The sequence below is a fragment of the Epibacterium ulvae genome (assembly GCF_900102795.1).
GTDB lineage: Bacteria > Pseudomonadota > Alphaproteobacteria > Rhodobacterales > Rhodobacteraceae > Epibacterium > Epibacterium ulvae.
On sequence record NZ_FMWG01000006.1, the window covers coordinates 168615 to 224842 of the forward strand.

Below are 56228 nucleotides of genomic sequence, written 5' to 3' on the forward strand. Positions count from 1 at the left end.
CGTTCTTCGACCTCAGATGGATAATGATAAAGCGTGCGGCCGTTATCATCTTTGCGTTCGGCGTTTTCATAGATCGCGTGGGTGACCATGCCTTGGGTGAAGAGCGCGTCAAAGGGTTCTTTTGCCGATTCGGGCAGGTGCCCGGTGATCTGCATCGCGCGTGCAAAGAAGCGCGAATACAGCAGGTGCAGAATCGCGTGTTCAATACCGCCGATGTATTGATCGACGTTCATCCAATATTCGGCTTCTGCCAGATCGGTGGGTGTTTCGGCCTTTGGTGCGGTGAAACGTGCGAAATACCAGCTGGAATCGACAAAGGTGTCCATCGTGTCGGTTTCGCGTTTCGCAGGCTTGCCGCAGTTGGGGCAAGCACAATCGCGCCATGTGGGGTGACGGTCCAGCGGATTGCCGGGCTGATCAAAGCTGACATCATCGGGCAGTTCGATCGGCAGGTTCTCTTTCTTTTCGGGGACAACGCCGCAGTCGTCACAATGAACAACAGGGATAGGGCAACCCCAGTAGCGCTGGCGCGACAGGCCCCAGTCACGCAGGCGGAATTTGGTAACACCTTCGCCCCAGCCTGCAGATTCGGCCGCGTCCACGGCTGCGTTGACTGCCTGTTCGCCGGTTTGTTGTTCGGCGCCGCAGAAGCCTTTTACATAGCGGACTTTTTCCGCCTTGGTGGGCACATAGGCCTCGGTCAGGGCCGCATCTGATTCCGGGTCTTGGAACACCGGGATAATGGGCAGGTCGTATTTGCTGGCGAATTCAAAGTCGCGTTGATCATGTGCCGGGCAAGCAAAGATCGCGCCGGTGCCATAATCCATCAGGATGAAGTTCGCGATCCAGACTGGCAGCTCCCAATTTGGATCCAGCGGATGTTTCACGCGGATGCCGGTGTCCAGCCCCAGCTTTTCGGCGGTTTCAATCGCCTCTTCTGTGGTGCCGCCTTTGCGGCATTCCGCGACAAATTCCGCAACCTTTGGATCTGCGGCTTCCAGTTCTTTGGCGATTGGGTGATCGGGCGAGATGCCAACAAAAGACGCGCCCATCAATGTGTCGGGGCGAGTCGTATAGACGGTGATCGGTTCGGCGCCATCGGTGCGTTCAAAGCCAAACTGCAACCCGCGTGATTTGCCGATCCAGTTTTCCTGCATCAGGCGAACTTTGGCGGGCCAGTTTTCCAGATTATCCAGCGCTGAAAGCAATTCGTCGGAATAGTCCGAGATCTTAAAGAACCACTGCGTCAGCTCGCGCCGTTCGACCAGAGCGCCAGAGCGCCAACCGCGGCCACCTTCGACCTGTTCGTTGGCCAGAACGGTCATATCAACCGGGTCCCAGTTCACCACGGCATTTTTGCGGTAAACCAGACCTTTTTTAAGAAAATCAAGGAACAAGGCCTGCTGCTGGCCGTAGTAATCGACATCACAGGTGGCAAACATACGGGACCAATCAAGCGACAGGCCCAGCGGTTTCATCTGTTCGACCATCGTGTCGATATTGTCGTAGGTCCATTGTTTAGGATGTCCGCCGATGGCCATCGCCGCATTTTCGGCAGGCATGCCAAAGGCATCAAATCCCATGGGGTGCAAAACGTTATGACCGGTGGACAGTTTGTAGCGCGCGATCACATCCCCCATGGTGTAATTGCGCACGTGCCCCATGTGCAGTTTTCCTGACGGGTAGGGGAACATTTCAAGCACGTAATACTTGGGCTTGTCGTCTTCACGTTTTGCGTGAAAGATTTCGGCCTGATCCCAAGCCTTTTGCCATTTTTGTTCAATTTCTGAGGCTTCGTAGCGCGACATCAGAGCGATCCTTTACATGAAAACGCCGGGTCATGACCCGGCGCTTGTAATACGTAGTTTTGTGGGTCTAGGCCAGTGGGTGCAGTTTACAGTTTGCCATCTGCAATCCGCAGCTGGCGTGCCCGGGAGAGAATAGCGTCTTCAACGGCGCGGGCTGTGGCTGCGCTGACAGGGCGGCCATTGCGATTTTGCAGTGCGATATTCAAAGAGCGGGCATCCAGCGCGGGGTCGCGTACATGAACTGTGGCGCGATAAGCCTGCGTACCACCGGGAGGCGTGCCAAACCCAGTGGTAATGACGCCAGTGAAGGGATCCACCGATTGCACTGGCAAGAATTCCAAAACGTCGAGTGCCGCGGCCCAGATATAGCGATTGACCTGCACAGAGCTTTCGGTGGCTTCACGATTGAAGAGGTCAAAGATGGTTTCGCGCCCTTCCAGCGCGCGATCATCATCGAATCGGCCACGTCTATCGATACGCTCGTTCCGGGCTTTTTCGACGGCATCACGTTTTGCCACGCGTTGTGCGGCACGTTCATCTGTTTGCGCGGCATTGTTCCGCCCACCAAAGGCACCACAGCCTGTGGTTACTGTTATTGCAGCAATCAAAGCGATATTCACCAACACACGCATTTTAGCCTGATCCGTTCCTATTATGGTCGAAAACCAGTCCTACCCAAGGCTCTGACAGGCAACAAGGGTATTCTTTATAAGACTCGTGATCTTGCGGGTTTGTGCGCAGCTGGGTGTTAAGGATGTGTGACATCGATGCATCAAATCGATTGCGAAAGAATTGCTCATTGGCAGCCAAGCTTGCGCGACTCCCCCAAAACGAGCGAAACGAGGACCGTACTCAGACAGCGCAGTCAGCGCAGTTTGAAAATGAAATCTGAAAACCCGAGGGACAATCATGAAAAAGATTCTCTTCGCTACTACCGCGCTGATCGCCACCACCGGCATGGCCGCAGCTGAAATCAAACTGGGCGGTTCCGCACGCTTTGGTCTGGCATACAACGAAGGCAACGCAGAAGAAACACGCGTTGAGCAGCGTTTCCGCGTAAACATCGACGGCATCACCGAGTCTGACGCTGGCGTTAAATTCGAAGTTCGCTTCCGTCTGGAATCAAACGAAGACGAAAACAGCGCGATCGCAGGCCGTGGCCCTGGCGCAGCTCGTTTCTCTGTTTCAACCGGCGGCTTCCGTTTGGACCTGGGTAACACCTCTGACGTTATCGACTCTGGTGACGTAGTTGACTACTTCGGTTACGGCGTTGGTCTGACATCTTTCATCGAACAGTCTAACAACGGCGACCTAGATCTGGTTGGCTTCGGCGCAGGCGACCAAGACCAAACCACCGTTAAAGCGCGTTACACCGCAGGTGACTTCACCGTTTCTGGTTCTTACAGCGACGAGCGCGTTGGCGACGTTCAGCAGTACCAGTTGGGTGCAAGCTACAACTTCGGCAACTACACTGTAGGTGCCGCATTCGGTAACACCGACTCTGGTGCAACTGACGAAGACTTCTGGGCAGCATCTTTCAACGGTGAAATCGGCGCAGTTGCATTCTCTGTTCTGGCAACCGACTCTGACGGTCAGGACGACGTAACCTTCGGTGCATCACTGAACTACGCTCTGTCTTCCGCAACCGATCTGCGTTTCGCGATCTCTGACGGTGGTGCAGACGCAAACGAAACTTCCTTCGGTGTTGGCTTCCGCCACAGCCTGGGCGGCGGCGTATCTCTGCGCGGCGGTGTTGGCCAAGACGCAGACGAAAACACTGTTGCAGACCTGGGTGTTGCTCTGAGCTTCTAAGCTTAAAGCGAACCACATTGGTTCTTCGGGCGGGCTCTTTCAGAGCTCGCCCTTTTCTTTTGCGATAAAACAGTGTTTTTGTCACTTGGAACAAAGAAGAGGGGCGCGCGTGTCTTTATCCGATATTACATCCCGTGTTGCTGCTGCTGAACGTGCGGCAGATCGTCCGGTTGGATCGGTGCAATTGGTGGCGGTATCCAAAGTGCAGCCAAATGAGCGTGTGGAATCTGTGTTGCAAGCGGGCCAACGCTGTTTTGGAGAAAACCGCGTTCAGGAAGCAGCGGGGAAATGGCCTGATTTTAAAGAGGCATTCTCTGATGTAGACCTGCATCTGATTGGTCCATTGCAAAGCAATAAGGCGCGTCAGGCGATGGAGCTGTTTGATACCATCCAATCGGTGGACCGTCCAAAACTGGCAAAGGCTATCGCGCGTCTGGCGCAAGAGCTGGGGCAGTGCCCGGATCTGTTTCTTCAGGTCAACACTGGTAAAGAGGTGCAAAAGGCGGGTATTCTGCCGGAAGACACTGATGCGTTTGTTGCGGAATGTCGCGGTCTGGATCTGCCTGTAAAAGGGTTGATGTGCATCCCGCCTGTGGAGGAGGAAGCGAGCCTGCATTTTGCGCTTTTGGCGAAATTGGCCAAGCGGAATGATCTGGCTGGACTGTCCATGGGAATGAGCAGCGATTTTGAAAAAGCAATTGCATTGGGGGCAACCCATGTGCGGGTTGGGTCGGCGATTTTTGGTGCGCGGGTTAAGCCTGAAGGCTGATCAGGCGCGCACAATCACCCGATTGTTAGGCTGCAAACGCTGGGTGATCCAGTGTAGATGATCACGGCGAAAGGCGATGCAGCCTTCGGTCGCATAACCGGGTCTGCGCCATTGATGCAGAAAAATGGCGGACCCTTTGCCGGGAATCGCATTTGGGCAGTTCCAGTCGGTGAGCAGAATCACATCGTAGAGCGGATCGGCGCGGCGCAGGCGTTCATGGCTATGGGCATAAGGGGCTGGCACCGGACTGTTATAGGCAGCATCGGCCGGGTCATCTGACCACAAATCCTTAGGGCCAATTGGCTGTGCCCAGGGGCAGGGCAGGGTAAGACGGTCTGGCCGGTAGAGCACGCCTGTAATATGGTGAATGCCAATGGGGGTTGCGCCATCCCCTTCTCTTTTATCAGAAGTTAGGCCGCCACTGCCGATGCTGCAGGGGAAACGACGTCCGAGAAATCGCAGGCCCAGCGGAGTCAGGATAAGATCCTGTGGAGTCATAACATATGGCCTGATTTTGCAGCCTTGGTGGCCAGATAATGTTGATTGAACGGGTTTTCACCGACTTTCAACGCCACGCGTTCGGCCACTTTGATGCCGGTGTTTTCCATCATTGCGATCTTGTTTGGATTGTTGGTCAGCAAGCGCACAGTGCTAAACCCCATATCCCGCAGAATCGATGCGCCAAGCCGGAAATCCCGTTCGTCATCTTCAAAGCCAAGCCGGTGATTGGCCTCAACCGTGTCAAATCCCTGATCCTGCAGGGAGTAGGCACGCATTTTATTGGCAAGGCCAATGCCGCGCCCTTCTTGGTTGAGGTACAGAAGGACGCCTGCGCCGATTTCTCCCATTTGTGCAAGAGCGCCGCGCAGTTGGGGGCCGCAATCACATTTCAACGAGCCCAGAACATCGCCGGTAAAACAGGCCGAATGCAGGCGGGCGAGCACGGGTTTGCTGCGGTCAGGACGGCCAATTTCGATGGCATAGTGTTCTTCGTTGCCATCTTCGGGGCGAAAAATATGAAGCCTGCCTGCCTCAGCCGCTTCAATCGGCAACCGGGCCGCGGCCACACGGTGCAAAGGGGAACTTTGTTGTAAAAGCGGTTCGGCAGCAACATGGGAGATGGTTGTCAGCCCATATGTTGCTGCAAATTCTGCCGCCGCATCCAGATCAACCATCAGGGCTGATGGCAGCAGGCGAGCAGATTTGACCAGTTCAATCGCGAGCGTGTTCAGTTCAATGTTACCACCACGCAGGCTGTTGAGGGGGCCTTTCATGGGACGCTCTAGATCATTGGCCGGATTTGCCAGGGCTTCTACCCATCTGAGGTCCGCATGATCTGGGACAGGAATACGGGCCAGACCTTCATCATAGATACGCGCTTTGAGCGTTTGGGCCCGGCGTGCCGTCAGCGTGATTGTCAGAGGGCCAAGCGCGCGCATGTCTTCTAGCCGCGTTGCCGTTGTGGTTTCGGTTGCAATTGCAAGGGCTGCGGAGGTCTTACCGCGCAGGACTACAGGCAACCCCATGCGCAGATCCACCCGTGCACGGGCAAGCAATTCGATCACTGTGGGCATTAAGGCCATGCGGTGCTCCTTACTTTATGAAACATTAGCTGGCAGGGATTAGGATGATTTGCAAGTAAAGTGAAACATTTCCCCTCTACGCGACACATCGGCGTGAAAGTCACAACAGAAACCTTGTTGAAAACGCGCGTGGGGCACATGTGTTGGAGCAGAAACAGGAGGGTAGGCCTATGGCACAATTGAAGAAGATTCTGCTGGTTGACGATGATGAAGATCTGCGTGAAGCGTTGAGCGAACAAATGATTATGACCGAAGACTTTGATGTCTTTGAAGCTGATTCCGGCGCCACCGCGATGGAGCGGGTGAAAGAGGCGTTGTATGATCTGATCATCCTAGACGTGGGCCTGCCTGATACGGATGGGCGCGAGCTGTGCCGCCTGATGCGCAAACAGGGTGTGAAATCCCCAGTTTTGATGCTGACGGGTCATGACAGTGATGCGGATACGATTTTGGGCCTTGATGCAGGCGCAAATGATTACGTCACCAAGCCTTTTAAATTTCCGGTGCTTCTGGCGCGTATTCGGGCGCAGTTGCGTCAGCATGAGCAATCAGAAGACGCAGTTTTTGCCTTGGGGCCATATACCTTCAAGCCTGCGATGAAGCTGCTGACCACAGAAGATGATCGCAAGATCCGCCTAACGGAAAAAGAGACCAATATCTTGAAATTCCTGTACCGGTCCACTGATGGTGTTGTGCCACGTGATGTGCTGCTGCATGAGGTCTGGGGCTACAATGCTGGTGTGACCACCCATACGCTTGAGACGCATATCTATCGCTTGCGTCAAAAAATCGAGCCGGATCCCTCAAATGCGCGCCTTTTGGTCACAGAATCGGGCGGATATCGGCTTGTGTCATAAATATGCGATCTTTTTTCGGTAGTAGCCGCCATTGTGTGCTATACTATTGGTAGCAAGACTGAGTTCCCGCACATATCCGGGTTATGATATGTACCTCCCTGTTGGACTTGGCCGGGCAAGCTGCCCGGCCCTTTTTATTTGATTTACGCGCGGCTGAGCTTTCTCAGGCGGCTTTCAAATTCACCACGATCAACATAGCAGCCGTGCAGGTGACGGAAACCTGTTTGTGGATCAAAGGCTTCGCGGCCATGCAAGACGCGGCGATTGTCAAACACGACCATTTCCCCGCCTTTCAGTTTGAGCGTGACCAGATAGTCTTGTGACCGGGTCATGATCATAAATTGGCGATAAGCGGGATAGTAGCGCGCCATAATGTCAGGTGAGAGGTCGAAAACATCTGCAATATGCGCGTTGAAACAGATTTCGATAATGTCACCGTTTTCATCCAGATTGATGACTTTTTTACGGCTCCGAATGTCATAGTCTTCGTCGTGAAAGCGAAATGGGATTGAGACGGTTGAGAGCAGTTCAAAAGCGTCTGGATCCTGTGCGCGCAGATCCTCGGCGATGGCGTAACCGTCACAGAACAAAGACCCCCCTCCGACAGCGTCATTGGCGAGACAATGCAGGAATTGAAAGCCGGGGGGCAGCTCCTGATTCGTCAGGTCCGTGTGCAGGGGGAGTGCAATCGGGGTATAGGCCAGATTGTTGGGGTTGGGTTTGGATTGAACTTCAAAGGTGACGCCAAAGTTGGTTTCCCGCAAAAAACCGATGCGCCGCGCGACGTCCATACCGGCCTCTGTGCTGTCTGCTAGGCCTTCGACGATGGAATAGCCATATCGCTGTGTCCGCACCAACCATTCTTTCAGGGCTGCGTCATTCGAGAGAATTTCATCTGCATTTGCCCGTGGGATTGCTGCAGCGCCCATATCTGCGCGCCAATGGACAAAGCCTGTGCGCGCCGGATCTGTGCTTGGCTGTCCGGGAATATGTGCTTTGAGCCAATTGATATCAAACACGGTGGGGGTGTCGGTATCACCCCAGAACACCGAAAGCGTATCAGAGTCTGTTTCCACGCGCTTTGCCATCACATCCAGAGAAATGCTGGTGAGATCGGTGACGCGTTCATGTGTGTCGGGGTGAAATCCAGCCGGGTCGTTGTCTCGCAGCCATATATAGGGGAACGTGGCGCTGGTGTTGCTGTCAAAGGTGATGTGCAGCGCAGCCTGATCGGCGCGCAGGTCAGCAGTGGTCATAATATGAAGCCTCTGGTCTTGCTGAGAATATCTATAGATGAGAGCACGGGGAAAGACCCCGCAGGGTTAACCCTGTGGAGGCGGCCACCAATCATAGGCCTTTTTATAGGGATGTCCGGGACGACGCCCGACAACTGTGCCCATCTTTGCCTGTCTTTCAGCAAGTATAACGTCGCAGAGTTTAGACCGTTTGGAGGGGTAAAATCCAATATTTTCACAAGGGTGCTGTTCAAAATCTCTTGTCCGGGCTGGTGTCGCAGGGCACCTGCGGGCAATATCGCGCAAAATGTCTATATTTGAGAGAGCGCTGATGACCTTTACTCTTGCCACCTGGAACATCAATTCGGTGCGCTTGCGCGAGCCGATTGTGCAGCAATTGATGCAAGCGGAGGCGCCGGATGTCTTGTGCTTGCAGGAAACCAAATCTCCTGTCGACAAGATCCCATTGGACGGGTTTGCAGAGCTTGGATATCGTCACATCGTAGCGCGGGGGCAGAAAGGGTATAACGGCGTTGCGATCCTGTCGCGTTTGCCAATTGAGGAGGTGGCCAGTGAGGATTTCGCAAGCCTTGGCCATGCACGCCATATCGCGGGGCGGTTAGAGAATGGTGTGACCATCCATAATTTTTACGTGCCAGCCGGGGGCGATAAGCCAGATCGTGAAGTCAATGAGAAGTTTGGTCAGAAGTTGGATTATCTGACTGAAATGCGGGATTATTTTGCCGCAACCCCACCTGAAAAGTCGATTCTTGTTGGGGATTTGAACATTGCACCGCGTGAAGATGATGTTTGGGATCACAAAAAGCTTTTGAAGATTGTTAGCCACACACCGATAGAAGTGGAGCATCTGGCGGCAGTGCAAGAGGCCGGAAATTGGGTGGATGTGACGCGCAAGGATATCACAGAGGGCAAGCTTTACAGTTGGTGGAGCTATCGCGCCAAGGATTGGGATGCGGCGGATAAGGGGCGTCGGTTGGACCATGTCTGGGCAACGCAGGATATTGCAGGTTCAGCCCATTCCAGTCGGGTTCTGCGCGCGGCGCGCGGGTGGGAAAAGCCCAGTGATCATGCGCCGGTCTTTGCAACCTTTGATCTTTGACAAAAAGAGGGGGGTACTCCCATCCGCTCAGCCCTGTGGGCTTGCCCGGTTGGGCCAAGCGCCGCGCTGACGCGCGGCGCGTTGCGTTCTGGCGTCGATGTCCTGTCCTTTTGTGCAAGACCCTCTTGGTTTCTGGAGCGTGTCCTTTCATATAGGGGGCAAGCTCTGAAGGGAGAGATGTGAGATGATGGATATTCTAGGTGGTGGTGAAAGCGCTGCGCCCGCTGGTGATTTGATTAAAGACGTTACAGAAGCAACATTCATGCAGGATGTTGTGGATGCGTCGATGAAGGCCCCGGTGATCGTGGATTTCTGGGCACCCTGGTGTGGTCCGTGCAAAACTCTGGTACCGATGTTGGAAGCGGCGGTGACCAAAGCCAAAGGCGCTGTAACGCTTGCCAAGATCAACGTAGATGAAAATCAGCAATTGGCGGCCGCGCTGGCGCAGCAGGGGCTGCCGTTGCAATCGATCCCAACTGTTGTCGGGTTTTATGAGGGGCGTCCGGTGGATCTGTTCCAGGGTGCACAACCTGCGTCGGAAGTGGATGCCTTTATTGCACGGCTGATCGAAACGGCGGGCGGTTCTGCGGATGGCGGCCTGTCTGATGCGCTGGAAGCGGCAGAGCAGATGCTGGCCGAGGGAGCGGCAGACGATGCGGCGCAAACCTTTGCCGCAATTATCGGTGAAGACGACACATGTGCTGCCGCCTATGCTGGGCTTGCGCGGGCACATATCGCACTTGGGGATGTAGAGCAGGCAGAGGCTGTGTTAAATGGTGCCCCTGCAGCCATTTCTGATGCTGCAGAACTTGAAGCGGTGCGCGCCCAGATTGAGCTGGCACGTCAGGCTGAAAATGCAGGCCCTGTGGCGGAGCTACGCGCGCAGGTTGAGGCGGATCCGGCCAATTTACAAACCCGTTTTGATCTGGCGCAGGCACTGCATGCAGCGGATGAGGCTGAAGCGGCTGTGGAGGAACTGCTGGAGCTGTTCCGCCGAGATCGCGAGTGGAATGATGGCGCGGCGAAAGCGCAGTTGTTCACGATTTTTGACGCGCTGAAGCCAAATGATCCGGTGGTATTGAATGGCCGCCGTAAATTGAGCTCGTTGATATTTGCCTAATCAGTCGCGTGCCCTACACTTGGTACTATCATGATTAAGGCCGCTGATCTCCCAGACGCTCTTGCCGTCTTTCCTTTGCCCGGAGCACTGTTGTTGCCCCGGGCTCGTTTGCCGTTGCATATTTTTGAGCCGCGCTATCTGCAGATGCTTGAAGATGCGCTCAAAACGCCAGGGCGTCTCATTGGGATGGTGCAACCCTGCGAACGTGCTTCGGAACATGGGCTGTATACGATTGGGTGTGCAGGCCGGGTGACGCAGTTTTCGGAGACCGAAGATGGGCGCTATATGGTGACGCTTTCGGGTATTTCGCGTTTTCGGATTGTGCAAGAGGTGAGCGGGTTTACTCCTTATCGTCGCTGCGAAGTCAGATGGTCTGGCTTTGAACGGGACCTTGGCCGTGTGGAGACTGACAGCCGTTTCAATCGCGATGTGTTTTTGCAATTGCTGCAGCGATTTTTAGCAGCACAAAGCCTGTCGACAGATTGGGAATCTTTGCAGGATGCGGAGGATGAGCTGTTGGTTAACTCGCTCTCCATGCTGCTGGATTTCCCGGTTGAAGACAAACAGGCCTTGCTTGAAGCGCCCTGTTTGACGACAAGGCGGGAAACGCTGACGACATTGATTGAATTCGCCCTGCGTGGCGGATCAGAAGAGGAAACGCTGCAATGAGCGAAAACACCGCTGCCCCATCCTTTGATCGCCGCATGCTAGAGGTGCTGGTGTGCCCGAAATCGCAAGGTTTGCTGGAATATGATGTAGCGGCGCAGGAGCTGGTATCCAAGGCGGCCAATCTGGCATTTCCCATCCGCAATGGAATTCCTGTGATGCTGGTGGATGAGGCCCGCGTGCTGGAGTAATCCTGCGCCTAAATTTCCTGCCCGCGCAGGAGTTTTGGTAAATCCCCTGTCAGCCCGGCCGCTTCCCGCATAAAGTTGCGGCGCACGCCGGGCATGGCATTGACCAGCCCCATGCCAAGATCACGCCCCAAGCGCAGCAATGGGTTGTTGTTTGAAAACAGCTTATTAAACACATCGGTTGCCGCCACCAATGTCGCGGTGTCAAAGCGGCGCCACTGTTGATAGCGATCCAACACGAGGGGAGATCCAAGGTCTTCGCCGCGCCGCGTGGCTTCGGTCACGACTTCAGCAAGGGCTGCGACATCGCGTAGCCCCGCATTTAATCCTTGCCCGGCGATGGGATGCATTCCATGGGCCGCGTCTCCCACCAGCGCAATGCGTTGCGCCACAAAGCTATTGGCGACGGTTAGTCCCAATGGGTAGGTAAAGCGGTCTCCTGCCAGCTTGATGTCGCCCAGAAAATCCCCAAATCGTGGCCGCAAGGCGTTGAGGTATCCGGCATCATCCAGCGCTTGGATGTCTTGTGCGGTTTGGCTGTGCTCGCTCCACACGATTGAGGCGCGATTGCCGGTGAGCGGCAAAATTGCCAAGGGCCCTGCTGGCATAAAAAACTGATGCGCGATGCCCTGATGAGGCAGCTCGTGTTCAATGGCGCAGACCAGAGCGGTTTGATTGTAGTCCCAGCCCGTGCGTTTGATGCCCGCACGCTGGGCGGTGCCGCTGCGACGGCCATCTGCACCAATCAAAAGGCGTGCCTGCAATGTGTCGCCGGTGTCGAGTGTGACCTCAACATGATCCAGACTGGTTGTCTGGGCCACAACGCGGCGTTCGTTCAAAACAGTGATGTTTTCATTCTTCTCAAGTGCGGACAAAAGGGCGCGCCGCAGATAACGATCTTCGACCATGTAGCCCATCGGGCCGGTTTCGATTTCACTGTGATCGAAATGCAGAAAGAACGGCGAGGGGCCTTGGCCGACCTGACCATCTGTCACTTTGATTTCATTCATCGGCTGCGCATGTTCAGCCAGCGCATTCCAAAGGCCAATTTGCGCAAGCATCCGTTGTGATGCCAAGGCCAGTGCATAGCCGCGTCCGTCAAAATTGGCAGCGGCACGGGTGTCTTGGGGCAAGGCATCCACCACCGTGACACTGTGTCCTGTTTGTGCCAGGGCCAGCGCCAGAACCGGACCATTCAGGCCACCACCTACGATCAGAATGTCAGAAGTTTGGGTCATGAGATGCAATATGCGGTTGTCGCCGGGTTTGTCCATGCGCCATGGTGACGCCACGGGCAAATTTGCGTCATCACAGGAGATCTTATGGAACACTGGCTGAATATGCGTGCGGCTAACTTGGGGCGTGGAATTGCCTCTGGTGAGATATCTCCTGTGGCTTTGACACAAACCTATCTGGAAGCCATCGATGCACATGTGCTGCGGGATCAGATTTACACAGTTGTCACCCATGAACGTGCGCTGGCGGAAGCTGAGGCTGCAGAACGTCGGGCTAAATCTGGTCAGCGATTGTCTTTGGTCGATGGGGTGCCGATCAGCTGGAAAGATCTGTTTGACAGCGCGGGAACTGTGACTGAGGCGGGAACAAACCTGTTAAAAGGACGTATCCCGGATCAGGATGCCCGCGTGTTGCGCATCGCAACCATGATGGGGACAGTCTGTCTGGGCAAAACCCAGATGAGCGAGCTGGCCTTTTCTGGCTTAGGACTAAACCCCGTCAAAGCAACGCCGCCTTGTGTGAATGATGCCGGCGCGGTTCCGGGGGGGTCATCTTCGGGGGCTGGAGCCTCGGTTGCGTTTGATTTGGCCGCCTGTGGGATTGGATCGGATACCGGAGGATCTGTGCGCATTCCGGCCGCCTGGAATGATCTGGTGGGGCTGAAAACCACTGCGGGTCGGATCAGCATCGATGGGGTCGTCCCCCTGTGCAAACAGTTCGACACGGTTGGCCCTTTGACCCGCAGTGTAGAAGATGCAGCCCTCTACCTTGCTGTTTTAGAAGGACGAAAGCCGATTGATTTGCGCGGGTGTGATCTGGTGGGCCTGCGGTTTGCAGATTTACAGACGGTCGCACAGGAGGATCTGGACCCCACTGTTGCGGCGGTTCATGCCGAGATGATGCAGCGCTTGCGCCAGAGCGGGGCAGAGATTGTCCCGCTTGAGGTGCCGGATCTGACCGAGGCGATGGGGTTGAGCGCGCTTTTGTTCACAACTGAGGCTTATGGCTTGTGGAAAGACCAGATCGAAGCCGCGCCAGATCGCATGTTCCCTGAGATCCTTGAACGGTTTCGCATTGGCAAGACGCATTCTGGCGCGGATTACGTCGCGGGATGGGATCGTTTGATGGACTTGCGCCGCATCTGGGCTGAAGCTGTGGCAGGTTTTGATGGGGTTCTGTCGCCCACGGCGCCCATTTTGCCACCAAATTTGGACCGCTTGCAGTCGGATCACGCTTACTACGTAAAAGCCAACCTTCTGGCGTTGCGCAATACCCGAATTGCCAATCTGATGGGGCTGTCTGCGCTGAGTCTGCCAACGGGGACTGCAAGTTGCGGTTTACAGATCTTTGGTTCGGGGGCTGGGGAAGAAGCTTTGTTGCGTGTGGGCGCTGCGGTTGAAACTGCTTTGGCGTGAAAAACACATTTCCTGCCTGCAATCCCACGGGGTGCTGGATTTCTGTGCGAGGCCTCTGTAGCCTAGTTCCAAACGGAGCGAAAACGACTCCGAAGCAGAGGCCTTTGCAATGAATACTCCTGAGCGGTTTGCGAACCTGCCGTCATACGCGTTCCCGCGCCTGCGTGAGCTGTTGGACCATCACACCCCCGGTGGTGAAGTGATTGATTTGACGATTGGCGCGCCCAAACATGACTTCCCAACATGGGTGGTGGATGAAATTGTGGCGAATGCACAGGGGTTTAAAGGTTATCCCGTCAACGAAGGCACAGATGCTTTGCGGGCGGCCATTTCCCAGTGGGTTCAGCAACGCTATGGTGTATCTATTGATCCCGCGACGCAGCTTTTGGCACTGAATGGCACGCGCGAAGGTCTGTATAATGCGGCGATGGCGCTTTGCCCTGAGCAGAAAAATGGTGCCAAACCCATCGTTTTGATCCCCAATCCATTTTATCAGGTCTATATGGTGGCGGCGCTCTCTGTTGCTGCAGAGCCCTATTTTGTGGCCGCGACGTCTGAAACGGGGCATTTGCCGGATTATGCTGGCCTGCCCGCAGAGGTGCTGGACCGTACTGCGATTGCTTATATCTGCTCTCCGGCCAATCCACAGGGAGCCGTTGCCAGCCGTGAATACTGGCAGACCCTGATTGCTTTGGCGGAAAAACATGATTTCCGCATTTTTGCTGATGAATGTTATTCTGAGATCTACCGCGAGACGCCTCCACTTGGCGCTTTGACCGTGGCACAGGAAATGGGTGTGAACCCTGAGCGCGTGACCTTGTTCAATTCACTGTCAAAACGATCAAACCTTGCGGGCCTGAGATCTGGATTTGTTGCAGGCGGCCCGGATACGATTCGGCGGATGAAACAGCTGCGCTCTTACTCCGGTTCTCCGCTGCCAGCGCCGTTGCAGGCTGCGGCGGTAAAGGTCTGGCAGGATGAGGTGCATGTGGTGGAAAACCGCGCGCTTTACCAAGAGAAATTTACCATCGCGGATGAAGTCTTTGCCGGGTTGGACGGCTATATGTCACCCGAAGCGGGATTCTTCCTTTGGTTGCCTGTGGAAAATGGTGAAGAGGCGACGCTTAAGCTTTGGCTTGAAACTGGGGTCCGGGTGTTGCCCGGCGCTTATCTGGCGCAGGGAGAGGGGGATGAGAACCCCGGCCACGGGTACATTCGCGTTGCACTGGTTGCCCCTGCAGCAGACACGCGCCGTGCTTTGATGGCGCTGCGCGAATGCCTGTACGCGGACTAAATTTAAGATTTGCCTGTGGCCTCATCTGGGCCAAGGCCAAAAACAAAAGAGCATAAAAGGTGACACTTGCCCGACAAAAGAGGCAGGGTTGCTTTGGAACAAACCGAGGTAGACATGGCATTTCAGTCGAGAAGCCGCAATCCGTTGTTGGACAGCAGCACACAGGCCGCCCTTGAAAAACGAGGGCGAGAGCTTTTGGGCCTTGTGCTGATTGGGTTGAGTATTTTGGCGACGGCAATGATTGCCTCTTACACGCCTGAAGACCCCAATTGGATGGTGTCAACGGATGCCCCTGTTCAAAATTGGCTGGGTCGTTCAGGCGCGTCTATTGCTGCACCCTTGTTTATGGTTGCAGGCTGGGGAGGCTGGGCTATTGCCGTGGTGTTGCTGGTGTGGGGCGTACGGTTTTTATTGCATTGGGAAGCGGACCGCGCGTTCCCGCGTCTTGCTATTGCGCCCATAGCGGTTGCCTTGTGTTCGGTTTATGCCTCTACTTTGGTTCCAGGCGCAGAATGGCGTGCGACCCATAGTTTTGGCCTAGGGGGGCTGTTTGGAGACACTGTTTTAGGTGTGTTGCTGAATATTCTTCCGATCAGCTCTCATCTTGCGCTTAAGATGCTTTCTGTTGCGATGGCAGTTGGAATGCTGGTGTTGGGTCTGTTTGTGTTGGGCTTTACCGCGGCTGACGTCAAAAGATATGCGCGGTTCCTGCTGGTTGGCGTGATCATGACCTATGGTGCGATTGCAACGCTGCTGGGGCGCGGAGCTTCTAGCAGTGTTCAGGCAGCGCGCAGTTATCATATGCAGCGTCAGGAACGGATTGCCGAAGAGCGCGCTTTTGCTGAGGCACAGACGCTGGCTGCTGAGGCTGAACTGATTGATGATGAACCTTACTATGATGAAGAGGCTGATGCGCCGGCACCTTCAAAAGGTGGGTTGCTGTCACGCATGCCGGGTTTGATGCGTCGTGCTGATCCAGTTGTTGAACCTTCAGTGGATGTGCCTGAGTCACAAGAAGAGTTTTATGATGATCTGGAAGGGGATGAACGCATCTCTGCCAAGATCGCTAATGCAGTGCGAGTGCGCCGTGCCGCTGATATTCCACCAGAAGAAGATCCGAACCTACCGCTGACAAAGGGCAGAGGTCGCCGCCCTGCGCCGTTGATTTTTAACCCTGCTGAGGGAGAGATGCGGGCAGAGCCACCATTAACAGCAGATTACGCAGAACCTGCGGCCTTTGAAGAGACAGCAGAGGTTGTGCCAGATGAGGTTTATGCAGAACCCGAAGTTTATACAGAAACACCTGATATGCCAGTGGAGGCACCAGCCCCGTCTCCACTGGTCGCGCAAGCTGCACCTGCAGCCAATGTGGTACCTTTGCCCACTGCTGAACCTCGTAAAAAAGTGGTCGTACAAAATACCGTGCGCAAACTGCCTGAACCTTCTGAGAGGGCAAAAGCCGAAGCGCAGCCAAATCTGGCTTTTGCGCCGGGTGACGACAGTTTTGAACTGCCACCTTTGAATTTGCTGACCAGTCCCGACAATGTGGAAAGGTTCCATCTGAGCGATGATGCATTGGAAGAGAACGCGCGCATGCTGGAAAGCGTGCTGGATGATTATGGCGTCAAAGGGGAGATCGTCTCGGTACGTCCGGGCCCTGTTGTGACGCTGTATGAGCTGGAGCCAGCACCAGGTTTGAAGGCGAGCCGTGTGATTGGTCTGGCGGATGATATCGCGCGGTCCATGTCGGCTTTATCGGCGCGGGTTTCCACCGTGCCGGGGCGTTCGGTGATTGGGATCGAATTGCCCAATGAAAAACGCGAGACGGTTGTTTTGCGCGAAATTCTGGGTGGGCGTGACTTTGGCGATGGCAACCACGCGCTGCCTTTGGCGCTGGGCAAAGACATTGGCGGTGATTCTGTGGTCGCGAACCTCGCTAAGATGCCTCACCTCTTGATCGCGGGGACCACTGGTTCTGGTAAGTCAGTTGCGATCAACACGATGATCCTGTCACTGTTGTACAAGCTGACGCCGGATGAATGTCGCCTGATTATGATTGATCCTAAGATGCTGGAACTTTCGGTTTATGACGGTATTCCACATCTGTTGTCCCCTGTTGTGACAGATCCGAAAAAGGCTGTGGTGGCTTTGAAATGGGTCGTCGGCGAAATGGAAGATCGCTATCGCAAAATGTCCAAAATGGGCGTGCGTAATATCGGCGGTTACAATGGTCGTGTAAAAGAAGCGCTGGCCAAGGGCGAAATGTTTAGCCGTACGGTGCAGACCGGATTTGACGATGACACTGGCGAACCGGTGTTTGAAACGGAAGAATTCGCACCAGAAGTGCTGCCCTATATCGTGGTTGTCGTTGACGAAATGGCGGATCTGATGATGGTCGCGGGGAAAGAGATTGAAGCCTGTATTCAGCGCCTTGCACAGATGGCGCGGGCGTCGGGTATCCACCTGATCATGGCGACACAGCGTCCTTCGGTTGATGTGATTACCGGCACGATCAAGGCCAACTTCCCAACTCGGATTTCCTTCCAGGTGACCTCAAAGATCGACAGCCGCACGATCCTTGGCGAGATGGGGGCTGAACAGCTTTTGGGCATGGGGGACATGCTTTATATGGCTGGTGGCGGCAAAGTCACCCGCTGCCATGGTCCATTTGTTTCGGATGAAGAAGTTGAAGAGGTGGTGAACCATCTTAAGCAATTTGGCCCGCCCGAATATGTGGGCGGTGTGGTGGATGGCCCCGGCGAAGACAAGGCTGATAATATTGATGCGGTTTTGGGGCTTAGCACCGGCGGCAACACAAATGGCGAAGATGCGCTTTATGATTCTGCGGTGGCCATTGTGATCAAAGATCGCAAATGTTCGACCTCTTACATTCAGCGCAAGTTGGCGATTGGCTATAACAAGGCAGCGCGCCTGGTGGAGCAGATGGAAGACAATGGGCTGGTTTCGCCAGCCAACCATGTTGGCAAACGTGAGATTTTGGTGCCTGAGCAGGAATAAGCCGATGGGCTTTCATTTCCTGATGGGGCGCATATGTAGAGTGCTATGAAACAGTTCTTTTTTGCGGCCGCGCTGGCGGTCTGTGCTCCGATTGCCCACGCGGCTGAACAATTGAGCCTGCCCGTGTTGTCGGACCATTTGAATGGGATCAAAACGGCTGCGGCGCGCTTTGTGCAAACAAACGATGATGGCAGTCAGGCGACTGGGATCTTGTATGTCTCGCGCCCTGGTAAGATGCGGTTTGAATATGATGCGCCCCATTCTGGCATTGTCATGGCCACAAATGGTGCGGTTTTGATCATCGATCCGAAATCGAACCAAGCGCCGGAAACCTATCCCCTGCGTCGCACGCCGCTGTCTGTCTTGTTGGCCCGCAAGGTGAATCTGAGCGCAGCCAATATGGTTGTCGGACATAGTTTTGACGGCACTGCGACCCGTGTACGGGCGCAGGATCCTAAAAACCCAGAGTACGGCAGTATTGAATTTATGTTCACATCTGACCCGGTCGCCCTACGCGAATGGGTGATTTATGATGATGTTGGCGGGCAAACGCGTATTCAGCTGGGGCCTTTGCAAACAGGCATGAAGCTGGACCGCGATCTCTTCACCGCGCCAAGTCGTTTTGAAGATCGATAAGAAAATTAAAAGCCCGCACTGTTGTTGCGGGCTTTTTTGATCATCGGGCGCGGCGGCAGGTTGCCAATTGGGTTTGATAGGTCTGGGCGCGGCTTTCGACGCGGCTTGCCACATTCAGCAACCAGGCTTTAGAGCGGTAACTGCCGCGGGCATAGCCACTGTGCCCTTCGTGATAGGCCAAATACTGATTGCGCGCGTCATACAAAGAGACGCCATTGCGCTCTTGTGTTTGGGTCATATACCAGCCCATAAAATCGGTGGCATCACGAATGCGATCACGTCGCGCGCCGCGCCGTCCGGTTGCAGCGCGGTAGTCATCCCAGGTGCCGTCCAGAGCCTGACTGTAGCCAAACGCGCTGGAAACACGGCCGTTGGGGATGACGCCCAAGAGGTATTTATGAGGGGTGCGCGCGTTGGATCTAAAGCTGCTTTCCTGATGAATCGTCGCCATCTGCACATGGATCGGAAGTCCCCACTTGCGCTCTGTTGCGCGAAAGGCTTTCAGGTATTCGGGGCGTTGCGTGACAATGCTGCATGCATTGTCAAGATTACGTGGTGGCGTGCTGCTTCCACCGCAGGATGCAACCAACAGCACCAAAATCATGGTACAAAAAACTCTGCTCATTTGCCTGCCCTTTTTGGGTTTTTGGCAGTTTACCTGATCAGGCAAAGATAGGAACCACTTTTGAGCGATTGCTTGCCGTATGTCTGGGCATCGGCACTGTCCCGCCCATGGGCACAAACTGTTTCCTTACTAAAATGTGACTAGAATTGGACTTTTCAGAGTGAGTTGACGTATTATTTACATACGAAAGTAAGAGATCACATGCTCAGAACACATGCAAAATATAAATTAGGACAGGTTGTCCGTCATCGCAAACACCCGTTTCGGGGCGTTGTGTTCGATGTCGATCCTGAATTTTCCAATACTGAAGAATGGTATCAGGCCATTCCAGAAAACAGTCGCCCCACCAAGGAACAGCCGTTTTATCATCTTCTGGCCGAAAACGAGCAAAGCTTTTATGTCGCTTATGTTTCGGAACAGAATTTGGTTGCTGACAACTCTGGCGAACCGATTGAACACCCTGATGTAAAAGACATATTCGGAAATTTTGATGGCGCAGCTTATGCCCTGCAATATCAAATGAACTGATGATAATAGCGCGGCTTTATGAAGGCCGCGCTTTGTTTGTTGGGCGCATCAGTAGCCCAAGGCGCAGCCATCTTTGCGTGGATCACTGGCTCCTTCAAGCACGCCGCTGTCATGGATGCGAATCGCTTGCGCACCGCCGATGGCAGTTTCAGGGATCGAAACCTGATGCCCCAGATCCTGCAGTTCTTGACGCACCTGATCGCTATATCCACGCTCAACCCGCATGTCACCCGCATCGTTAAAGGCGCGAGGGGCATCGATAGCGGTTTGCAGGTCCATGCCAAAATCATAGAGATTTGAAACCAATCGGGCATGGCCTGTTGATTGATACGCTCCGCCCATGACACCGAAGGGTAGGATGACCTTTTTATCCTGACGCAGCATTCCGGGAATGATCGTGTGCATTGGGCGTTTTCCCCCGCCCAATTCATTGGGATGACCGTCTTCTAGGGTGAAGCCGGCCCCACGATTTTGCAGCAAGATGCCAAACTTTTCTGATGCAATGCCCGATCCAAACCCATGGAAGATCGAATAGATCAAAGAGACCGCCATCCCGTCGCGGTCAACAACCGTAATATAAACGGTGTCTTTGTGAACGGATTCTGTAAGCGGCGCTGCGGCCTCCATTGCGCGTGTCGGGTCAATCAACGCCGCAAGGCGTGCCGCTGTTTCCGGGGCCAGCATATGGGCAAGGCGATGGGTGTGATCCGGGTCTGCCAGCAACCGATTGCGTGCATCATAGGCCAGTTTGGTTGCTTCGGCCTCGATATGAATACGCTGTGCTCCAAGCGGATCGAGGCTTGCGATGTCAAAATGTTTCAGGATGTTCATCAAGAGAATCGCAGTCGCGCCCTGACCATTTGGCGGATGTTCGACCAGATCAATATCGTTGTACGTGCCGGAAATCGGAGTGGTGGCCATGCCTTTGGTGGCTGCAAAGTCGGCTGCACTGTGGACGCCACCTGCGGCGTTTAGGGCGGCCAGCATGTCTTCGGCGACTTCACCGGTATAAAACGCATCCCGACCCTCGCGTGCGATGCGGCGCAGCACATCGGCCTGTTTGGGTGCGCGAAAGATCTCACCTGTTTTGGGGGCGCGCCCTTTGATCAGATAGGTATCGCGTGCTGAACCTTGCAGAATATTCGCGTCGTTGTGCCAATCAAAGGCAACACGCGGCGCGACTGGCACACCAGTTTCCGCGTAATGAATGGCTGGTGCCAGAATCGCATCTAGACCTAAGCGGCCTTCTTGTGTTGCAAGGTGGCAAAACGCGTCCACAGCGCCGGGAACAGTCACAGCGTGGGCACTGTTCACAGGCACGCTGGTTAGACCTTTTGCGCGCAATGTGTCGGCTGAGGCAGCAGCCGCTGCAAGGCCCGAGCCGTTGTAGGCATGAATTTCAGGATGGCCTGCTTTTGTATAGAGAACAAAGCAATCGCCGCCGATCCCGGTCATTTGAGGTTCGCAAATTCCCAATAAAACGGCACCGGCGATCGCTGCATCCATCGCATTGCCACCGCGTTTTAAAATGTCGATGGCAGTTTGGGCCGCGAGAGGGTGAGAGGTTGCGCATATACCGTTCTGAGCCCAAGTGGCAGATCGGCCGGGGAGGTGAAAATCGCGCATACCTGTGTTCCTTTGCTTTATCGGGCGTAGCAAGACAGACAGGGTACGGATTGTCGATATTGACGCAAGGTCAAACCCACATCTGAACGAGAGATGCGCTAACCTGTTGCCATCAGAAACAAAGCGGAGGGACTATTTCTGAGTGACCTGGATTTCAAAGCTGAGCTGCAGGTTGTTGTGACCTTCGCTGCGTTCGTATTGGATGTCACTGGTCAGTTCCCGGATGAGCAACCATCCAAAGCCTCCCTCGGGAAGGGTATCTATTGGTCCGGACAGATCCTGCGGTGTGCCTGAAGGTAGCTGATGATCTGGCAATGGGACACCGGCATCACGCACATATATCGTGAGATGGTCCGCAGCCAGATTGCAATGGATATTGACGTCGCCGGGGGCATGGCCTGCGTAAGCATGTTCGACCACATTGTTTACAGCTTCCGCAAGAACGATCTGAACCTCGTCGACCCGTGCTTGCGGCATGCCAAGGCCCCGCAGTTGGTCCACAACAGCAGAGATCCCGGATCGGGCCTCTAATTCTGTAGCCGTGAACGAGCAGGCGAATGTTTCAACCATGGAGTATCTCGTAGAATAAGCGCGGTTAAATCAAGTCTGGGCAGGCGCAACAGAGGTCGCATCATCTAGGGTAGCATAAAGTTTGAAGACTGTATCCATGCGTGTGAGTCGAAATACTTTATCAACCACAGGTGTTAGGCCGGCCAGATCAAGTTGGCGCCCGCTGCCCAGTTGTTTCATAGCGGCGACGATGGCACCAAGACCGCTTGAATCGATGAATTTGACTTGTGAAAGGTCTAGGATCACACGTGATGGGCCATCTTCGGTTTGGGCGCGCATGTCATCTTTAAATTGAATAGCCATAGCAGCGTCGATCCGCTCGGCGTTTACAGTGACGATTTGAGCGCCCTCAATGTCAGTACTGGTCAAGGTCATATTCTTATCCGTTGGTCTAGGTCAGGCTTCATACCTAAGACCAAAAGCTTACTATTCCGTGTGAATCCTGATCAATTGTGGGGAGGGAAAGATGAAGAAAGTTTTAATATGTGGGGCCGCTCGGACACCCATGGGAGGGTTTCAGGGCGATTTCTCAGGCGTAACTGCCGCTGAACTGGGCGGTGTCGCGATCAAGGCTGCGGTGAAAAATGCGCAGGCTGACAAGGTCGATGAAGTTTTGATGGGCTGTGTTTTACCTGCTGGGCAAGGGCAGGCCCCGGCGCGACAGGCTGGTTTCGCCGCTGGGCTGGGTGAGGAAGTTCCGGCAACAACGCTCAATAAAATGTGTGGATCTGGTATGAAAGCCGCGATGATGGCTTTTGATCAGATCGCGTTGGGGCAAGCTGATGTCATTGTCGCTGGCGGCATGGAAAGCATGACAAATGCACCATACGTATTGCCCAAGATGCGGAGTGGCGCCCGGCTTGGCCATGGTGAGGTGGTCGACCATATGTTTTTGGACGGTTTGGAGGACGCCTATGACAAGGGCCGCCTGATGGGCACATTCGCCGAAGACTGTGCCGAAACCTATCAATTTTCCCGTGCGGCGCAGGATGCTTATGCGCTACGGTCCTTGGCAAATGCGTGCGCAGCACAGGAGAGCGGTGCCTTTCACGCTGAGATCGCATCCGTTGTTGTAAAAAACCGCACAGGTTCGATTGAGATCTCAGAAGATGAGCAACCGGGCGCAGCACGGCCAGAAAAAATTCCACAATTGCGTCCCGCGTTTCGAAAAGATGGGACTGTGACAGCGGCCAATGCGTCGTCCATTTCAGATGGGGCCGCAGCATTGGTTCTGGCGTCCGATGACGTGGCGGAGGCGCAGAATTTGAAAAAGCGTGCGCGTATTCTGGGCTATGCCAGCCATGCGCAGGCTCCGGGATTGTTCACCACAGCCCCTGTGCCTGCGGCGCAAAAGTTACTGGATCGCGTGGGGTGGACCGTTGCGGATGTGGATCTGTGGGAGATCAACGAGGCCTTTGCCGTTGTTCCCATGGCCTTTATGCGAGAGATGCAAATTTCTCGTGATATTGTGAATGTAAATGGTGGTGCCTGTGCGCTTGGCCATCCGATTGGGGCCTCTGGCGCACGAATCATCGTGACCTTGCTGAACGCGCTTGAAGCACGTGGGCTCAAACGAGGGGTCGCTGCGATCTGTATTGGCGGGGGAGAAGGCACAGCCCTTGCGATAGAGCGCGTTGACGCGGGTTAGACCCTTGTGATTCGTGGCAAAGCACTGCATCACCGGTCCAGCTTGGCTGGGTCGGATAAGCGCTTGCTGAGATAGAATAAAGAAAGGCAACCAGATGCGTGTTGATTACGAGGATCTGAACAAAACGCTTGATGCGCTGACCGAAGGCGAAACCGATGAGATCGCGCTGATGGCGACGCTTGCCTGTGAAATTCATCACAGTGATGCACGGTTTGATTGGACCGGGTTTTACCGTGTAACAGAGCCCGAAATTCTGAAAATCGGCCCGTATCAGGGTGGTCATGGCTGTTTGAAAATCCCGTTTTCCCGTGGTGTGTGCGGCGCAGCCGCGCGTATAGGTGAGACCCAGTTGGTGGCGGATGTTGAGGCGTTTCCCGGGCATATTGCGTGCTCGACCAGTACACGGTCTGAGCTTGTTGTGCCGGTGTGCAATGGGGCAGGCGCTGTTATTGGTGTCTTTGATATCGATAGCAATCAGCCAGAGGCTTTTACCCAAGAAGATGCAGATCAGATGGAGCGTTTGCTCACCCGGATTTTTGCACGCTTGTAAAATCCTTCAAAACACTGTGGCAGCGACAGGTCGACAGATCAGAGGTGTTTTTCAAAAAACAGATCTGGGTAGGGATCTGCATTGAAACGTTCAATTTGGTGCCAACCCATATTTTGATAAAGACTGACCGCTTCAAACAGGGTGCTATTGGTATCTAGTCGGAGCGTTTGAATGCCGAGCCTGCGCGCAGCCTCTTCTGCTGCGGTCATCATGGATCGTGCAAGACCCAGACCGCGGGCAGAGGGAGCAATCCACATGCGTTTGATTTCTGCGCATGGTCCACCGCTTCCTTTTACGCCGACACATCCAAGAGGTCGGCCTTGCAGGCGCGCAACAAGAAAGGTTCCAAAAGGGGGCTTCATTTGGGCAAGCTCGGGGTCGCCGGATTGTTTGAGATCGAACGTCAGATTTAAGCGTGTGCTCAACTCATCTGCAAAAGCGGTCAGGCAGTGTTGGGCCGGTGCTGAGGCGTAATCCACTTCTTCAAAAACGATGTCTTTGCGCGACAGCGTGATTGTTACCACATCCATGGCCTGCAGAAGGCGGGGAGCGTCTTTGTGTCGGGCTAAGATGCCTGCCGCGCGTTCATTTGAAAGGGCTTCATATAGATCAAATTCTTGTTTCCCCTTTTCTGTGAGGGAGGAGACACGACTGCGACGGTCCATTGGGTGTGTTGTGGTTTCGATCAGGCCTTCGTCTTCGAGGCCGCGTAACAAACGGCTAAGTAATCCCGAATCCAGCTGTAGAAAGCTGCGTAAAGCAGACAGGTTTTTATAGCCAATACCAATTGCGTTTAGGACGCGGGCTGCACCAAGTGAGCGTCCGCGATCCAAAAACGAGTCCTCTAACGCGCCGACTTCGACTGCGACGGCACGGCTAAAATCTCGGATGCGGGTAATTTGATCTGCTGACATTTGCCTGACTTTAGTCAGGTAAATGTCAGCATCAAGTATATTCAGGAGGCATTTTTCAGAAAAATACTGCGCTTGGGTCAGTGATTTGATGGCGGATGTGAAATTATCGTTGAAATTTTCACGAATCTAGATCATGCATGAAAATAACAGTAAAAATTTCACGAGGAAGTCTTCGGTGAATCAACAAAACCATCAACGAGACACTTTGGGCGCCGATATTCGATCGCTGCGCAAAGCACGGGGGCTTACGCTCGCAGAGCTCGCAGAGCGGCTGCAACGTTCGGTTGGTTGGTTGAGTCAGGTTGAACGAGATTTGTCTGAACCTTCCATCTCGGATTTGCGTCAGCTTGCGGCCTGTTTGGATGTGCCGGTTTCAATGCTGTTTGCGCATTCTGCTGCCCCTGCCGAAGAGGTTGGCTATATTGTGCGCGCCGGGGCGCGCCGCCCGCTTGGTTCGGGGGATGAAGGGCTGATCGAAGAGCTGCTTTCTCCAGATTTGACCGATGATTTTGAGATGGTGCATTCAACCTTTCGCCCCCATGCGCGGATCACTGAATGGATCAAGCGTCCAACCCAAGAGGTTGGCTATGTTCTGTCAGGGCAGCTTGATCTTGAAATCGGCGATCGTGCGTTTTCGGTGGGGGTTGGGGACAGTTTTCGCATTCGGGGAGAAGCCTATCGCTGGGCCAACCCTCACGAGGAACGGGCTGTGGTGATCTGGGTGATCGCTCCACCCGTCTATTGATCTACTGGTTTTAATGAACCGGTGTCCTGACTGATATAAAGCAAGGGTAGAAATATGTCGGAATTTCCCAGCACTGCACGGGTGGTGATTATTGGCGGTGGCGCCATTGGTGTGTCTACGCTGTATCATTTGGCCAAGGCCGGATGGAGCGATTGTGTCCTGCTTGAGAAAAATGAACTGACAGCGGGATCGACCTGGCATGCTGCAGGGAATTGCCCGAACTTCTCGGCCTCTTGGGCCGTGATGAATATGCAGCGCTACTCTCTTGAGATGTACCGTACCTTGGCCGACGATGTTGATTATCCAATGAACTATCACGTCACCGGTGCGCTGCGTCTGGGCCATACCAAAGAGCGTATGCAAGAGTTTGAGCGCGTGGCGTCAATGGCGCGCTATCAAGGTCTTGAAATGGAAATGATGACGCCCAAAGAGGCGCTGGATTATTACCCTTTCATGGAAACCCATGATCTGGAGGGTGTGCTTTGGGATCCGCTGGATGGCGATATTGATCCGGCGCAGTTGACGCAGGCGATGGCAAAAGGTGCGCGGGACCTTGGCGCAAATATCCAACGGTTCTGTCCTGCAACGGGTGTGTCGCGTGACGGCGATGAATGGGTTGTGCACACAGACAAAGGCGATATCAAATGTGAATTCGTCGTCAACTGTGCGGGCTATTATGCCAAGCGTGTTGGTGAATGGTTCAAGCCTTATGGCGGACGCGATGTGCCTTTGACGGTCATGTCGCACCAGTATTTCCTCACCGACGAAATCCCCGAAATCGAAGCTTGGACCAAAGAAAATGGTCGCAAACTGCCGATGGTGCGGGATGTAGACAGTTCATATTATCTGCGTCAGGACAAACATGGTTTGAATCTTGGCCCTTATGAGCGCAACTGCAAAGCGCATTGGGTGACACCGCAGGACCCGATGCCTGAAGATTTTTCATTCCAATTGTACCCGGATGATCTTGATCGTTTGGAGTGGTACATTGAAGACGCCATGGCACGGGTGCCGTTGCTTGGCACCCAAGGTGTTGGTCGCGTGATCAATGGTCCGATTCCTTATGCACCAGATGGTTTGCCCCTAATGGGTCCAATGCCCGGCGTCAAAAATGCGTTTGAAGCACACAGCTTTACCTTTGGCATCGTGCAAGCGGGCGGCGCTGGTAAAGTCATGGCGGAATGGATCACTGAAGGCGAGACCGAATGGGACATGTGGGCGGTGGACAGCCGTCGCTACACGGAACATGCGGATTTCGATTTCTGCCTGAACAAAGCGCTGGAAACCTATGGTCATGAGTATGCGATGCATTTCCCGCATCACGAATGGCCTGCGGCACGGGATAAGAAACTGTCACCCAATCACGACCGTCTTGTTGCGGATGGCGGCCAGATGGGTGCCTATAACGGTTGGGAGCGTGCGAATTGGTTCGCGAAAGAGGGCGACGATACGTCAGAGGCGGCCACTGAAACCTGGAACCGCAATGGTCCTTGGACGGCCCGTGTCAAAGAAGAAGTGGAAGCAGTGCGCGATGGCGTCGGGGTCATCGATATGTGCGGCTTTTCTCGCTACACTCTGAAAGGCGCAGGGGCCGCGGAATGGCTACGCACGCAGGTTGCGGGCGCGTTGCCCAAAGCGGGCCGTATGAACCTGATCTACTTTGCAGATAAGCGCGGCCGGATCGTGACTGAGATGTCTTGTATCCGTCACGGTGAGGACGACTTTACACTGATGACCGCAGCGGTCGCGCAGTGGCACGATTTTGAACTGTTGTGGCGCAAATTGCCTGATAGCCTAGAGCTGAAAGATGTTTCCAAAGAGTGGACGTCTATGCTGGTCACAGGACCAAAATCCCGCGAATTGCTTGATCAGATTTCAGAGGCGGATCTGTCTATGGGATGGCTGAGCCTGCAAAATGGTAAGGTCGCAGGCAAATCTGCTTTGCTGGCGCGGGTGTCCTTTGTTGGGGAGTTGGGCTGGGAGGTGCATGTTGCAACTTCTGATGCAGCTGAGGTTTACACTGCGCTGCGTGCAGCAGGGGCGACGCCCTTTGGCATGTTTGCACTGGATTCCATGCGGATCGAAAAAGGGTATCGCACTTGGAAAGGGGATCTTTCGACTGATTACACCTTGTTTGAAGGCGGGTTGGGTCGATTTGTCAAACTGGCCAAAGAGCAAGATTTTCCTGGCAAATCCGCGCTGCAGGCCGAGGCGGACACGGGCTCCAAGAAAGGGTTTGTGACCTTGGTCGTGGATGCAGGTGAGGCGGATGCTCCCTATATGGCGTCTATCCTCAAAGACGGAGAAATCGTCGGGGAAACCACATCTGGCAACTTTGGCTATCGGGTGAACAAATCCATTGCGCTGGGCGTTGTGAGAGCAGATCTTGCGGTTCCGGGCACCAAGTTAGAGGTGGAGATCTACGGTGCGACCTATCCTGCAGTGGTGCAAGATGATGCACCCTTGTGGGATGCAGAAAATGCCCGTTTGCGGGCCTGAACTGGACGACGACTGTGGTAGAGCAAGCTTCGAACACCAGATGGCACATTGATATCATTTTATGTGATGGATTTGTCCTTTCGGAGCTGGCTGCCATTACCGATACCCTGAGAATTTGCAACCGGACGGTTGCAAATCACCTTTTTAGCTGGTCGTTTCTGGCCGAGGGTGGGGGAGTTCGGCGCAACGATTGCGGGGTGATGGTCGACACGCAGACTATTCCTGTAACTCCAAGCGCAGATTTTCTGTTTGTGCTTGGAAATTCCGATCCAGCCAATCCAGCGTTGTCCGTGGCTGAGGTGTTGCGGCGTTATCGGTTTGCAGGCAGCAAAGTGTATTTGCTGGCCGAAGCTGCGACGCGATATATTAGCGAAAGTGATGCCGAAGAGGGGCTTTCGACCCATTGGGAAAACTCCACAATTCTGCAAGAGCAGTATGGCCGCTTTGATACTGCGGGGGCCTTGGCTTCTGACAATGGCTCTGTAGTGACCTCTGCGGGAATGGAGTCCACGGTTGATCTTGTGCTGTCTTTGATTGGGCAACTTCTTTCCGCCCCAGTGCAGATGACAGTCTCAAACGTGCTGCTCCATGAAACGGTGCGCGATCTGAGCACGCTACAGCCCAGTATGGCGCAGCAATCCTCTTTGACGTGTGATCAGGATCTGGACCGCTGCATCCGAATGATGCAGGAAAACATCGAAGATCCATTGCCGATTGGGGATCTTGTGGCAAGACTTGGTATTTCGCCCCGATCCTTAGAGCGCAAATTCAAAGCCTATCTGGGGAAATCCCCAAACACGTTTTACCGTGAAATCCGACTGCATCGCGCGAATAATCTACTACTCAACACCACGCTGAGCGTGGGAGAAGTGGGCATGGCTTGTGGGTTCGCCAACGGGTTTTCGGGCCTTTACAAAAGCTTTTTCGGGGTCACGCCCAGCAGCCTGCGTAAAACCCGTCGTGCAGGTAAAAATACTGGTTAGCCGCCAAAGTTGACGGATTTCGTACATTTTAGCGGCTCACTTTCTGACATCTTATGGCAAATGAATCGGGGAGCTTCTTTCTATGTCTGATCTGCCAAACAAAGCGCGCGTTGTAATTATCGGCGGTGGCGTAATCGGTTGTTCGGTGGCCTATCACCTTACAAAACTGGGCTGGGAAGATGTTGTTTTGCTGGAACGCAAACAGCTGACTTCAGGCACAACATGGCATGCAGCCGGTCTGATTGCGCAATTGCGTGCGACGAAGAACATGACCAAACTTGCCAAGTACAGCCAAGAATTATACGGCACACTTGAAGAAGAAACCGGTGTTGCAACCGGCTTTAAGCGCTGTGGCTCGATCACCGTTGCGCTGACCGAGGAGCGCAAAGAAGAGATTTACCGTCAGGCAGCGATGGCCCGTGCCTTTGGGGTTGAGGTTGAAGAAATCTCGAACACGCGCGTACAAGAGCTGTATCCACATATCAATCTTGAGGGTGTGAAAGGCGCAGTATACTTGCCCAAAGACGGGCAGGGGGATCCTGCCAATATTGCGCTGGCCCTTGCCAAAGGTGCGCGTCAGCGCGGTGCATTGATCAAAGAGCGCATCAAAGTGACAGGCGTTGCTAAAGAGGGTCGCAAGGTTGTTGGCGTTGATTGGCAATCGGATGATGGCAGCCAAAGCGGCCAGATCGCGTGTGATATGGTCGTCAACTGTGCCGGCATGTGGGGGCAAGCGGTCGGCAAAATGGCGGGGGCCAATGTGCCGCTGCAGGCCTGTGAGCATTTTTATATTGTGACCGAAAATATCGATGGTCTGACACAGCTACCGGTGCTGCGTGTGCCTGATGAATACGCCTATTATAAAGAGGATGCAGGCAAGATCCTTTTGGGGGCCTTTGAGCCTGAGGCCAAGCCCTGGGCGATGGATGGTATCCCAAATGATTTTGAATTTGATCAATTGCCAGAAGATTTCGACCACTTTGAACCGATTCTTGAAAAAGCGGTAGAGCGTTTGCCTTTGTTGGCAGAAGCAGGGATTCATACGTTTTTCAACGGACCTGAATCGTTCACGCCGGATGATGCGTATCATCTGGGTCTGGCACCTGAGTTGGATAATTTCTGGGTTGCGGCTGGCTTTAACTCGATCGGTATTCAATCTGCCGGTGGTGCAGGGATGGCCTTGGCTGAATGGATGGACAGCGGCGCGAAACCTTTTGACTTGGGCGATGTTGATATCTCGCGGATGCAGCCGTTTCAGGGCAACAAGAAATACCTATATGAACGCTCCAAAGAGACGCTTGGATTGCTGTTTAAAGACCACTTTCCCTACAAACAAAAAGAGACCGCGCGCGGCGTACGCAGATCTCCCTTGCATCATCACCTGCTTGAACAGGGTGCTGTCATGGGAGAATTCGCAGGCTGGGAACGTGCCAACTGGTTTGCCAACCCAGAACAGGAACGTGAATATCACTATACGTGGAAACGTCAGAATTGGTTTGAAAATTCAGCTGCCGAGCATCGCGCGATCCGGGAAAATGTCGGCCTTTATGACATGTCATCCTTTGGCAAAATCCGCGTAGAAGGCCCTGAGGCCGAGGCGTTTATGAATTACATCGGGGGCGGGGATTATTCCGTTCCCGTGGGCAAAATCGTTTACACGCAGTTCCTGAACCACACCGGAGGTATCGAGGCAGATGTAACCGTGACACGCCTGTCTGAAACCGCCTATCTGGTGGTGACACCTGCAGCTACGCGCCTTGCGGATCAAACCTGGATGATGCGCAACAAGGGGGCTTTCAACGTCGTCATTACGGATGTGACCGCCGGTGAAGCCGTCATGGCCATCATGGGGCCGAATTCACGAAAACTGCTGGAAAAAGTCTCGCCAAATAATTTCACGAATGCGGGTAATCCATTTGGAACCGCGCAAGAGATCGAGATTGGCATGGGGCTTGCCCGGGCGCATCGTGTGACTTACGTCGGGGAATTAGGGTGGGAGATTTATGCGTCCACCGATATGGCGGGCCATGTGTTCGAAACCCTGATGGAAGCGGGCCAAGATCTGGACCTGAAACTTTGTGGTCTGCATATGATGGATTCTGCGCGGATCGAGAAGGGTTATCGCCATTTCGGGCACGATATCACCTGTGAAGACCATGTGGTGGATGCAGGCCTTGGCTTTGCGGTGAAAGTGGACAAGGGCAGCGATTTTATTGGCCGCGCCGCTGTGGCTGCACGCAAGGAAAGCGGGCCACAGAACCGGCTTCTCCAGTTCAAGCTGACCGATCCTGAGCCGCTTTTGTATCACAACGAACCTATTCTGCGAGATGGTGAGGTTGTGGGGTACCTTACTTCGGGCAACTATGGTCATACGCTTGGTGCGGCGATCGGTCTTGGCTACGTGCCATGTGCGGGAGAGAAAGCGGCGGATGTTCTGGCCTCAACCTATGAACTGGACGTCATGGGGACGCGGGTCGCCGCTGAGGTGTCTTTGAAACCGATGTATGATCCGAAATCTGAACGGGTCAAAGTCTGATCGGTAATACCGTCAAAGGGATATCAGAAATTGTGATATCCCTTTGCACAGAAAATACATTTTTCTCTGCGTGGGCCTCCTCTATGAACAGATGAGGAGACCACACATGGATCAAGTAAAGCGCGAAGATCAGGACACGCCGAAAGGCTTGGTTCTGGCAATAACAGCCTATGTATTATGGGGATTTTTACCGCTTTATATGAAGGCTCTGGCACATGTTCCCGCCGCTGAAGTTGTGGTGCACCGCATCCTATGGTCCGTGCCAGTTGCGGCGGCTGTATTGATTGTGTTGCGTCGCACCAATGATCTGCGGGCTGCGTTGCGCACGCCGCGTACTTTGTTGATGGGCTGTGTGACGGCAGCGCTGATTTCCTTAAACTGGGGCACCTATGTCTGGGCCATTAGCGCTGGGCGTGCCTTAGATGCGGCCTTAGGGTATTATATCAACCCCTTGTTCAGTATTGCGCTTGCAGCTTTGGTTCTGGGGGAGAAACTGACCAAGGCGCAAAAGGTTGCAATTGGGTTTGCGGCGCTGGCAGTGGTCATTTTGACCATCGATGCTGGCACCTTGCCCTGGGTGTCGATTGTTTTGACCATTAGTTGGGGCTTTTATGCCTTGGCGAAAAAGTCTTTGCCGGTTGGCCCCAATCAGGGGTTCTTGTTGGAAGTGTTGATCCTGACGCCTCCGGCTTTGGGTTATCTTGTCTATTTGTCCGCAACAGGCGCGGGGCATTTTACCGAAAGCCTGTCTAACACCATTTTACTGATGGGATGCGGTCTGGTGACTGCGGTGCCTTTGATCGTTTATGCCAATGGCGCGAAACTGGTGCGCCTGTCGACGATTGGTGTTTTGCAATATATCGCGCCGACAATGATATTCCTGACTGCGGTGTTGGTGTTCAAAGAAGAGTTCAGCGGTGCGCGCTGGGTGGCCTTTCCTTTGATCTGGCTGGGGCTGGTGATCTATACGGTCTCGATGATCTCGCAAATGCGCCGTCCTGTTGCGAAGGGGTGAACACGCTTGCCCCCTGCGAGCCCAGCAGCTAGGCAGGCGGCATGATGCTTTCTGATACCTATTCTCCACCACAAGACCCGCTTGATATCCTGCACCACGACGCCGAAATTTTGGTGGTCAATAAACCTGCAGGGCTGCTTAGTGTGCCGGGCCGGGGAGAACATTTGTCAGATTGCCTGATCTCGCGCGTGCAGGCCGCCTTTCCTGAGGCGCTTTTGGTGCACCGTCTGGACCGGGATACCTCGGGGGTGATGATTTTTGCGCTTAGCGCTCATGCGCAGCGCCATCTGTCGATGCAATTTGAAAAACGCACGACCCAAAAAGCCTATGTTGCCCGGATTGAAGGGCAGTTAGAGCCGCGGTCCGGGACTGTTGATCTGCCACTTATTGTAGATTGGCCCAATCGTCCCCTGCAAAAAGTATGCCATGAAACGGGCAAACCTGCGGTGACAGATTGGAAAGTTGTGAAATATGGTGAGGGCGAGACACGCGTGCGCCTAACACCGCACACCGGACGGTCACATCAGTTGCGGGTGCATATGCTGTCGCTTGGGCACGCCATTCTTGGCGATCCGCTTTATGCGACGGGGGAGGCCTTAGACCACCCCCGTATGATGCTACATTCCGAAGAATTGCGGATCAAACACCCAGATAGCAGCGAGAGCCTGAAATTTCGCTCCAAAGCTGCGTTCTGACCGGTGATGCGGCAGGCTATTCCGCCTGCCAGCCACCGACAGATTTCACCTCAAGGAAGTCTTCAATCCCAAATATCCCGCCTTCGCGGCCATTGCCGGATTGTTTCATCCCTCCAAACGGAGAGCCTGCAGATCGGGAAATCCCGTTGATTTCCACCATGCCCGATCTGAGCTGACGTGCCAGCCGATTGGCACGCGCGGGATCTTGGGTCTGAACATAGTTGGTGAGGCCGTAAACCGTATCATTGGCGATTTCCAAAGCCTCTTCTTCGGTGTCAAACGGTAGGATTGACAGAACCGGGCCAAAGATCTCTTCACGCGCAATGGTCATCTGATTGTTTACATCGGCAAAAACTGTGGGACGCACATAATACCCAGTGTTGAGACCGGGAGGACGACCCGTGCCGCCAGTGACAAGGCGTGCCCCTTCATCAATCCCTTTTTGGATCAGATCCTGAATCTTATCCCATTGGGTCGCGTTAACAACAGGGCCGATGTGATCCCCGGGTTGATCAGCCGGACCAACCGCGATTGTTGAAGCCACCTCTGAGGCCTCAGCCACCACACGATCATAGATCGAGCGCTGCACCAGCATACGGCTGGGGGCATTGCAGCTTTGGCCGGTGTTTTGCATCATGGTTTCAACACCCCGGCGCACAGCTGCATCATCAGCATCGTCAAAGATCAGATTTGCGCCTTTCCCGCCCAGTTCCAGATGAACCTTTTTGAGGGTGAGTGCTGCATTCTGCGAGATTGCGGTGCCCGCGCGGGTGGAACCGGTGAACGACACCATATCAACATCCGGATGTCCTGACAGTTGTGTGCCGACGCCCGTGCCCGTGCCATTCACAAGGTTAAATACGCCGGGCGGAAAACCTGTTTCATCCATCAATTCGGCAAAGATCATCGCGCTGAGCGGGCTTTCCTCAGAGGGTTTCAGCACCATTGTACATCCTGCAATGGCTGCTGCCCCCACCTTGAGAGAGACCTGATTCATCGGCCAGTTCCAGGGCGTGATCAAGGCGGCGACACCAACGGCCTCGTACACGATGCGGTCCTTGGGGCTTTGTGCGTTCAGAGGGCGTTCAAATTCAAATTCTTTTGCTGCTTTGATAAAGTTTGTCAGATGATAGCTGCCACTGCCAGCCTGACTTTTGTGGGCAAGATCCATGGGCGCGCCCATTTCAAGGCTCATGGCTTTGGCTATTTCATCTTTGCGGCGGCGGTAAGCTGCTAGCAGGTTTTCCACCAGTGCGATGCGCTCTGCTACTGGGGTTGCCATCCATCCAGGCAGGGCTGCCTTGGCGGCCGCAACAGCCGCATCGGTGTCGGCCTGCGTGCCGAGTGAAATAACAGCGCAGGGGCTTTCGGTTGAGGGGTTGATGACCTCACAGGTTTCAGCTGCTGCAGGCGTGATCCATGTGCCGTTGATATAAAAATCGCGTTTTTCCAACATCGTAGTCTCTCCTGATGCGGGCCGTGTTCAGGCCGGAGTCTGGTGCCATTGAGGCCACTCTGGCAGCGCGTTAGCGCAGGGACAAGCGGGAAGAAAAGATTTGATCAAGTTATACGTAGGGGGCGCCTTGGTCTAACTTTCAAGGAATTTATCAAATTTTCGGTGGCACTGCAGGCTGGACCCTGTAACTTGTGCGCCGAGCACCTAACTAGGGTGTAGAATGATCATTGATCATCGCAGCATAAGGGAGAGCCAGCATGAGCTTGCGCATCAACGATACCGTCCCAAATTTCACCGCAGAAACGGATCAGGGCACTATCACTTTCCACGATTGGATTGGAGACAGCTGGGCCATTCTGTTTTCGCATCCCAAAGATTTTACACCTGTGTGCACCACCGAATTTTCGGCAGTGGCCCAGTTGAATGACGAATGGGAAAAGCGCGGCACCAAAGTGATTGGCGTGTCCGTTGACGGTCCAGAAGATCACCGCAAATGGAAAACAGATATTGAATCCTATGGCAAAGCCTCTGCAGGTTTCCCGATCATTGCGGATCAGGGGCTTGAGGTGTCCAAAGCCTTCGACATGTTGCCGTCTGAAGCCTATCTGCCAGACGGTCGTACTGCGGCAGACAGTGCGACTGTGCGCTCGGTCTTCATCATCGGGCCAGACAAAAAGCTGAAGCTGTCTATGACCTACCCGATGACGGTTGGCCGCAACTTCGCAGAAATCCTGCGCGCGCTGGATGGTCTGCAAATCTCATCCAAAGGTGTTGCAACCCCGGCGAACTGGGTGCCCGGCGAAGATGTGATCATCCCGCCAGCGGTGTCTGATGATGACGCCAAAGCAAAGTTTGGTGAATTTGAAACCATCTTCCCCTACCTGCGCAAAACAAAAGCGCCAGAGTAAGAGATCAAAAGCGTTTGAGATCAGATGCAGAGCGCCCTTTAAGGGGTGGTCTGCATCCTTTTGCCGGGTAGGCCATAAGCCCGCGTAAGCGCACGAATGGCGCGATCATTGCCGCCCAGCCCATCACCGCCGGCGTTTTCGCTTAATAGGCTGACAGTTTGCGATCCGGGCCATTCTATAATCCGCGCCTTACCACCTAGATTATGCACCTCACAGCCGTTCAGGCGGGTCATCCAATATAACCAGATATCATCCGCGCTGGGGCAAAGTGATAAAAACGCGTCTGTTTCAATGGCGTGCTGGTCCAGACTATTTGGTGGATAAAGCACGCCACTGACACCAGTTGCAAAGATGTCTGCGCCGCTTTGCTGGGTGTTAAGATTCTTTTGCCAATTTTCATACGGCGCGATGGAGCCGGATGGCTCATATTGTACACGATGCGCACGATGAGAGATCACGTTCCCTGGATGCTGTTTCGCACCTTCAACCAGCTTTGCAAGCCAATCAAACGGGTAAAAGACGTCATCATCTGCCGTCACGATATAGCGGTTGGGATCTTGCTGCAGGGCAGGAATGATTTTTTTGAACGAACGCCAATCCTCGCATAACGCGATCGACAACCCCTCGTTCTTGAGCGCTTTGATTTCGGTCGGAAGCTGTGCTGCATCCTCTGGGCTGAGCCACAAAATGACCTGATTTGGTTTTACACTTTGCCGCAAAAGACACTGCAATGTGGGTAATAGTGACGGAAAGCGAGGGGCAAAGCTGGTGAGAGAGACAATCAGTGGAGCATTCAGCCCATGTGGATCAGCAGGGGCGTCTATGCGTTGTTGAATGTCGTTAAGACAGCTTTGAACGCGGCGTTTCCATTTAAACGTGCGAAACCAGCGCGTGGGGTTCATTCTTGTGCCGCCCATGCCGATTTGAGCCAATCCACGTTGCCGATGCGGCGATACCAGACGCCACTTTTGCGCTCTAATGCATCGTCCATTTTGGGGTTGCCCGCAAACAGGACAATCTTCGCGCCCTTGGGCAATGTTGGATCAGAAAAATAGCTGGCGAGGTGCGGCGGCACACAGTGCTTTTTAAAGCTGACGCACCATTCTGAAGGCCAGTAGTTCAGGTGGCCGTGTTTTGCGAGCTGCGCGCTTTGGAATTGTTGGCTGATTTCAAAATCGCGGGTGGCGGCATCCGGGTCGGCCACAAAGGCCTCTAGAATGTAGCTATGCGCGCCGATCTCGTAGCGAAAGACCGAGCTGTTGCCGACCGAGTGGAGAAAAGCATCACGTTTTGGGTTGCGTTTGCGCAAGGGATTGCTGCGAAACAGGTCATCATCACGGATGATGTGAAATGGGCCGGGGTGATCAAAAAACGGCGTGAGATCGCCAACAATGATCTGATCCAGATCCAGAAATAGTGCAGTTCCCTGAAGGCCAAACAGATCCTTACGAAACAGCGCCAGTTTGCGCCAGCGCGTATCGCTATGGCCCGCAGGCAGCCCAAGTTCGGGCAGTGGGAATGTTTCAATTCCCGGTTCCAATCCCTCGGCGTCATCGGTGAAACAGATGAAGCGATGGGGGCGATTCAGGTGTTTTCTGACACCACGCGCCAGATTGTTGACGTAATGCGGGCCATAAAGCGTCCCCCATTTCATGGTCAGAATCAAAAGCGGTTCCACGGGTAAGCTCCGGGTGATGAGTAACGGGGGCGGGCGCGACGCTTTTTGGGGCACGGCCTTTAGCACTCTTTATCAAGAAGCCGTCAGACTGCAAAATATAAGCGCAACAAAAAGGGCCCCCGCTTATGCGGAGACCCCAGATGAGAAAGTGCAGAGAATTAGTCTGCGTTTTCTTCTTTTTTCTCAGGCGCGATTTCTTCGCCGGTTTCCTGATCAACAACTTTCATTGACAGGCGTACCTTGCCGCGATCGTCAAAGCCCAAAAGCTTAACCTTAACTTCCTGGCCTTCTTTGAGAACATCAGAAGGATGGTTCAGGCGTTTGTTCAGGATCTGGGACACGTGCACCAGACCGTCACGCTTGCCAAAGAAGTTCACAAAGGCACCAAAGTCGACGATCTTGACAACTTTACCAGTGTAAACTTGGCCTTCTTCGGGCTCTGCCACAATCGAGTGGATCATGTCGTAGGCTTTTTGGATCGCTTCACCGTTGGCGGATGCGATTTTGATCACACCATCATCGTTGATGTCGACTTTCGCGCCTGAGGTTTCCACGATCTCGCGGATGACTTTACCGCCAGAACCGATCACTTCACGGATCTTGTCGGTTGGGATCTGCATGGTTTCAATGCGTGGTGCATGAACTGAGAATTCCTGAGCGCCGGTGATGGCTTTGGCCATTTCGCCCAGAATGTGCATGCGGCCGTCTTTGGCCTGTGCCAGCGCTTTTTCCATGATCTCAGGCGTAATGCCTGCAATCTTGATGTCCATCTGCAGCGAGGTGATGCCGTTTTCGGTACCCGCTACTTTGAAGTCCATGTCGCCCAAGTGATCTTCGTCGCCCAAGATGTCAGACAGGATCGCGTATTCGCCGCTGTCTTCCATGATCAGACCCATCGCAACGCCTGCAACGGGTGCTTTCAGCGGAACACCTGCGTCCATCATGGACAAGGAGCCACCGCAGACAGATGCCATCGAGGAAGAGCCGTTGGATTCGGTGATTTCAGATACAACGCGCACGGTGTAGGGGAAATCAGTTGGTGCAGGAAGAACCGCCTGCAGCGCGCGCCATGCCAGTTTGCCGTGACCGATTTCACGACGACCGGGAGACCCAACGCGCCCCACTTCACCCACGGAATAGGGAGGGAAGTTATAGTGCAGCAGGAAGTTTGATTTGAAGTTGCCATGCAGGCTATCGATGAATTGCTCATCGTCGCCGGTGCCCAGAGTGGTGACAACCAGACCTTGGGTTTCGCCGCGTGTGAACAGGGCAGAACCGTGGGTCCGTGGCAGCAGGCCAGTTTCGCTTTCGATGGCGCGGATGGTGGCGGTGTCACGACCGTCGATGCGCTTGCCGGTTTTGACAACGTCACCGCGCAGAATGCCAGCTTCCAGCTTTTTCAGTGCGGAACCAAGGTTCGCATCTTCCAGTTGCTCTTCGCTCAGGGCTGCTTTGATCGCGTCACGCGCTGCGGCAACAGCGGCGGTGCGCTCTTGCTTGTCGGTGATTGCGAATGCTGCACGCATCTGCTCTTCACCGGCTGCTTTGACGGCTGCGTAAAGGTCAGCGTAATCTGGTGCTGCAAATTCAAACGGCTCTTTGGCGCAGTCTTCGGCCAGATCGATGATCAGATCGATCACAGGCTGGATCTGCTGATGCGCAAAGTTCACCGCACCCAGCATCTCTGCTTCGGACAGTTCGTATGCTTCAGATTCCACCATCATCACCGCATCTTTGGTGCCGGCAACAACCAGGTCCAGACGCTGTTCTGGATTCAGGCGCAGATCCTGCATGTCGTCGATGGTTGGGTTCAGAACGTATTCACCATCCACAAAGCCAACGCGCGCACCAGCGATTGGGCCACGGAATGGCGCGCCAGAGATGGTCAGCGCTGCAGAGGCTGCGATCATTGCAACAACGTCAGGGTCGTTGACCAGATCGTGGCTCAGCACGGTGCACATCACCAGAACTTCGTTTTTGAAGCCATCGACAAACAGCGGGCGGATCGGACGGTCGATCAAACGCGCGGTCAAGGTCTCTTTTTCAGTGGGGCGCGCTTCGCGCTTGAAGAAACCACCGGGAACTTTACCAGCTGCGTAGTATTTTTCTTGGTAGTGAACGGTCAGTGGAAAGAAATCCTGACCGGGCTTTTGTGCCTTTGCAAAGGTCACGTTCGCCATAACCGAGGTTTCGCCCAAAGTGGCGATTACGGTGCCATCGGCCTGGCGGGCGATCTTACCTGTTTCCAGTGTCAGCGTGTCTTCGCCCCACTGAATTGATTTTTTCGTAACGTCAAACATACGTGCGTATCCTAATTGGGAGCGCGCCCAAGCGTATCCCAGGGCTCCCGATTTCATAGCGGCCCCATTGCCGCCGACCCCATCTATCTTTGCGTGCGCGTGCCAGGGTCCGGGCACGCGGTTTCAGATAGCCGGGGCATACTATAGATTGGCATTAAAAGAAAGAAGCAAAGCGCCAACCCCAAGGAGGCTGACGCATGAGTTTTTGGGTGTTTATTCGGCGTTCAGCTGATTCATCAAACCCAAGATGTCTTCGACATGCCACAGGCCGGTGATTTTGCCCTCTTTGACCTCCCATAGCTCCATGCCGGGGATCGAGAAGGCATTGGCTGGGGTTTTTGCAGGAACACCAAACAGGCCGTCGGTGTTGGTGCCGACATAGCGCCAGATGATCAGCGCCTTATCGTCGCCGACAGGCTCGATCATTTCGATTTCATGATGCGAATCTGGTGCTCCATTTGCCAGCATTTGGAAAATGCCACCCGCGGGGCCTTGTTGTGGTTTGACGTTGTTCGTGTGGTCGAAAAAATCAGGGGAAATGAACGTTGAGAGTTTTTCGCCGTCAAAGGGTCGCGCATCAGCGATTTCGTAGAATGCAGCCATGGTTTCGACGGCGTCATTCGCGAAAACGGCAGATGCAAAGGTTGCCGTTGCTGCAACGGTTAATGCGATATGTTTCAGTGGTTTCATGGTTCTCTCTCGAAAGTTTGGATTCAGATAGCTGAGAGGTATGGGACCGTTGAACCAACGACAATTAGGCACTATTTTGTCATGCAGAGTGTAAAAGGGTACTGTAAATGACTGAGCAAAACGTGATTGATAAGCCAGAGGGATATTTTACTTGTCCGGTTCGGCGTACCTTGAGCGTTGTTGGGGGGAAGTGGAAACTTCTTATTATCAACGAGCTGCTTGTTAGCCCGTTGCGTTTCAATGAGTTGAAACGTCGTGTGGGGAAAATTTCACAACGTCTTTTAACTGCGCAGCTACGGGCGCTCGAAGAAGATGGGATTGTTACACGTGAGGTCAAAAATATTATGCCACCACATGTGGAGTACAGACTGACAACACAGGGGCAATCAATCTCTGAGGTTATCGAAGTTCTGACTACTTGGGGGGAAAAGGCGATCGAACAGGACACACAGCAACAATAGACCTATCAGATTTTGCGCTGCGCGATCTTGCAGTTTGATTGGTTTTGCAAATCAAGTGCAGCTCCTCTGCGTGATAGAGAGGCAATGACAGGATGCAAAATATAGTTTGAACCCTGCCAGAGTTGTCTCAGCAGTCTATTCTGCGGCAGGTGCGCGCCGCCAGTTCGGGAAAGGATCCACCATGTCTGCCAAAGCTGGCAGATCTTCTGGTGTTGCTCCGCCCATCAGACAGCTATCCAGTTTTGCCTTCAATGCGGGCCAATCAATTCCGGCACCGATAAACACCAGCTCTTGGCGGCGGTCGCCAAAGGGTTCGACCCAGTGCTGCTGCATGTATTCTTTGGCCTGTTCATGCGTGGGCCAGCGTTCGACAGGCACGCTTGCCCACCAGGTGCCAAGTGGCGCAACCGAGGACAGCGCGCCAGCAAGCGAGAACTCGGCCACCCACTCGGGGCGGGTTGCAATCCAGAAATGGCCTTTGGCGCGGATCACACCGGGTAGGGCGCCGTTCAGAACGTCATGGATTTTTTGTGGATCAAAGGGCGCACGGGCCCGATAGACAAAGGAGGCGATCCCGTATTCTTCGGTCTCAGGGACGTGATCGGCAAAGCCATACAGCTCTTTTGCCCACATTGGGTGCTCGTGGGCTTTTTCAAAATCAAACAGGCCAGTGTTCAGAATGTCTTGGGCGGGGACATCAGAAAAATCAGTTTCAATGATTTTGGCATCCGCGTTCAGACTGCGGATGATTTTACGCGCGGCATCTGCGCGTTCAGGCCCGGCATCCGCGACCTTGTTCAAAATCACCACATCGGCAAATTCCAGCTGATCTGTCAGCAGATGAACCAGCGTGCGTTCGTCTTCTTCGCCCATTGTCTCACCCCGATCCGCCAGGAAATCATGGCTCGAGAAATCCTCCAGCAGATTCACCGCATCCACCACAGTCACCATCGTGTCCAGGCGCGACACATCAGACAGGCTTTCGCCCTCTTCATCGCGAAAATCAAAGGTGGCCGCGACGGGCAGAGGTTCTGAGATACCCGTGGATTCGATCAACAGATAGTCAAACCGTCCTTCAGCCGCCAGACGGCGCACTTCAAGCAGCAGATCATCCCGCAGGGTGCAGCAGATGCAACCGTTTGACATCTCAACAAGGGTTTCATCCGTCTGGCTCAGCTCTGCGCCACCTTCGCGCACCAGATCCGCATCGATATTGACCTCAGACATGTCATTCACAATCACCGCCACCCGCAGGCCTTCGCGATTGTTCAGGACGCGGTTCAACAGCGTGGTTTTTCCTGCCCCCAGAAAGCCTGAGAGAACAGTAACGGGGAGGCGGTTATCTGGCTGATCGATATCTAGCATGGGATCCTCTGGATGATATGTTATAAAGTAACAATCATGTTTGACCCAGATGCGCAAGCCGGATTCTACTTACTAAGACCACCTGCTTAGTCTGCAATTTGAATATGTCTGCCCACATAGAGGTTCTGAGTGATATGGCAGAAAGCCCATTCCAGAACGTTGATCAAAAGGGGCTCAGGTATCGTGTGTCGTCACAATTTAGCTATAGTTCTGCGCTAGCCTTAAATTGTGGCAGAATTGATTGTTCTAAAATCGACAAAGTTGCGCGTCGCCAGTTTTTCTATCGTTGGCGTGTGTCTGGGCGTTGTCATCTCGGTCGGGTACTGCCTTGCAATCTATCCAGCAGATCACATCGAGACACCATTCAAGGTACTTTTTGCGCTTTTTGCTTTGGCGAGTTGTGCTTTGGCAGGTTGGGATGCTCGAAAAATTTGGCGCATTTTTAAGACGCCGGGTGCGTGGCAAGTTAAAATTGGCGCGGGTCGATTGGTCTGGGACGTGGCTATTCGCAGTGAAAATCTTCCACTGGATATTGCGCTGGCTGATCTTACAAAGGCATTGATTTTAGAAACCCGCCGTACAAGCCGGGACAGTGATGGCGCTTATACTGAAATCGGCGAGCAGTTTGAGCTTTATCTGAGGGACGGGCGTATCTTGGTCATTGATCAAGAGGTGGCAGGTATCAATCCGCACCGGGTGTTTCGCGCGCTGGTAAGGCATGGCGTCCGCTGTGAGCGATGGTTACAGGATCACACCGAGGGCAGCACCGATCGGTCGCGGGTGTATCTGGGATCTGACTAAAATCTTTGCTGTTGATGTTTTCAGCAATGTTGCTGGTCGCCAAGCGAGTCTGAACCGCTGTGTTTCCGCAGGCGTTATATGCGTTTCAAAACAAAAACGCCCGCAGAATATGCGGGCGTTTTGAGATCCAGTTGGATCGGAAATCTTAGCGGCGGATGCCCAGGCGTTTGATCAGGTCTTGGTAGCGAGCTACATCTTTGCCTTTGGTGTAATCCAGCAGCTTACGACGCAGAGCAACCATTTTCAGCAGACCGCGACGACCGTGGTTGTCTTTTTTGTGGGTCTTGAAGTGTTCGGTCAGAGTGTTGATGCGTGAGGTCAGGATTGCAACCTGGACTTCCGGAGAACCGGTGTCGCCTTCTTTGGTTGCGAATTCTTTCATCAGGCGTGCTTTTTCTTCAGCTGTAATCGACATCGGGGTCTCCTTTGATCGTGTAAGTGTGAATGGCGCGGGCCGGGATGTCGTCCAGCACAGGCCCATGGAGTGTCTGCCGATTCCCCAGCAGATGCGCGCGTATAGTCCGTTTTGCGCGATTTGGCAAAAGGAATAATGCCTTTGTTTAAGGGGACGGAGCAAAAGCCGCGATTTGTGTATCGGACATCAGTAGGATATTTTCGGCTGTGATTGCTGCCCCATTGGTCAGGCGCGCCGCCAAAGTGCCCTCAACCGAAACAAGCGTGTCTCCGCTGCCATCTGGAGCTGTCGAAATTCCGATGTCCGGATCTTCGTCTTCGGTCACATCCCAAGGCAGCACTAACATGTCTTCGGCTGGGTCAAAGTCTGAGATTTCAACAGGATCTATAGTTTCTGTTGGCAGAACCATTTGATCTGCGCCCGCCCCGCCATGCAGAATATCCCCTGTGCCGGCCAGCAATGTATCCGCGCCATCGCCGCCATTCAGGAAATCACTTTCAGAATCATCATCGCCTGAGACCAGATCATCCCCGCGCCCACCAAACAGAGCGTCCTCTCCCACGCCACCTGAAAGGGCGTCATTCCCATCATTCCCATGTAGCGCGTCCTGTCCGGCGCTGCCAAACAGGCTGTCGTCTCCTTGTCCGCCATGGGCCATATCATTGCCTGCGCCGCCGATCAGAAGATCATTTCCAAAATGACCAAAAAGCGTGTCATCGCCCTCCCCTCCGTCTAAGAGATCTGCTTCATCCTCTCCGTGCAGCAGATCCTGCCCCGCGCCACCGCTCAGCGTGTCTGCGCCTTCACTGCCGTAAAGGCCATCATCGCCTGTGCCGCCGTCGATGTTATCATTGCCCTCGGCGCCGTTGATTTGATCGTTGCCGTCCCCGCCAAGCAGATCTTCGTCAGCAGGCGTGCCAAGCAGGATTTCACTTTCGACTGAGGATAAAAATTCATCAAGTGGCGCGATTTCAGGTTCGGGTGATGAGTCAGGCGTTGTGCCTGAGGCATCTTCGTCATTTGATGCATCCTGCTGCCCGTCGTCCTGATCTGTCATCAGAAGACCCCCGGCAGCGATCAACCCGATCAGGCTGGCAAACATAAACATAACACACACTCCATCACTGCAATAACACGCAATGCGTGTGTAATGTGCTGTATTCCCCTCCTGAAATCAAAACAAAACGAGAACATAGGTTAACGGATGCTATCCGTTCAGAGGGTCCGCGTTGGTGTGCACCCAGAGTTCGGGCTGGCGCGCATAGGCAATATACAGTGGGTGTTTGGGGTGCCCCGCCTTGCTAAGGCCCAGATGATGCAGGGGTTTATTCTGTTTGCGCAACAGGCTTGCCATGCGCGGCCCCTGATCCAGGTGGGCTCCGTGCGTGCCCCAGGCGCAGATGATCTGATCGGCCCATAAAGCGCCCTCGATCAGAGTGGTCTGATTGTCTGGTCCTTCAGGTGCTTGCGCTTTGCGCATGTCACGGGGGTCTGTTGCGCGATAGGCAAAGATATTGGTCGCGCGAAAAGAGCCCAATCCCAGCGCCCGCGCGCGGCGTTCGCAGCGCTCGATTGTTGGGTCGTTTTGCACTTCGGTTGCTTTTGAGGGATTAAGCATCACAAACATCACGCGCGCGCCTTGTGAATCCCACGTGCGCGTAAGGCTGTAGCGATAGGTTTCGCAATCCGAATAGACCGCAGTAGAGGGCGCATCGCCCTTGGTGTGATGGCGGGTGATCATGCAGCCTATCTACTGATGTGAGGCTGAGCTTCCAAGCAGGACTTGTGCATCTATTGATGTATTGCTTAAAATTATAAACACGTATTTGGTGTGTTTGTATTTTTTAGAGGTTTATTATGGAGCTTTTCTTTCTTTTTGCGCTCGTAGGATCGGCTGTATTTTGGGGGAGTGAAGGGTCTGATCAACTCTCTGAAGATGAAATTGCAACGGGTGAGGATACAGATACCGAAGACCTGATCAATTTGGGAGATCTCGTGGGAGGAGAGGGCGAAATGCCGGATCAGGATCCACCAGATGACAATTCCGATGCGGTTGAGATTGTTCTGACCGAAGGGGACGTTTTCACCAGCGAAGACGATACCGCCGAGCGATTCTTTATCTCTGAAGGGGGTTTTAGCTCTGAAGAGGGGGGCCGGGGTACCGTTATTGAAGGGTTTGATCCTGAGCACGATTCTCTTGCGATGGATGATTGGTATCTTGATGTGGAATTGTACCTGACACCAGATGGAGCAGGGGTGCGCTTTGTTGCGCTTGAATCTTCGACAACCTTCCTCACCTTGCCGGATCTTGTGTTGGAAGATGGGCAAACATTGGAGATGGAATTTTTTAGTGAGCGCGCAGAGGGTGGGTCTTTTATCCGAACTTACGATGCGCCAACTGACAGCGGGCCTATTTCAATTGATGCCCAACGCGGAACACAGGAGGCAGATCTTCTGACGGGGAGCGATGCAGATGATGTGCTGTTTGGAGAAGATGGTGCGGACACGATTTTAGGCGGGGCAGGGGATGATATCCTGCTGAGCGGTAGTGGCATCACATATTACCCATATGGGTTCAATCATTTACCGGGCTCGGTCACCCGTGTTGGTGATGATGGTGATGTACTAGACGGAGGAGCCGGAGATGATATCCTTTGGATTGGCCCCGGCACCGAAGCCACTGGTGGGAGTGGAGCGGATGTATTTGAAGCCTTTGCCAATGTGTATGATGTGGATGCCGACGCAGCTGCCATCACGGATTTTGATCCAACAGAAGATCAGCTGATTGTAACCTTTCCCCTTTCAGGCGGGTTTGTGCAGAGTTTGCCGGAGTTTGATCTGGATGACGCGCTGGAGCGCTTTGAGCTGAGTTATGACGCAGATCAGGATAAAACGTTGGTGATTTTGAATAACTTTACCGTCGCGACCTTACCCGGCAATCAATCTGATATTCGTGTGGCTTTTCATGACGCGTATTCTGAATCTGGTTTGCCTTGGTACGATACAGATGGAAGTTTGTTGTCGGAGCAGGAAGGTTTGGCTGCAAGTATCCAAGTGATTGGAACCGTCGATACCGGTGTTGTTGGGGTAAATTATAACGGCACGCCAACCTGATTTTAGGGCCAAAGGTGCGCAATTTTAACCTGAGTTATTAATCTTCAGATCGCGTCTAAATGTTTCGTGTGCGAAACATTTAGACAGCTTTGCTGACTTTTTGGCAATGATGTTTGCAGTTAAGAAGACTGTACAAAAACCCGGTTGGGGTGCAATTCGCCGGATTTATATATTCCAACCGCCAGTGCCTTGCCCTGGAATGACGCCCAGACTTCATCTCCGTATTCGATATCTGCAACCGGCATCACCATGCCTGCATTGCCGTTGCGCAGACGGGCCGCGCCTTCTGGGGTGCAGCGAACCTCTGCCAAGCCATCCAGCCCATGTTCCAGCGGTTGAATATGGCTGTCCAGCTCCGGGGTGCGCTCCATGCGCATGACATCGTCCCATTTTAACGCATTTTCCAGATCAAACGGGCCAGACCAGATGCGGCGCAGCTCTTTGACGTGGGCGTGACAGCCCAGTGCCGCGCCGAGATCCCGTGCGATAGAGCGGACATAGCCGCCCTTGCCGCAGGTCATTTCCAGCACCACGTGATCTGCATCAGGGCGATCTACCATGACCAGTTCCTCCACCCAAAGCGGGCGGGCGTTCAGTTCAACCTCTTCCCCGTCACGGGCCAGTTTGTACGCGCGTTGGCCATCGATTTTCACGGCAGAAAATTTGGGGGGCACTTGCATGATATCGCCAAGAAAGGGCGAAAGCGCGGCTTTGATGTCATCATCTGAGGGGCGCAGATCGCTTGCAGCGATGATCTCACCTTCGGCGTCGTCGGTATTGGTTGCCTGACCCAAGCGCACGGTAAAGGTATAGGCCTTCAGCGCATCTGTAATATAGGGGACTGTTTTGGTGGCTTCCCCTAATGCGACCGCAAGAATGCCTGTGGCTTCTGGGTCCAACGTGCCTGCGTGACCGGCTTTTTTAGCCTCTAGCGCCCAGCGGACCTTGTTGACGACAGCGGTGGAGGTCATGCCCGCAGGTTTATCCAGAACCAGCCAGCCAGAAATATCACGCCCTTTGCGTTTGCGTCCCATCAAAATCCCCAATCATGCAGTGAGGCGCGCGGCCTAACGCAGGTTTTTCAACCTGTCAATCATTGCTCGGATCAATTGGGGCGACAACGCCCAAAATAGGCCCCATCGCAAAGCCAAAATCGCTGCGCCCCAGGGCAGGCGCATGCAAGCGTGAAATGTTGCCATCAAAATAGAGCGCGCTGGGCAGGTTCAGGTGATCGCGAAACAGGCGGCCAAATTCATGAAATGTGACGGCATTGCGCGAAATCGCAAACACCGCACGCGTGCCATCTGGTGAGGTACCAACCCCATTTCGAATAAACCGCGAGGTCGAATCGGGTAAAAACCGTGGATGTAACGATCCATCAATCACCAGCATTGGCCCGGATTGGGTCGCATCACGGCAATCTGGTTTGGTCTGTTCAAAGGCGCGCGTTTCAAATACATCAGCCCGCCCCGCGCGCAGGCACAAAACACCGTTGGGCAGCAGGCCGAAATTGCCGGGGCCAGATTGCGTAATCAGACGCTGGCTTTCGATTCCATCTTCCAGATATAGTCCAACCGGGCTGCGGTCACTGTGATACATGCCTGCATTAGTGGCAAAAACGAGGGCTTTGCCCTCTGCCGCCAAGTCTTCTTCGAGGGTGGCGAAATGGCCATAGACTGTGCCGTTGTCCTGTTTGAGGAACAGATCAATCTGTTCGGTGGCGGCGTCCACTTCGCATAGGGCATAGCGATTGCCCTCATAGGTGATGTTTTCGCATTCTACTGCAGCGGCAGGCCCTGCGATGAGGGCGATCCCCAACGCGAAGGCCCGCAAGATCATTGCTCGATGTCGCGGCGCACCGCGTCCTGTTCCAGCATGCGGCGGGTGTTGTCCATCTGATCAAAGGTTGTATCGATCTGAAAGCGCAGGTCAGGCGCGAATTTTAACCCGGCCTTTTTGCCGATAATGCGCCGCAGTTCAGATTTGTTGCGGGCCAAAAGCTGCACCACCTCATCCTGTCCTTTGCCGCCAAGCGGTAGAACATAAGCGGTTGCGATCTTAAGGTCAGAAGAGGTGCGTACTTCGCCAACTGTGATCGACATACGGTTGAGATCGGGATCATGGATATCACCCCGTGCCAGCACTTCGGATAAAGTGCGTCTGATCAGTTCGCCAACGCGCAACTGTCGCTGTGAGGGGCCACGGCCCGTGTAAGAATTGTTCTTTGCCATAGTCTAGGATCTAAGGGGTAAAGCAGAAATTGCCAAGCACCTGCGAAAGAGGGTAGGAGAATTTCAGCTTGAAATGTAGAGGACCGCAGCCATGAGCAATCTTCCAGGTATCGTGATCACAGGCGCCTCGGGGCGTATGGGACAGATGTTGATCAAGACCGTTCTGGACAGCGATAAGGCCCGACTGGTGGGGGCTGTGGAACGCGAAGGCCACGATTGGGTGGGGCAGGATATCGGCGCTGCCATGGGGGGGGCTGATGTTGGTGTCACTGTGACCTCTGATGCGCTTGAAGCGTTCGCAAAAGCGCAGGCGGTGATTGATTTTACCGCACCCGCAGCCACAATTGAATTTTCCAAACTTGCGGCGCAGGCCCGCGCTGTCCATGTGATCGGCACCACTGGCATGACAGAGGAAGAAATTGCCCAGCTTGAACCTTCAGCGCGTCACGCGGTGATTGTGCGTGCAGGCAATATGAGCCTTGGCGTGAACCTTTTGGTACAGCTAACGAAAAAGGTGGCTGCGGCGCTGGATGATGATTTTGATATCGAGGTGATCGAAGCCCACCACCATCACAAGGTAGACGCACCGTCTGGCACAGCCTTAATGCTGGGGGAAGCCGCTGCCGAGGGGCGGGGCGTTTCCTTGAAAGATGTACGTGATTCTGGGCGTGATGGGATCACCGGGGCGCGCAAAAAAGGCGATATTGGATTTACAGCGATTCGCGGCGGCGACATTGTTGGGGAACACGATGTACTGTTTGCAGCTGCAGGCGAACGCATCGTGCTGCGCCATATGGCCACTGATCGTGCGATCTTTGCACGCGGTGCGCTAAAGGCTGCGCTTTGGGGGCAGGGCAAAACACCTGGTGAATATGACATGCTGGATGTTTTGGGTCTTTAAATTACCCACTCATAGAAAAGCCTCTTTCTGAAGGTTTTTAGGAAGAGGCTAAAAAGAGTTGAGGCATTTCTCCTTCGACCAATTTCACGGTCATTTCAACAATCATTGGCATTACGATTGGCTCAATTTCGTTATGCCAAATATCAGTGTCATAGAAGGCGTCTTTGATACGGTCACGATCTGCGAGGCTGCTAAAGCCGCGAATCCAATGTACGATATCAGGTTCGTCGAGGTCGGTCATAGGCTCAGACACTCGCATGCCGCCCGCGCGAAGTGCTGGTGCGTTGACTTCCGTGAAAAAGTTTAGAAATTCGTCTCTGAGACTCGGTTGTAAACGGTAGGTTCTGATTTCTAAGATCATCTAGAAATCGACGGCAATGCCTTTTTTCTCCCAATCTCCATAGCGCACCGGCTCTGGCCCGTCGCGTCCGCCCAGCTCTACGGGCAGGGTCTCATCTTTGGCGGCTTTGCGGCGGGCTTCGGCTTCGGCCAGAGCGCGCTGTGCGGCTGCCGGCAAGTTTGATTTTGGGGGGGTGTCGTCGCTCATTCTCGGGTTCCTTTATGCTTTTCCTATGATATACGCCCCTGTCCCTCGGGAACAAGGTGCAGCCCGTTTAATGGGCGCGAGATGGAGTAGTTCATATGTCCGATGCCGTACAGGCGCGCCGCACTGCGGTTTATCTGCTGGATCAGGTTCTGGGAGAGGAGCGGTTGCTGGCGGAATGCTACGCGGCGGGTGCTTTGGACAAGCTGGTCCCAGAAGACAAAGCGCGGGCCCAACGGTTGACCACGCAGACCCTGCGCGAATTGGAACGCGCGGATCGGGTGCTGGCCAAATACCTAAAAAAAACCACGCCGCTGCATGTGAAAAATGTTTTGCGTCTGGGCACGGTGGAACTGTGTGCAGGTGGCGCAGCTCATGGGGTGGTGAATACGATGGTGAATATCATCGCCAAACACAAACGCCATGGTGCGTTGAAAGGGCTGGTCAATGCAGTGTTGCGCAAGGTTGCCGCTGACGGGCCGGCGGCCTGGGATAAACTGCGTGCGCCGCGCCTGCCCAAATGGCTGCGTGCGCCCCTGTCGCAGGCCTGGGGCCCGGAAGCGATGTTGATGATCGAACAGGTACAGCAGGCCGGAGCCCCTTTGGATATTACATTGAAACCGGGTGTCGACCCGTCTGCGCTGGGCGGTGAAGTTTTGCCGACCGGATCAATCCGGATTGCGGCAGGCACACAGGTGTCTGGTCTGCCCGGATTTGAAGCGGGTGATTGGTGGGTGCAGGATGCCGCCGCAGCACTGCCCGCGCAGGTGTTGCAGGCGCAAACGGGAGAGCAGATCCTTGATTTGTGTGCGGCACCCGGTGGGAAAACCATGCAGCTTGCAGCTGCGGGGGCAGATGTAACGGCTGTTGATACCTCTGAAACACGGCTCAAACGGCTGCAGGAAAATCTGGATCGCACAGGGTTAAAGGCCAAGGTTGTGGTGGGGGATGCGCTGGCACAAAGCGGATCTTATGATGCGGTGCTGCTGGATGCCCCCTGTTCGGCCACGGGCACCATTCGCCGCCACCCTGATTTGCCTCATGCAAAAGATGGCAGCGGGTTTGGCGAGCTGATCGATCTGCAGGCGCGGATGCTGGCCCATGCATGGGCGCTTGTAAAACCGGGCGGGCGATTGGTTTATTGCACGTGCTCATTGCTACCAGATGAGGGCGAATGCCAGGTGGAAGACGCCTTGGACATGTTTTCAGATATGGCAGCTGATCGCAGCGTCTTTGCAGATAAAGGCGTAGAGACGGACTGGATCACGGAAGAGGGCGGTTTGCGGTTGCGACCGGATTATTGGGCTGAAAAAGGCGGCATGGATGGGTTTTACATGGCTGTCCTGCGCAAATCTGGCTAAGCGGTTGTGGCACCATGGCTGTGGCTGCAGTTGGTCGGTGACTTGCCGTAAACCACGGTCTATGGTCGGCGCAAAGCGCCCTGTCATTCAGGCATGGGGTTGATAAGGCACAAGAGCATGTTCAGGTCTGATCGTCTTTCTCATCGCGGCACGCGGGTGTTGAACCGCTGGTATGCCCACCGGGCGCGCAAGCAACCGGCAGCCACGGGCTTTGTCTCGCAGCCTGAGCCCCGAACCATTGGCAGCTTTGCCCGGGGGCGGCAGTTGGTGGCGGGTAATTTGCTGTTTGCAGGCTACCTTGTTGAATCTTCATCCACGGGTTTGTGGGAAGTGCTTGCGCCGGATGCGGCCTTTGACGCCGAACGCCATGGGTTTTCCTGGTTGGACGATTTGGCGGCTGCGGGAGATCTGAACGCGCGCGCCAAGGCGCAGAAATGGGTTTGGGGCTGGATAGATGTGCACGGGCGTGGCCGAGGGCCTGGATGGTCGCCAAATTTGGCTGGACGGCGGGTGATCCGCTGGATCAATCATGCCTTATTCCTGTTGGCGGGGCAGGACAAAGAGCAGACAGACCGGTTCTACCTGTCATTGTCGCAGCAGACTTGGTTTTTGTCACAACGTTGGAAAGGTGCCGCGCCGGGCTTACCCCGGTTTGAAGCATTGACCGGGCTGATTTACGCGGGTCTGGCGCTGGTTGGGCGAGAAGAGCTGGCAGATCCCGCAATTCGTGCTTTGGCAGAGGAATGCCGGGAGCAGATCGACGCACAAGGTGGCCTACAAACCCGAAATCCAGAAGAGTTGTTGGAAGTCTTCACGCTTTTGACCTGGGCGGCTGCAGCTCTGAATGAGGCAGGGCGGGGGGTGTCGCCGGAACATGCAGCCGCCATTGAACGTATCGCGCCAGCCTTGCGGACATTGCGCCATGCCGATGGTGGGCTGGCTCGGTTCCACGGGGGCGGACGTGGTTTAGAGGGGCGGCTGGATCACGCATTGGCAGCCAGTCATGTGACAGAAAAACACGCTGATGGGCTGGCGATGGGGTATGCCCGCCTTTATGCAGGTCGCACTTCGGTTGTGGTGGATGCAAGTCTGCCACCCAAGGGCGAAGCCTCGTACAATGGACATGCGTCTACGCTTGCTTTTGAGCTGACCTCAGGCCGCAGACCGGTGATTGTGAACTGCGGGTCTGGTGCGACTTTTGGAACCGAATGGCGTCGGGCCGGACGCGCAACGCCCTCTCATTCGACACTGTGTCTGAACAGCCGTTCGTTGGCACGTCTGAGTGCGCCGCAGCGAGACACCGGGCATGAGCTGTTACTGGATCCACCGGATGAGGTGCTGTTTGCCCGTCACGAATTGGAAGAAGGCGCCCGGTTTGAAGCGGCGCACGATGGGTATACGCCTGAATTTGGGCTAACTCACGCGCGGACTTTGGATCTGGTGTCAAATGGGCGCGCTGTGGTGGGCGAAGATATGCTTTTGGCGCTGGAGCCAAAAGAGAAGGCGCGATTTGATCGGGCGCTCAAAGCCCATTCTGAGGGAATCGCTTTTGACATCCGCTTTCACTTACACCCGGATGTTGACGCCACCATTGATATGGGCGGGGCTGCGGTATCCTTGGGGTTGAAAAGTGGGGAGATCTGGGTGTTTCGTCATGATGGGGTTGCCACCTTGCGGCTTGAACCCAGTGTTTATCTCGAAAAAAATCGCCTGAAGCCGCGTTCAGCGAAACAAATCATTCTATCTGGCGTCACAATGGAGTATGCGACGCCCATCCGGTGGGCGCTGAGCAAGGCACAGGAGACTGCTGTGGCTGTGCGCGACCTGAACCGGGAAGAGCCCGAGACGTTTGACTGAGCCCCAAAAGGACTGCCCCATGACCGATTTGCACCCCGTCCGCCGTGCATTGCTTTCTGTATCTGATAAAACCGGCCTGATTGAGCTGGGTAAGGCGCTGGCTGCGCGTGGTGTTGAGCTGCTCTCAACCGGTGGCTCTGCCAAGGCGTTACGCGATGCAGGTCTTACCGTCAAAGACGTCGCGGATGTCACAGGTTTCCCGGAAATGATGGATGGTCGGGTGAAAACCCTGCACCCTAAAGTGCATGGCGGCCTGCTGGCGCTGCGCGACAATGAAGATCACGTCGCGGCATTGAACGCGCACGGCATTGGTGAAATCGACCTACTGGTTGTGAATCTTTACCCATTTGAAGCCGCGCTGGAGCGGGGGGCGGATTATGCCGAAATGATCGAAAACATCGATATCGGCGGTCCGGCTATGATTCGCGCTTCGGCCAAGAACCACGGTTTTGTCACCACTGTTGTCGACGTTGAAGATTATGACGCGCTGCTGGCGGAACTGGATGCCAACGACGGCCAGACCTCTTATGCGTTCCGCCAGAAACTGGCGCAGATCGCTTATGCGCGCACGGGCGCCTATGATGCGGCGGTTTCAACCTGGATGGCACAGGCCATTGGCGAAGAAACGCCGCGTCGTCGTGTCTTTGCTGGTGAGATCAAGCAAACGCTGCGCTATGGTGAAAACAGCCACCAAAAAGCGGCCTTTTATACCGATGGATCTGCGCGCCCCGGCGTGGCAACAGCGGTTCAGTTGCAGGGTAAAGAGCTGTCTTACAACAACATCAACGACACTGATGCGGCCTATGAATTGGTGGCTGAGTTCGACCCTGCGGAAGCTGCAGCTGTGGCCATCATCAAACATGCCAATCCTTGTGGTGTTGCAACAGGTGCAACGCTGCTGGAGGCTTATCAAAAAGCGTTTGATTGTGATCGCACCTCCGCCTTTGGTGGCATCGTTGCTTTGAACCAGCCACTGGATGCTGCAACTGCGGAAAAGATTACTGAAATCTTTACCGAGGTGGTGATTGCACCGGGCGCGTCTGATGAGGCGAAAGAAATCTTTGCCAAGAAAAAGAACCTGCGTTTGTTACTGACAGATGCGCTGCCTGTGTCACGGGCCGCAATTACCGCATATAAACAGGTTGCAGGCGGTGTTTTGGTACAAGACAAAGACGTTGGTTATGTGGGGCTGGACGATCTGAAAGTGGTCACAGAAGCCAAACCAAGCGATGAACAGCTGCAGGATCTTCTGTTCGCGTGGAAAGTCGCCAAGCATGTGAAGTCCAACGCTATTGTTTACGTCAAAGGCAATGCCACCGTGGGTGTGGGTGCTGGCCAGATGTCACGGGTCGATAGTGCCAATGTCGCGGCCTCAAAGGCTGAGCGGATGGCCAAAGAACTGGGCCTCGACGACAGTCTTGCAAAAGGATCGGCCGTGGCCTCTGATGCATTCTTCCCTTTTGCGGATGGTCTGCTGGAAGCAGTCGCCGCAGGTGCAAGCTGTGTGATTCAACCGGGTGGTTCGATGCGTGACCAAGAGGTGATCGACGCCGCGAATGAAAACGGGATTGCCATGGTCTTTACCGGGATGCGTCACTTCCGCCACTAAGTGAGACACAAACTGCGAACGGGTGGCCTTGGCTGCCCGTTTCTATGATCTGGAGAGATGTGAGTGATGCGTGTTGTGGCAACAGCGGCTGTTTTGGCTTTTGGTCTGGATCAGCTGAGCAAATACATTGTGATCCATGCCATGGACCTGGTGCACCTTCACAGCATCGAGGTGTTTCCCCCGCTGTTGAACTTTCGCTACGGGGAAAACACAGGCATCAATTTTGGTCTGTTTGATGGGGGAGAGCAGACTGGGCGCTGGGTGCTGATTGGCCTGTCATTGGTGATCTGTGCAGGCCTGTCGATCTGGGCGCGGCGCCTGCCCAAGCATTTTGGCTTGCTATTGTCGGTGGGCTTGGTGATCGGCGGGGCGCTTGGCAATGTATTTGATCGCGTGATCTATGGCTATGTTCTGGATTTCTTGAACATGTCCTGCTGTGGATTTCACAATCCGTTTGTATTCAATGTCGCAGATGTGTTTATTTTTGCAGGGGCGGCGGGTTTGATCCTGTTTGAAGGTCGTGTGAAAAAGGCCGGGTGACGGCAGGGCCGCGTTGGGTTAAAACGCGGTAACTGGGCAGGAGTTTGAGCGATATGCGGTTTTCGATTGCACTTATGATGACGATGGCGATCCTTGCGGCCTGCGGACAATCTGGGCTGCGCGAGCTGACCTCTGATGGTGAGGGGCCAGATGAGTTCCTGATCTTGCCGACAAAGCCTTTGGAACAGCCTGCTAATCTGACTGAACTGCCAAAGCCCACACCGGGGGCTGCCAACCTAAGCGATGCGACACCAAAAGCAGAGGCGATTGCTGCGTTGGGTGGCAATGCTGCAGCTTTGGATGCTG

The 56228-nt window shown here is 54.3% G+C and carries 55 protein-coding genes (2 of these 55 cut by a window edge); 30 read left to right on the forward strand and 25 right to left on the reverse strand.

Going from position 1 to position 56228, the window contains the following annotated elements:
• Together leuS and BLP79_RS11350 are read right to left on the reverse strand one after the other, a co-directional pair.
• A protein-coding gene (gene leuS / locus BLP79_RS11345) for a leucine--tRNA ligase (RefSeq protein WP_090219054.1) crosses the window boundary here: on the reverse strand, positions 1-1808 show its 5' portion. 745 nt of this gene lie to the left of the window's left edge; the window shows 1808 of its 2553 coding nt (coding positions 1-1808); it begins with the start codon at positions 1806-1808; its stop codon lies off the left edge, out of view.
• 86 nt (positions 1809-1894) lie between these two features.
• Complete coding sequence (locus tag BLP79_RS11350; RefSeq protein ID WP_090219056.1) at positions 1895-2440, reverse strand: DUF3576 domain-containing protein; 546 nt, start codon at positions 2438-2440, stop codon at positions 1895-1897.
• Between the two features lie 277 nt (positions 2441-2717).
• On the opposite strand from BLP79_RS11350, the gene BLP79_RS11355 reads away from it, so the two are divergent.
• Both BLP79_RS11355 and BLP79_RS11360 read left to right on the forward strand, forming a co-directional pair.
• A complete protein-coding gene (locus BLP79_RS11355) occupies positions 2718-3620 on the forward strand; it encodes a porin (protein ID WP_090219057.1) in 903 nt (300 codons plus the stop codon).
• Between the two features lie 109 nt (positions 3621-3729).
• Positions 3730-4389 (forward strand): YggS family pyridoxal phosphate-dependent enzyme, encoded by a 660-nt coding sequence (locus BLP79_RS11360; RefSeq protein WP_090219059.1) that lies wholly within the window; start codon positions 3730-3732, stop codon positions 4387-4389.
• Here the strand turns inward: BLP79_RS11360 and BLP79_RS11365 are convergent, their stop codons facing one another.
• Both BLP79_RS11365 and ribA read right to left on the reverse strand, forming a co-directional pair.
• Positions 4390-4887, reverse strand: a complete 498-nt coding sequence (locus BLP79_RS11365) for a L,D-transpeptidase family protein (RefSeq protein ID WP_090219060.1) — start codon at positions 4885-4887, stop codon at positions 4390-4392.
• The gene (ribA, locus tag BLP79_RS11370; protein WP_090219061.1) at positions 4884-5972 is read right to left on the reverse strand and encodes a GTP cyclohydrolase II; all 1089 of its coding nucleotides are present in this window, start codon (positions 5970-5972) and stop codon (positions 4884-4886) included. Before ribA ends, BLP79_RS11365 begins: the two co-directional genes overlap by 4 nt.
• A 170-nt stretch (positions 5973-6142) precedes the next feature.
• Between ribA and BLP79_RS11375 the strand changes: the two genes are divergently transcribed.
• Positions 6143-6829 (forward strand): response regulator transcription factor, encoded by a 687-nt coding sequence (locus BLP79_RS11375; protein WP_090219062.1) that lies wholly within the window; start codon positions 6143-6145, stop codon positions 6827-6829.
• A 143-nt stretch (positions 6830-6972) separates the two neighbouring features.
• On the opposite strand, the gene BLP79_RS11380 is transcribed toward BLP79_RS11375, so the two are convergent.
• Positions 6973-8085 carry a TauD/TfdA family dioxygenase gene (locus BLP79_RS11380; protein ID WP_090219063.1) on the reverse strand — a complete coding sequence of 371 codons (1113 nt, stop codon included), beginning with the start codon at positions 8083-8085 and terminating at the stop codon, positions 6973-6975.
• 310 nt (positions 8086-8395) lie between these two features.
• On the opposite strand from BLP79_RS11380, the gene BLP79_RS11385 reads away from it, so the two are divergent.
• From BLP79_RS11385 to BLP79_RS11400, 4 genes are all read left to right on the forward strand, one after another.
• Positions 8396-9184, forward strand: coding sequence for an exodeoxyribonuclease III (locus BLP79_RS11385; RefSeq protein ID WP_090219065.1), 789 nt, complete (start codon positions 8396-8398; stop codon positions 9182-9184).
• 184 nt (positions 9185-9368) lie between these two features.
• Complete coding sequence (locus BLP79_RS11390) at positions 9369-10304, forward strand: tetratricopeptide repeat protein (RefSeq protein ID WP_090219066.1); 936 nt, start codon at positions 9369-9371, stop codon at positions 10302-10304.
• 30 nt (positions 10305-10334) lie between these two features.
• Entirely contained in the window at positions 10335-10973 is a 639-nt protein-coding gene (locus BLP79_RS11395) for an LON peptidase substrate-binding domain-containing protein (protein WP_090219068.1), read from the forward strand.
• The gene (locus BLP79_RS11400; RefSeq protein WP_090219069.1) at positions 10970-11161 is read left to right on the forward strand and encodes a Trm112 family protein; all 192 of its coding nucleotides are present in this window, start codon (positions 10970-10972) and stop codon (positions 11159-11161) included. Before BLP79_RS11395 ends, BLP79_RS11400 begins: the two co-directional genes overlap by 4 nt.
• 8 nt (positions 11162-11169) lie before the next feature.
• Here BLP79_RS11400 and BLP79_RS11405 read toward each other — a convergent pair whose 3' ends face one another.
• Entirely contained in the window at positions 11170-12396 is a 1227-nt protein-coding gene (locus tag BLP79_RS11405; RefSeq protein ID WP_090219204.1) for an FAD-dependent monooxygenase, read from the reverse strand.
• 84 nt (positions 12397-12480) lie between these two features.
• On the opposite strand from BLP79_RS11405, the gene BLP79_RS11410 reads away from it, so the two are divergent.
• The 4 genes from BLP79_RS11410 to BLP79_RS11425 all read left to right on the forward strand — a co-directional run bounded on the left by BLP79_RS11410 (position 12481) and on the right by BLP79_RS11425 (position 18757).
• Positions 12481-13809 (forward strand): amidase, encoded by a 1329-nt coding sequence (locus tag BLP79_RS11410; RefSeq protein ID WP_090219071.1) that lies wholly within the window; start codon positions 12481-12483, stop codon positions 13807-13809.
• A 109-nt stretch (positions 13810-13918) separates the two neighbouring features.
• Positions 13919-15103 (forward strand): aminotransferase class I/II-fold pyridoxal phosphate-dependent enzyme, encoded by a 1185-nt coding sequence (locus tag BLP79_RS11415; RefSeq protein ID WP_090219073.1) that lies wholly within the window; start codon positions 13919-13921, stop codon positions 15101-15103.
• Between the two features lie 114 nt (positions 15104-15217).
• Positions 15218-18121 (forward strand): DNA translocase FtsK, encoded by a 2904-nt coding sequence (locus BLP79_RS11420; protein WP_090219074.1) that lies wholly within the window; start codon positions 15218-15220, stop codon positions 18119-18121.
• A 45-nt stretch (positions 18122-18166) separates the two neighbouring features.
• The gene (locus BLP79_RS11425; protein WP_090219076.1) at positions 18167-18757 is read left to right on the forward strand and encodes a LolA family protein; all 591 of its coding nucleotides are present in this window, start codon (positions 18167-18169) and stop codon (positions 18755-18757) included.
• Positions 18758-18797: 40 nt separating this feature from the next.
• Here BLP79_RS11425 and BLP79_RS11430 read toward each other — a convergent pair whose 3' ends face one another.
• Positions 18798-19382, reverse strand: coding sequence for a transglycosylase SLT domain-containing protein (locus BLP79_RS11430; protein WP_090219079.1), 585 nt, complete (start codon positions 19380-19382; stop codon positions 18798-18800).
• A gap of 201 nt (positions 19383-19583) precedes the next feature.
• Here BLP79_RS11430 and hspQ point away from each other — a divergent pair, with 201 nt between their 5' ends.
• Positions 19584-19910, forward strand: coding sequence for a heat shock protein HspQ (gene hspQ / locus BLP79_RS11435; RefSeq protein ID WP_090219080.1), 327 nt, complete (start codon positions 19584-19586; stop codon positions 19908-19910).
• A gap of 48 nt (positions 19911-19958) precedes the next feature.
• Here hspQ and BLP79_RS11440 read toward each other — a convergent pair whose 3' ends face one another.
• From BLP79_RS11440 to BLP79_RS11450, 3 genes are all read right to left on the reverse strand, one after another.
• Positions 19959-21536 carry a gamma-glutamyltransferase family protein gene (locus BLP79_RS11440; protein WP_090219081.1) on the reverse strand — a complete coding sequence of 526 codons (1578 nt, stop codon included), beginning with the start codon at positions 21534-21536 and terminating at the stop codon, positions 19959-19961.
• A gap of 132 nt (positions 21537-21668) precedes the next feature.
• Complete coding sequence (locus BLP79_RS11445) at positions 21669-22106, reverse strand: ATP-binding protein (RefSeq protein ID WP_090219083.1); 438 nt, start codon at positions 22104-22106, stop codon at positions 21669-21671.
• A gap of 30 nt (positions 22107-22136) precedes the next feature.
• Positions 22137-22481: an STAS domain-containing protein gene (locus tag BLP79_RS11450; RefSeq protein WP_090219085.1), complete on the reverse strand. Its 345-nt coding sequence runs from the start codon at positions 22479-22481 to the stop codon at positions 22137-22139.
• A 91-nt stretch (positions 22482-22572) separates the two neighbouring features.
• Here BLP79_RS11450 and BLP79_RS11455 point away from each other — a divergent pair, with 91 nt between their 5' ends.
• Complete coding sequence (locus BLP79_RS11455; RefSeq protein ID WP_090219087.1) at positions 22573-23754, forward strand: thiolase family protein; 1182 nt, start codon at positions 22573-22575, stop codon at positions 23752-23754.
• Between the two features lie 94 nt (positions 23755-23848).
• Positions 23849-24304, forward strand: coding sequence for a GAF domain-containing protein (locus BLP79_RS11460; protein ID WP_090219088.1), 456 nt, complete (start codon positions 23849-23851; stop codon positions 24302-24304).
• A 38-nt stretch (positions 24305-24342) separates the two neighbouring features.
• Here the strand turns inward: BLP79_RS11460 and BLP79_RS11465 are convergent, their stop codons facing one another.
• A complete protein-coding gene (locus BLP79_RS11465) occupies positions 24343-25218 on the reverse strand; it encodes a helix-turn-helix domain-containing GNAT family N-acetyltransferase (protein ID WP_090219090.1) in 876 nt (291 codons plus the stop codon).
• A gap of 175 nt (positions 25219-25393) precedes the next feature.
• On the opposite strand from BLP79_RS11465, the gene BLP79_RS11470 reads away from it, so the two are divergent.
• The 6 genes from BLP79_RS11470 (at position 25394) to BLP79_RS11495 (ending at position 33691) form a co-directional block, all read left to right on the forward strand.
• Entirely contained in the window at positions 25394-25963 is a 570-nt protein-coding gene (locus BLP79_RS11470) for a helix-turn-helix domain-containing protein (protein ID WP_232716436.1), read from the forward strand.
• A 54-nt stretch (positions 25964-26017) separates the two neighbouring features.
• The gene (locus BLP79_RS11475) at positions 26018-28462 is read left to right on the forward strand and encodes a GcvT family protein (protein WP_090219094.1); all 2445 of its coding nucleotides are present in this window, start codon (positions 26018-26020) and stop codon (positions 28460-28462) included.
• A gap of 14 nt (positions 28463-28476) precedes the next feature.
• Positions 28477-29445 carry a GlxA family transcriptional regulator gene (locus tag BLP79_RS11480; RefSeq protein ID WP_232716438.1) on the forward strand — a complete coding sequence of 323 codons (969 nt, stop codon included), beginning with the start codon at positions 28477-28479 and terminating at the stop codon, positions 29443-29445.
• A gap of 82 nt (positions 29446-29527) precedes the next feature.
• Positions 29528-31981: a GcvT family protein gene (locus BLP79_RS11485; RefSeq protein ID WP_090219095.1), complete on the forward strand. Its 2454-nt coding sequence runs from the start codon at positions 29528-29530 to the stop codon at positions 31979-31981.
• A gap of 106 nt (positions 31982-32087) precedes the next feature.
• Positions 32088-32996 (forward strand): EamA family transporter RarD, encoded by a 909-nt coding sequence (gene rarD / locus BLP79_RS11490; protein WP_090219097.1) that lies wholly within the window; start codon positions 32088-32090, stop codon positions 32994-32996.
• A 41-nt stretch (positions 32997-33037) separates the two neighbouring features.
• On the forward strand, positions 33038-33691 hold the full coding sequence (locus BLP79_RS11495) for an RluA family pseudouridine synthase (RefSeq protein WP_090219099.1): 654 nt from the start codon (positions 33038-33040) through the stop codon (positions 33689-33691).
• Between the two features lie 16 nt (positions 33692-33707).
• Here the strand turns inward: BLP79_RS11495 and BLP79_RS11500 are convergent, their stop codons facing one another.
• Entirely contained in the window at positions 33708-35147 is a 1440-nt protein-coding gene (locus BLP79_RS11500) for an aldehyde dehydrogenase family protein (protein ID WP_090219100.1), read from the reverse strand.
• Positions 35148-35404: 257 nt separating this feature from the next.
• On the opposite strand from BLP79_RS11500, the gene BLP79_RS11505 reads away from it, so the two are divergent.
• Positions 35405-36055, forward strand: coding sequence for a peroxiredoxin (locus tag BLP79_RS11505; protein ID WP_090219102.1), 651 nt, complete (start codon positions 35405-35407; stop codon positions 36053-36055).
• Positions 36056-36093: 38 nt separating this feature from the next.
• Here BLP79_RS11505 and BLP79_RS11510 read toward each other — a convergent pair whose 3' ends face one another.
• From BLP79_RS11510 to BLP79_RS11525, 4 genes are all read right to left on the reverse strand, one after another.
• Complete coding sequence (locus tag BLP79_RS11510) at positions 36094-36957, reverse strand: glycosyltransferase family protein (protein ID WP_090219104.1); 864 nt, start codon at positions 36955-36957, stop codon at positions 36094-36096.
• Complete coding sequence (locus tag BLP79_RS11515) at positions 36954-37733, reverse strand: hypothetical protein (RefSeq protein WP_232716440.1); 780 nt, start codon at positions 37731-37733, stop codon at positions 36954-36956. Before BLP79_RS11515 ends, BLP79_RS11510 begins: the two co-directional genes overlap by 4 nt.
• Positions 37734-37891: 158 nt before the next feature.
• Positions 37892-40033 carry a polyribonucleotide nucleotidyltransferase gene (pnp, locus tag BLP79_RS11520; protein WP_090219106.1) on the reverse strand — a complete coding sequence of 714 codons (2142 nt, stop codon included), beginning with the start codon at positions 40031-40033 and terminating at the stop codon, positions 37892-37894.
• Between the two features lie 213 nt (positions 40034-40246).
• Positions 40247-40723, reverse strand: a complete 477-nt coding sequence (locus tag BLP79_RS11525) for an ester cyclase (protein ID WP_090219108.1) — start codon at positions 40721-40723, stop codon at positions 40247-40249.
• A gap of 107 nt (positions 40724-40830) precedes the next feature.
• On the opposite strand from BLP79_RS11525, the gene BLP79_RS11530 reads away from it, so the two are divergent.
• A complete protein-coding gene (locus BLP79_RS11530) occupies positions 40831-41184 on the forward strand; it encodes a winged helix-turn-helix transcriptional regulator (protein WP_090219110.1) in 354 nt (117 codons plus the stop codon).
• A gap of 135 nt (positions 41185-41319) precedes the next feature.
• On the opposite strand, the gene BLP79_RS11535 is transcribed toward BLP79_RS11530, so the two are convergent.
• Positions 41320-42549, reverse strand: a complete 1230-nt coding sequence (locus tag BLP79_RS11535; RefSeq protein ID WP_090219111.1) for a GTP-binding protein — start codon at positions 42547-42549, stop codon at positions 41320-41322.
• Positions 42550-42777: 228 nt separating this feature from the next.
• Here BLP79_RS11535 and BLP79_RS11540 point away from each other — a divergent pair, with 228 nt between their 5' ends.
• On the forward strand, positions 42778-43350 hold the full coding sequence (locus tag BLP79_RS11540) for a hypothetical protein (RefSeq protein ID WP_090219113.1): 573 nt from the start codon (positions 42778-42780) through the stop codon (positions 43348-43350).
• Between the two features lie 145 nt (positions 43351-43495).
• Here BLP79_RS11540 and rpsO read toward each other — a convergent pair whose 3' ends face one another.
• The 3 genes from rpsO to BLP79_RS11555 form a co-directional block, all read right to left on the reverse strand.
• Positions 43496-43765 carry a 30S ribosomal protein S15 gene (gene rpsO, locus BLP79_RS11545; protein ID WP_009810119.1) on the reverse strand — a complete coding sequence of 90 codons (270 nt, stop codon included), beginning with the start codon at positions 43763-43765 and terminating at the stop codon, positions 43496-43498.
• Positions 43766-43910: 145 nt separating this feature from the next.
• On the reverse strand, positions 43911-44873 hold the full coding sequence (locus BLP79_RS11550) for a calcium-binding protein (RefSeq protein WP_090219114.1): 963 nt from the start codon (positions 44871-44873) through the stop codon (positions 43911-43913).
• Positions 44874-44972: 99 nt separating this feature from the next.
• Positions 44973-45506 (reverse strand): DUF1643 domain-containing protein, encoded by a 534-nt coding sequence (locus BLP79_RS11555; protein ID WP_090219116.1) that lies wholly within the window; start codon positions 45504-45506, stop codon positions 44973-44975.
• A gap of 116 nt (positions 45507-45622) precedes the next feature.
• Here BLP79_RS11555 and BLP79_RS11560 point away from each other — a divergent pair, with 116 nt between their 5' ends.
• Positions 45623-46879: a hypothetical protein gene (locus BLP79_RS11560; RefSeq protein ID WP_090219117.1), complete on the forward strand. Its 1257-nt coding sequence runs from the start codon at positions 45623-45625 to the stop codon at positions 46877-46879.
• A gap of 119 nt (positions 46880-46998) precedes the next feature.
• Here BLP79_RS11560 and truB read toward each other — a convergent pair whose 3' ends face one another.
• Genes truB through rbfA form a run of 3 tightly spaced genes read right to left on the reverse strand, consistent with a single transcriptional unit; the run spans position 46999 to position 49110 of the window.
• Positions 46999-47913, reverse strand: coding sequence for a tRNA pseudouridine(55) synthase TruB (truB, locus tag BLP79_RS11565; protein ID WP_090219120.1), 915 nt, complete (start codon positions 47911-47913; stop codon positions 46999-47001).
• Positions 47914-47968: 55 nt separating this feature from the next.
• Positions 47969-48718, reverse strand: coding sequence for a phosphodiester glycosidase family protein (locus tag BLP79_RS11570; protein ID WP_090219121.1), 750 nt, complete (start codon positions 48716-48718; stop codon positions 47969-47971).
• Positions 48715-49110 (reverse strand): 30S ribosome-binding factor RbfA, encoded by a 396-nt coding sequence (gene rbfA, locus BLP79_RS11575; protein WP_090219123.1) that lies wholly within the window; start codon positions 49108-49110, stop codon positions 48715-48717. The genes BLP79_RS11570 and rbfA overlap by 4 nt, the downstream gene beginning before the upstream one ends.
• Positions 49111-49201: 91 nt before the next feature.
• Here rbfA and dapB point away from each other — a divergent pair, with 91 nt between their 5' ends.
• Positions 49202-50011 carry a 4-hydroxy-tetrahydrodipicolinate reductase gene (gene dapB, locus BLP79_RS11580; protein WP_090219124.1) on the forward strand — a complete coding sequence of 270 codons (810 nt, stop codon included), beginning with the start codon at positions 49202-49204 and terminating at the stop codon, positions 50009-50011.
• A 37-nt stretch (positions 50012-50048) separates the two neighbouring features.
• Here dapB and BLP79_RS19970 read toward each other — a convergent pair whose 3' ends face one another.
• Positions 50049-50252 (reverse strand): hypothetical protein, encoded by a 204-nt coding sequence (locus BLP79_RS19970; protein WP_232716442.1) that lies wholly within the window; start codon positions 50250-50252, stop codon positions 50049-50051.
• Between the two features lie 120 nt (positions 50253-50372).
• Positions 50373-50558: a DUF1674 domain-containing protein gene (locus BLP79_RS11590; protein ID WP_090219128.1), complete on the reverse strand. Its 186-nt coding sequence runs from the start codon at positions 50556-50558 to the stop codon at positions 50373-50375.
• 95 nt (positions 50559-50653) lie between these two features.
• Between BLP79_RS11590 and BLP79_RS11595 the strand changes: the two genes are divergently transcribed.
• The 5 genes from BLP79_RS11595 to BLP79_RS11615 all read left to right on the forward strand — a co-directional run.
• Positions 50654-51916, forward strand: a complete 1263-nt coding sequence (locus BLP79_RS11595; RefSeq protein ID WP_090219129.1) for an RsmB/NOP family class I SAM-dependent RNA methyltransferase — start codon at positions 50654-50656, stop codon at positions 51914-51916.
• A 117-nt stretch (positions 51917-52033) separates the two neighbouring features.
• Positions 52034-53773 (forward strand): heparinase II/III family protein, encoded by a 1740-nt coding sequence (locus tag BLP79_RS11600; RefSeq protein ID WP_090219131.1) that lies wholly within the window; start codon positions 52034-52036, stop codon positions 53771-53773.
• A 19-nt stretch (positions 53774-53792) separates the two neighbouring features.
• Positions 53793-55382, forward strand: a complete 1590-nt coding sequence (gene purH / locus BLP79_RS11605; RefSeq protein ID WP_090219133.1) for a bifunctional phosphoribosylaminoimidazolecarboxamide formyltransferase/IMP cyclohydrolase — start codon at positions 53793-53795, stop codon at positions 55380-55382.
• 66 nt (positions 55383-55448) lie between these two features.
• Positions 55449-55922, forward strand: a complete 474-nt coding sequence (gene lspA, locus BLP79_RS11610; protein ID WP_090219135.1) for a signal peptidase II — start codon at positions 55449-55451, stop codon at positions 55920-55922.
• 53 nt (positions 55923-55975) lie between these two features.
• Positions 55976-56228: the start of a DUF3035 domain-containing protein gene (locus BLP79_RS11615; protein WP_090219136.1), read on the forward strand. The gene runs 254 nt beyond the window's last position; the window shows 253 of its 507 coding nt (coding positions 1-253); the start codon lies at positions 55976-55978; its stop codon lies beyond the right edge, outside the window.

Excerpts from the sequence above, each read along its gene's own strand:
- BLP79_RS11350 (WP_090219056.1), bottom strand. The coding sequence starts at position 2,440 with ATGCGTGTGTTGGTGAATATCGCTTTGATTGCTGCAATAACAGTAACC.
- BLP79_RS11355 (WP_090219057.1), top strand. The coding sequence starts at position 2,718 with ATGAAAAAGATTCTCTTCGCTACTACCGCGCTGATCGCCACCACCGGC.
- BLP79_RS11365 (WP_090219060.1), bottom strand. The coding sequence starts at position 4,887 with ATGACTCCACAGGATCTTATCCTGACTCCGCTGGGCCTGCGATTTCTC.
- ribA (WP_090219061.1), bottom strand. The coding sequence starts at position 5,972 with ATGGCCTTAATGCCCACAGTGATCGAATTGCTTGCCCGTGCACGGGTG.
- BLP79_RS11375 (WP_090219062.1), top strand. The coding sequence starts at position 6,143 with ATGGCACAATTGAAGAAGATTCTGCTGGTTGACGATGATGAAGATCTG.
- BLP79_RS11380 (WP_090219063.1), bottom strand. The coding sequence starts at position 8,085 with ATGACCACTGCTGACCTGCGCGCCGATCAGGCTGCGCTGCACATCACC.
- BLP79_RS11385 (WP_090219065.1), top strand. The coding sequence starts at position 8,396 with ATGACCTTTACTCTTGCCACCTGGAACATCAATTCGGTGCGCTTGCGC.
- BLP79_RS11390 (WP_090219066.1), top strand. The coding sequence starts at position 9,369 with ATGATGGATATTCTAGGTGGTGGTGAAAGCGCTGCGCCCGCTGGTGAT.
- BLP79_RS11395 (WP_090219068.1), top strand. The coding sequence starts at position 10,335 with ATGATTAAGGCCGCTGATCTCCCAGACGCTCTTGCCGTCTTTCCTTTG.
- BLP79_RS11400 (WP_090219069.1), top strand. The coding sequence starts at position 10,970 with ATGAGCGAAAACACCGCTGCCCCATCCTTTGATCGCCGCATGCTAGAG.
- BLP79_RS11405 (WP_090219204.1), bottom strand. The coding sequence starts at position 12,396 with ATGACCCAAACTTCTGACATTCTGATCGTAGGTGGTGGCCTGAATGGT.
- BLP79_RS11410 (WP_090219071.1), top strand. The coding sequence starts at position 12,481 with ATGGAACACTGGCTGAATATGCGTGCGGCTAACTTGGGGCGTGGAATT.
- BLP79_RS11415 (WP_090219073.1), top strand. The coding sequence starts at position 13,919 with ATGAATACTCCTGAGCGGTTTGCGAACCTGCCGTCATACGCGTTCCCG.
- BLP79_RS11420 (WP_090219074.1), top strand. The coding sequence starts at position 15,218 with ATGGCATTTCAGTCGAGAAGCCGCAATCCGTTGTTGGACAGCAGCACA.
- BLP79_RS11425 (WP_090219076.1), top strand. The coding sequence starts at position 18,167 with ATGAAACAGTTCTTTTTTGCGGCCGCGCTGGCGGTCTGTGCTCCGATT.
- BLP79_RS11430 (WP_090219079.1), bottom strand. The coding sequence starts at position 19,382 with ATGAGCAGAGTTTTTTGTACCATGATTTTGGTGCTGTTGGTTGCATCC.
- hspQ (WP_090219080.1), top strand. The coding sequence starts at position 19,584 with ATGCTCAGAACACATGCAAAATATAAATTAGGACAGGTTGTCCGTCAT.
- BLP79_RS11440 (WP_090219081.1), bottom strand. The coding sequence starts at position 21,536 with ATGCGCGATTTTCACCTCCCCGGCCGATCTGCCACTTGGGCTCAGAAC.
- BLP79_RS11445 (WP_090219083.1), bottom strand. The coding sequence starts at position 22,106 with ATGGTTGAAACATTCGCCTGCTCGTTCACGGCTACAGAATTAGAGGCC.
- BLP79_RS11450 (WP_090219085.1), bottom strand. The coding sequence starts at position 22,481 with ATGACCTTGACCAGTACTGACATTGAGGGCGCTCAAATCGTCACTGTA.
- BLP79_RS11455 (WP_090219087.1), top strand. The coding sequence starts at position 22,573 with ATGAAGAAAGTTTTAATATGTGGGGCCGCTCGGACACCCATGGGAGGG.
- BLP79_RS11460 (WP_090219088.1), top strand. The coding sequence starts at position 23,849 with ATGCGTGTTGATTACGAGGATCTGAACAAAACGCTTGATGCGCTGACC.
- BLP79_RS11465 (WP_090219090.1), bottom strand. The coding sequence starts at position 25,218 with ATGTCAGCAGATCAAATTACCCGCATCCGAGATTTTAGCCGTGCCGTC.
- BLP79_RS11475 (WP_090219094.1), top strand. The coding sequence starts at position 26,018 with ATGTCGGAATTTCCCAGCACTGCACGGGTGGTGATTATTGGCGGTGGC.
- BLP79_RS11485 (WP_090219095.1), top strand. The coding sequence starts at position 29,528 with ATGTCTGATCTGCCAAACAAAGCGCGCGTTGTAATTATCGGCGGTGGC.
- rarD (WP_090219097.1), top strand. The coding sequence starts at position 32,088 with ATGGATCAAGTAAAGCGCGAAGATCAGGACACGCCGAAAGGCTTGGTT.
- BLP79_RS11495 (WP_090219099.1), top strand. The coding sequence starts at position 33,038 with ATGATGCTTTCTGATACCTATTCTCCACCACAAGACCCGCTTGATATC.
- BLP79_RS11500 (WP_090219100.1), bottom strand. The coding sequence starts at position 35,147 with ATGTTGGAAAAACGCGATTTTTATATCAACGGCACATGGATCACGCCT.
- BLP79_RS11505 (WP_090219102.1), top strand. The coding sequence starts at position 35,405 with ATGAGCTTGCGCATCAACGATACCGTCCCAAATTTCACCGCAGAAACG.
- BLP79_RS11510 (WP_090219104.1), bottom strand. The coding sequence starts at position 36,957 with ATGAACCCCACGCGCTGGTTTCGCACGTTTAAATGGAAACGCCGCGTT.
- pnp (WP_090219106.1), bottom strand. The coding sequence starts at position 40,033 with ATGTTTGACGTTACGAAAAAATCAATTCAGTGGGGCGAAGACACGCTG.
- BLP79_RS11525 (WP_090219108.1), bottom strand. The coding sequence starts at position 40,723 with ATGAAACCACTGAAACATATCGCATTAACCGTTGCAGCAACGGCAACC.
- BLP79_RS11530 (WP_090219110.1), top strand. The coding sequence starts at position 40,831 with ATGACTGAGCAAAACGTGATTGATAAGCCAGAGGGATATTTTACTTGT.
- BLP79_RS11535 (WP_090219111.1), bottom strand. The coding sequence starts at position 42,549 with ATGCTAGATATCGATCAGCCAGATAACCGCCTCCCCGTTACTGTTCTC.
- rpsO (WP_009810119.1), bottom strand. The coding sequence starts at position 43,765 with ATGTCGATTACAGCTGAAGAAAAAGCACGCCTGATGAAAGAATTCGCA.
- BLP79_RS11550 (WP_090219114.1), bottom strand. The coding sequence starts at position 44,873 with ATGTTTATGTTTGCCAGCCTGATCGGGTTGATCGCTGCCGGGGGTCTT.
- BLP79_RS11555 (WP_090219116.1), bottom strand. The coding sequence starts at position 45,506 with ATGATCACCCGCCATCACACCAAGGGCGATGCGCCCTCTACTGCGGTC.
- BLP79_RS11560 (WP_090219117.1), top strand. The coding sequence starts at position 45,623 with ATGGAGCTTTTCTTTCTTTTTGCGCTCGTAGGATCGGCTGTATTTTGG.
- truB (WP_090219120.1), bottom strand. The coding sequence starts at position 47,913 with ATGGGACGCAAACGCAAAGGGCGTGATATTTCTGGCTGGCTGGTTCTG.
- BLP79_RS11570 (WP_090219121.1), bottom strand. The coding sequence starts at position 48,718 with ATGATCTTGCGGGCCTTCGCGTTGGGGATCGCCCTCATCGCAGGGCCT.
- rbfA (WP_090219123.1), bottom strand. The coding sequence starts at position 49,110 with ATGGCAAAGAACAATTCTTACACGGGCCGTGGCCCCTCACAGCGACAG.
- dapB (WP_090219124.1), top strand. The coding sequence starts at position 49,202 with ATGAGCAATCTTCCAGGTATCGTGATCACAGGCGCCTCGGGGCGTATG.
- BLP79_RS19970 (WP_232716442.1), bottom strand. The coding sequence starts at position 50,252 with ATGACCGACCTCGACGAACCTGATATCGTACATTGGATTCGCGGCTTT.
- BLP79_RS11590 (WP_090219128.1), bottom strand. The coding sequence starts at position 50,558 with ATGAGCGACGACACCCCCCCAAAATCAAACTTGCCGGCAGCCGCACAG.
- BLP79_RS11595 (WP_090219129.1), top strand. The coding sequence starts at position 50,654 with ATGTCCGATGCCGTACAGGCGCGCCGCACTGCGGTTTATCTGCTGGAT.
- BLP79_RS11600 (WP_090219131.1), top strand. The coding sequence starts at position 52,034 with ATGTTCAGGTCTGATCGTCTTTCTCATCGCGGCACGCGGGTGTTGAAC.
- purH (WP_090219133.1), top strand. The coding sequence starts at position 53,793 with ATGACCGATTTGCACCCCGTCCGCCGTGCATTGCTTTCTGTATCTGAT.
- lspA (WP_090219135.1), top strand. The coding sequence starts at position 55,449 with ATGCGTGTTGTGGCAACAGCGGCTGTTTTGGCTTTTGGTCTGGATCAG.